Annotated in this window: 50 protein-coding genes and 1 tRNA gene (1 of these 51 running past the window's edge); 29 read left to right on the top strand and 22 right to left on the bottom strand. The window is 59.3% G+C overall.

Going from position 1 to position 57671, the window contains the following annotated elements; translation table 11 throughout:
* The 4 genes from HMPREF2849_RS06080 to HMPREF2849_RS06065 all read right to left on the bottom strand — a co-directional run.
* A protein-coding gene (locus tag HMPREF2849_RS06080; RefSeq protein WP_371440743.1) for an MFS transporter crosses the window boundary here: on the bottom strand, positions 1 to 987 show its 5' portion. It extends 237 nt beyond the left edge of the window; 987 of the gene's 1224 nt are visible here — the first part of the coding sequence; its start codon is at positions 985 to 987; the stop codon falls past the left edge of the window.
* 69 nt (positions 988 to 1056) lie between these two features.
* Positions 1057 to 1581 (bottom strand): CBS domain-containing protein, encoded by a 525-nt coding sequence (locus tag HMPREF2849_RS06075; RefSeq protein WP_049189374.1) that lies wholly within the window; start codon positions 1579 to 1581, stop codon positions 1057 to 1059.
* Between the two features lie 295 nt (positions 1582 to 1876).
* A complete protein-coding gene (locus HMPREF2849_RS06070; protein ID WP_070438737.1) occupies positions 1877 to 2749 on the bottom strand; it encodes a patatin-like phospholipase family protein in 873 nt (290 codons plus the stop codon).
* A gap of 98 nt (positions 2750 to 2847) precedes the next feature.
* Positions 2848 to 4098, bottom strand: a complete 1251-nt coding sequence (locus HMPREF2849_RS06065) for a glutaminase (protein WP_049189376.1) — start codon at positions 4096 to 4098, stop codon at positions 2848 to 2850.
* A 152-nt stretch (positions 4099 to 4250) separates the two neighbouring features.
* Here HMPREF2849_RS06065 and HMPREF2849_RS06060 point away from each other — a divergent pair, with 152 nt between their 5' ends.
* A complete protein-coding gene (locus tag HMPREF2849_RS06060) occupies positions 4251 to 5684 on the top strand; it encodes a GuaB1 family IMP dehydrogenase-related protein (RefSeq protein ID WP_049189377.1) in 1434 nt (477 codons plus the stop codon).
* Positions 5685 to 5851: 167 nt separating this feature from the next.
* Positions 5852 to 6301 carry a YchJ family protein gene (locus HMPREF2849_RS06055; RefSeq protein WP_088611608.1) on the top strand — a complete coding sequence of 150 codons (450 nt, stop codon included), beginning with the start codon at positions 5852 to 5854 and terminating at the stop codon, positions 6299 to 6301.
* On the opposite strand, the gene HMPREF2849_RS06050 is transcribed toward HMPREF2849_RS06055, so the two are convergent.
* Complete coding sequence (locus HMPREF2849_RS06050; protein ID WP_070862744.1) at positions 6298 to 7251, bottom strand: DUF808 domain-containing protein; 954 nt, start codon at positions 7249 to 7251, stop codon at positions 6298 to 6300. The genes HMPREF2849_RS06055 and HMPREF2849_RS06050 overlap by 4 nt on opposite strands.
* 171 nt (positions 7252 to 7422) lie before the next feature.
* Here HMPREF2849_RS06050 and HMPREF2849_RS06045 point away from each other — a divergent pair, with 171 nt between their 5' ends.
* The gene (locus HMPREF2849_RS06045) at positions 7423 to 8130 is read left to right on the top strand and encodes an isochorismatase family protein (protein ID WP_016423140.1); all 708 of its coding nucleotides are present in this window, start codon (positions 7423 to 7425) and stop codon (positions 8128 to 8130) included.
* Positions 8131 to 8192: 62 nt separating this feature from the next.
* On the opposite strand, the gene HMPREF2849_RS06040 is transcribed toward HMPREF2849_RS06045, so the two are convergent.
* Positions 8193 to 8747 (bottom strand): gamma carbonic anhydrase family protein, encoded by a 555-nt coding sequence (locus HMPREF2849_RS06040; protein ID WP_005510604.1) that lies wholly within the window; start codon positions 8745 to 8747, stop codon positions 8193 to 8195.
* Between the two features lie 106 nt (positions 8748 to 8853).
* Here HMPREF2849_RS06040 and HMPREF2849_RS06035 point away from each other — a divergent pair, with 106 nt between their 5' ends.
* From HMPREF2849_RS06035 to HMPREF2849_RS06015, 4 genes are all read left to right on the top strand, one after another.
* The gene (locus tag HMPREF2849_RS06035) at positions 8854 to 9177 is read left to right on the top strand and encodes a putative quinol monooxygenase (RefSeq protein WP_038629105.1); all 324 of its coding nucleotides are present in this window, start codon (positions 8854 to 8856) and stop codon (positions 9175 to 9177) included.
* Positions 9177 to 9794: a hypothetical protein gene (locus HMPREF2849_RS06030; RefSeq protein WP_016423139.1), complete on the top strand. Its 618-nt coding sequence runs from the start codon at positions 9177 to 9179 to the stop codon at positions 9792 to 9794. The genes HMPREF2849_RS06035 and HMPREF2849_RS06030 overlap by 1 nt, the downstream gene beginning before the upstream one ends.
* A gap of 185 nt (positions 9795 to 9979) precedes the next feature.
* Complete coding sequence (locus tag HMPREF2849_RS06025) at positions 9980 to 10846, top strand: 3-hydroxybutyryl-CoA dehydrogenase (RefSeq protein WP_016423138.1); 867 nt, start codon at positions 9980 to 9982, stop codon at positions 10844 to 10846.
* A gap of 280 nt (positions 10847 to 11126) precedes the next feature.
* On the top strand, positions 11127 to 12485 hold the full coding sequence (locus tag HMPREF2849_RS06015) for an acid phosphatase (protein WP_070862743.1): 1359 nt from the start codon (positions 11127 to 11129) through the stop codon (positions 12483 to 12485).
* An 8-nt stretch (positions 12486 to 12493) separates the two neighbouring features.
* On the opposite strand, the gene HMPREF2849_RS06010 is transcribed toward HMPREF2849_RS06015, so the two are convergent.
* From HMPREF2849_RS06010 to HMPREF2849_RS06000, 3 genes are all read right to left on the bottom strand, one after another.
* Positions 12494 to 13645 (bottom strand): MalY/PatB family protein, encoded by a 1152-nt coding sequence (locus tag HMPREF2849_RS06010; RefSeq protein WP_016423135.1) that lies wholly within the window; start codon positions 13643 to 13645, stop codon positions 12494 to 12496.
* A gap of 96 nt (positions 13646 to 13741) precedes the next feature.
* Positions 13742 to 15325, bottom strand: coding sequence for a glycerol-3-phosphate dehydrogenase/oxidase (locus HMPREF2849_RS06005; protein WP_070862742.1), 1584 nt, complete (start codon positions 15323 to 15325; stop codon positions 13742 to 13744).
* 622 nt (positions 15326 to 15947) lie between these two features.
* On the bottom strand, positions 15948 to 17642 hold the full coding sequence (locus HMPREF2849_RS06000; RefSeq protein ID WP_049192862.1) for an FAD-binding oxidoreductase: 1695 nt from the start codon (positions 17640 to 17642) through the stop codon (positions 15948 to 15950).
* Positions 17643 to 17866: 224 nt separating this feature from the next.
* On the opposite strand from HMPREF2849_RS06000, the gene HMPREF2849_RS05995 reads away from it, so the two are divergent.
* Positions 17867 to 18826 (top strand): diacylglycerol kinase, encoded by a 960-nt coding sequence (locus HMPREF2849_RS05995; protein WP_070862741.1) that lies wholly within the window; start codon positions 17867 to 17869, stop codon positions 18824 to 18826.
* A 55-nt stretch (positions 18827 to 18881) separates the two neighbouring features.
* Here the strand turns inward: HMPREF2849_RS05995 and HMPREF2849_RS05990 are convergent, their stop codons facing one another.
* The 6 genes from HMPREF2849_RS05990 to HMPREF2849_RS05965 form a co-directional block, all read right to left on the bottom strand.
* Positions 18882 to 20798, bottom strand: a complete 1917-nt coding sequence (locus HMPREF2849_RS05990; RefSeq protein WP_070862740.1) for an ABC transporter ATP-binding protein — start codon at positions 20796 to 20798, stop codon at positions 18882 to 18884.
* Between the two features lie 59 nt (positions 20799 to 20857).
* The gene (locus HMPREF2849_RS05985) at positions 20858 to 22210 is read right to left on the bottom strand and encodes a maltokinase N-terminal cap-like domain-containing protein (RefSeq protein ID WP_070438715.1); all 1353 of its coding nucleotides are present in this window, start codon (positions 22208 to 22210) and stop codon (positions 20858 to 20860) included.
* A gap of 32 nt (positions 22211 to 22242) precedes the next feature.
* Positions 22243 to 24042 (bottom strand): maltose alpha-D-glucosyltransferase, encoded by a 1800-nt coding sequence (treS, locus tag HMPREF2849_RS05980; RefSeq protein ID WP_070862739.1) that lies wholly within the window; start codon positions 24040 to 24042, stop codon positions 22243 to 22245.
* A 108-nt stretch (positions 24043 to 24150) separates the two neighbouring features.
* Complete coding sequence (locus HMPREF2849_RS05975) at positions 24151 to 25470, bottom strand: PH domain-containing protein (protein WP_070600904.1); 1320 nt, start codon at positions 25468 to 25470, stop codon at positions 24151 to 24153.
* Between the two features lie 60 nt (positions 25471 to 25530).
* Positions 25531 to 26019, bottom strand: coding sequence for a PH domain-containing protein (locus HMPREF2849_RS05970; RefSeq protein WP_049170706.1), 489 nt, complete (start codon positions 26017 to 26019; stop codon positions 25531 to 25533).
* 231 nt (positions 26020 to 26250) lie between these two features.
* The gene (locus tag HMPREF2849_RS05965; protein ID WP_049170708.1) at positions 26251 to 27525 is read right to left on the bottom strand and encodes a carboxylesterase family protein; all 1275 of its coding nucleotides are present in this window, start codon (positions 27523 to 27525) and stop codon (positions 26251 to 26253) included.
* Positions 27526 to 27633: 108 nt separating this feature from the next.
* Here HMPREF2849_RS05965 and HMPREF2849_RS05960 point away from each other — a divergent pair, with 108 nt between their 5' ends.
* Both HMPREF2849_RS05960 and HMPREF2849_RS05955 read left to right on the top strand, forming a co-directional pair.
* Complete coding sequence (locus tag HMPREF2849_RS05960; protein ID WP_070862738.1) at positions 27634 to 29688, top strand: M3 family metallopeptidase; 2055 nt, start codon at positions 27634 to 27636, stop codon at positions 29686 to 29688.
* A gap of 75 nt (positions 29689 to 29763) precedes the next feature.
* Positions 29764 to 29979, top strand: coding sequence for a hypothetical protein (locus HMPREF2849_RS05955; RefSeq protein WP_042388817.1), 216 nt, complete (start codon positions 29764 to 29766; stop codon positions 29977 to 29979).
* A gap of 359 nt (positions 29980 to 30338) precedes the next feature.
* Here HMPREF2849_RS05955 and malQ read toward each other — a convergent pair whose 3' ends face one another.
* Positions 30339 to 32558 carry a 4-alpha-glucanotransferase gene (gene malQ, locus HMPREF2849_RS05950; RefSeq protein ID WP_049189616.1) on the bottom strand — a complete coding sequence of 740 codons (2220 nt, stop codon included), beginning with the start codon at positions 32556 to 32558 and terminating at the stop codon, positions 30339 to 30341.
* Between the two features lie 154 nt (positions 32559 to 32712).
* Here malQ and HMPREF2849_RS05945 point away from each other — a divergent pair, with 154 nt between their 5' ends.
* From HMPREF2849_RS05945 to HMPREF2849_RS05890, 12 genes are all read left to right on the top strand, one after another.
* The gene (locus HMPREF2849_RS05945) at positions 32713 to 34545 is read left to right on the top strand and encodes an AMP-dependent synthetase/ligase (RefSeq protein ID WP_070862737.1); all 1833 of its coding nucleotides are present in this window, start codon (positions 32713 to 32715) and stop codon (positions 34543 to 34545) included.
* A gap of 195 nt (positions 34546 to 34740) precedes the next feature.
* The gene (locus tag HMPREF2849_RS05940; protein WP_070862736.1) at positions 34741 to 35427 is read left to right on the top strand and encodes a hypothetical protein; all 687 of its coding nucleotides are present in this window, start codon (positions 34741 to 34743) and stop codon (positions 35425 to 35427) included.
* Positions 35424 to 36587 carry a radical SAM family heme chaperone HemW gene (hemW, locus tag HMPREF2849_RS05935; protein ID WP_016423120.1) on the top strand — a complete coding sequence of 388 codons (1164 nt, stop codon included), beginning with the start codon at positions 35424 to 35426 and terminating at the stop codon, positions 36585 to 36587. The genes HMPREF2849_RS05940 and hemW overlap by 4 nt, the downstream gene beginning before the upstream one ends.
* 9 nt (positions 36588 to 36596) lie before the next feature.
* A complete protein-coding gene (gene hrcA, locus HMPREF2849_RS05930) occupies positions 36597 to 37634 on the top strand; it encodes a heat-inducible transcriptional repressor HrcA (protein WP_016423119.1) in 1038 nt (345 codons plus the stop codon).
* A gap of 2 nt (positions 37635 to 37636) precedes the next feature.
* Positions 37637 to 38767 (top strand): molecular chaperone DnaJ, encoded by a 1131-nt coding sequence (gene dnaJ, locus HMPREF2849_RS05925; RefSeq protein ID WP_049170716.1) that lies wholly within the window; start codon positions 37637 to 37639, stop codon positions 38765 to 38767.
* Positions 38768 to 38811: 44 nt separating this feature from the next.
* Entirely contained in the window at positions 38812 to 39591 is a 780-nt protein-coding gene (locus HMPREF2849_RS05920; protein ID WP_070602952.1) for a 16S rRNA (uracil(1498)-N(3))-methyltransferase, read from the top strand.
* 12 nt (positions 39592 to 39603) lie between these two features.
* Positions 39604 to 40632 (top strand): PhoH family protein, encoded by a 1029-nt coding sequence (locus tag HMPREF2849_RS05915; RefSeq protein WP_005511086.1) that lies wholly within the window; start codon positions 39604 to 39606, stop codon positions 40630 to 40632.
* A gap of 16 nt (positions 40633 to 40648) precedes the next feature.
* Entirely contained in the window at positions 40649 to 41182 is a 534-nt protein-coding gene (ybeY, locus tag HMPREF2849_RS05910; protein WP_005511056.1) for an rRNA maturation RNase YbeY, read from the top strand.
* Positions 41179 to 42507, top strand: a complete 1329-nt coding sequence (locus HMPREF2849_RS05905) for a hemolysin family protein (RefSeq protein WP_070862735.1) — start codon at positions 41179 to 41181, stop codon at positions 42505 to 42507. Before ybeY ends, HMPREF2849_RS05905 begins: the two co-directional genes overlap by 4 nt.
* Positions 42508 to 42511: 4 nt before the next feature.
* On the top strand, positions 42512 to 43453 hold the full coding sequence (gene era / locus HMPREF2849_RS05900) for a GTPase Era (protein WP_042389423.1): 942 nt from the start codon (positions 42512 to 42514) through the stop codon (positions 43451 to 43453).
* A gap of 4 nt (positions 43454 to 43457) precedes the next feature.
* Positions 43458 to 44207, top strand: coding sequence for a DNA repair protein RecO (gene recO / locus HMPREF2849_RS05895; RefSeq protein ID WP_016423113.1), 750 nt, complete (start codon positions 43458 to 43460; stop codon positions 44205 to 44207).
* Between the two features lie 28 nt (positions 44208 to 44235).
* Entirely contained in the window at positions 44236 to 44958 is a 723-nt protein-coding gene (locus tag HMPREF2849_RS05890) for an isoprenyl transferase (protein WP_016423112.1), read from the top strand.
* Positions 44959 to 44995: 37 nt separating this feature from the next.
* Here HMPREF2849_RS05890 and HMPREF2849_RS05885 read toward each other — a convergent pair whose 3' ends face one another.
* Positions 44996 to 45490, bottom strand: a complete 495-nt coding sequence (locus HMPREF2849_RS05885) for a Fur family transcriptional regulator (protein ID WP_016423111.1) — start codon at positions 45488 to 45490, stop codon at positions 44996 to 44998.
* Positions 45491 to 45680: 190 nt separating this feature from the next.
* Here HMPREF2849_RS05885 and HMPREF2849_RS05880 point away from each other — a divergent pair, with 190 nt between their 5' ends.
* From HMPREF2849_RS05880 to HMPREF2849_RS05870, 3 genes are read left to right on the top strand one after another with little or no spacing between them, the layout of a single operon-like run.
* The gene (locus HMPREF2849_RS05880) at positions 45681 to 47066 is read left to right on the top strand and encodes a glycine--tRNA ligase (RefSeq protein ID WP_049170727.1); all 1386 of its coding nucleotides are present in this window, start codon (positions 45681 to 45683) and stop codon (positions 47064 to 47066) included.
* Complete coding sequence (locus HMPREF2849_RS05875) at positions 47066 to 47635, top strand: hypothetical protein (RefSeq protein WP_016423109.1); 570 nt, start codon at positions 47066 to 47068, stop codon at positions 47633 to 47635. The genes HMPREF2849_RS05880 and HMPREF2849_RS05875 overlap by 1 nt, the downstream gene beginning before the upstream one ends.
* On the top strand, positions 47623 to 48039 hold the full coding sequence (locus tag HMPREF2849_RS05870) for a hypothetical protein (RefSeq protein WP_016423108.1): 417 nt from the start codon (positions 47623 to 47625) through the stop codon (positions 48037 to 48039). The genes HMPREF2849_RS05875 and HMPREF2849_RS05870 overlap by 13 nt, the downstream gene beginning before the upstream one ends.
* 8 nt (positions 48040 to 48047) lie before the next feature.
* Here the strand turns inward: HMPREF2849_RS05870 and HMPREF2849_RS05865 are convergent, their stop codons facing one another.
* Positions 48048 to 50081, bottom strand: coding sequence for a TPM domain-containing protein (locus HMPREF2849_RS05865; protein ID WP_246822128.1), 2034 nt, complete (start codon positions 50079 to 50081; stop codon positions 48048 to 48050).
* 28 nt (positions 50082 to 50109) lie between these two features.
* Here HMPREF2849_RS05865 and HMPREF2849_RS05860 point away from each other — a divergent pair, with 28 nt between their 5' ends.
* Positions 50110 to 51402: a deoxyguanosinetriphosphate triphosphohydrolase gene (locus HMPREF2849_RS05860; RefSeq protein WP_016423106.1), complete on the top strand. Its 1293-nt coding sequence runs from the start codon at positions 50110 to 50112 to the stop codon at positions 51400 to 51402.
* 15 nt (positions 51403 to 51417) lie between these two features.
* On the opposite strand, the gene HMPREF2849_RS05855 is transcribed toward HMPREF2849_RS05860, so the two are convergent.
* Entirely contained in the window at positions 51418 to 51993 is a 576-nt protein-coding gene (locus tag HMPREF2849_RS05855) for a TetR/AcrR family transcriptional regulator (protein ID WP_048732681.1), read from the bottom strand.
* Positions 51994 to 52062: 69 nt separating this feature from the next.
* On the opposite strand from HMPREF2849_RS05855, the gene HMPREF2849_RS05850 reads away from it, so the two are divergent.
* Positions 52063 to 52773 carry a GAP family protein gene (locus tag HMPREF2849_RS05850; RefSeq protein WP_246822126.1) on the top strand — a complete coding sequence of 237 codons (711 nt, stop codon included), beginning with the start codon at positions 52063 to 52065 and terminating at the stop codon, positions 52771 to 52773.
* Positions 52774 to 52799: 26 nt separating this feature from the next.
* On the opposite strand, the gene HMPREF2849_RS05845 is transcribed toward HMPREF2849_RS05850, so the two are convergent.
* Complete coding sequence (locus tag HMPREF2849_RS05845) at positions 52800 to 53318, bottom strand: guanyl-specific ribonuclease (protein WP_070862733.1); 519 nt, start codon at positions 53316 to 53318, stop codon at positions 52800 to 52802.
* 119 nt (positions 53319 to 53437) lie between these two features.
* Between HMPREF2849_RS05845 and dnaG the strand changes: the two genes are divergently transcribed.
* Positions 53438 to 55369: a DNA primase gene (dnaG, locus tag HMPREF2849_RS05840; RefSeq protein ID WP_080969560.1), complete on the top strand. Its 1932-nt coding sequence runs from the start codon at positions 53438 to 53440 to the stop codon at positions 55367 to 55369.
* Positions 55370 to 55418: 49 nt separating this feature from the next.
* Here dnaG and HMPREF2849_RS05835 read toward each other — a convergent pair whose 3' ends face one another.
* Both HMPREF2849_RS05835 and HMPREF2849_RS05830 read right to left on the bottom strand, forming a co-directional pair.
* Positions 55419 to 56051, bottom strand: coding sequence for an MBL fold metallo-hydrolase (locus HMPREF2849_RS05835; RefSeq protein ID WP_070642011.1), 633 nt, complete (start codon positions 56049 to 56051; stop codon positions 55419 to 55421).
* A complete protein-coding gene (locus HMPREF2849_RS05830; RefSeq protein ID WP_070862746.1) occupies positions 56048 to 57205 on the bottom strand; it encodes an S-(hydroxymethyl)mycothiol dehydrogenase in 1158 nt (385 codons plus the stop codon). Before HMPREF2849_RS05830 ends, HMPREF2849_RS05835 begins: the two co-directional genes overlap by 4 nt.
* A 276-nt stretch (positions 57206 to 57481) precedes the next feature.
* Here HMPREF2849_RS05830 and HMPREF2849_RS05825 point away from each other — a divergent pair.
* Positions 57482 to 57553: transfer RNA gene (locus HMPREF2849_RS05825), tRNA-Asn, on the top strand.
* Positions 57554 to 57671: the final 118 nt, after the last annotated feature.

Raw genomic sequence — 57671 nt, 5'->3', positions numbered from 1 at the left:
CATCATTACGCCATATGCGGCACCGAGGGTCAGAGCGGCGGGGAAAACGCTCCACACGTTCTGGGTGAGTGCGACGATGAGGCTGAGCAACATTCCGACCGTCGTTAAGCCAAGACCGAAAATAGCTGGCGGGATAAAGCTGCTGGAACTGATTCGAGTGACCAGTGGTTGCACCAGAACGCCGGTGCCCATCGTGATGCAGGCGATGAGTCCGGCAAAGGCAATGGGGTAGCTGGATTCGGCGATTGTCGGAAGGACGACGAACGATGTGCACGCGGCACCGAAGACCCACGGTGCCCAAGCGGCGACTGCCCACAGGAATCTCGGGCTAAGCGTGGCGGAGGAGAAGAACCGTTGCGGGGTGTCGCTGTGCGCTGAGGTTGGCAGTCCGCCGGAAGCGTTCCATGTCAGTGGTGTGATGCCAAGCAGCAGTGCGAGATGAACAAGATAGGGGATGACATCAGGGCGGGGAGCAAACTCCGCGACCAACCCGGAAGCCAGGGGGCCGAGGGAGAACCCGGCGGAGAGCGCAACGGTTGCGCGCCGAGCGGAAATTTGAGGTGCGACGGGCGCAATCTCTTTAATCCACGAGGCGCCGGCGGCCATTACCATACCCATCGAAATGCCGACGACAAGGCGTCCTATCAGCAGTGATGGGAAGTGGAACCAGACGCCGGTGAGTAGGACGACGGAGCCGGCGGCAGAGGTTATGAGTGCGGGCCGGATGATGGCGCGACGGCCGAGCCGGTCGGAAAGTGGGCCGCAGATGAGTAGCGCGGGGATGAGTCCTGCGACGTAGATGGCGAAGAGAAAGGTGACCTGGGACTGGTTGAGAGCATCGGTTATTCGATACGCGGGCAGGAGTGGTGCGAAGAGGTTGGCTCCAAACGCAACCGCGAACATGCCCAGGGCTACCCGAATCCAGTCTCGTATCACGGTTGCCTCCTGAGGGCTCTCATCTGTGGGGATAGAACAGTGTGGTAACAACAATAGGCCAGCTAGCAAACGCTAGCTGGCCTATTGAGTTACTCGGGTCGTCTACCCAAGTTAGTCGCCCTAGTTATTGGCGGCGCCGAAAAACGCGGTAATCGGCGAGAAGAATCCCTTGGACTTCTTTGACTTCTTAGCTGCCTTTGTCCTGCCAAGAATGCGCTCAGAGATGCGGTCGGTGAGGACACCTACCAGCTTGCCGCTGCGGACGACGGGCAGCTCGCTGAGCGGCCCGTCAATAAGCTGGCGAGCCCTGATTGCAGCTGGATCCTCGGGCTTGACAAAGACCTTCACCGGGGCGCCGACGGTGTTCATGTAGGCATCGCGGTCGGCGTACTCACGGAGTTCCTTCAGCGTAATATCGCTGGTCAGGTAGCCTTCATCGTCGACGAGGAAGACACAGGTATCGTCATCGAGACCAGCAAATTCGGCTGCGTAGGTGCTCAGTGCCTCACCGACCGTGATGTCCTCCGGCAGCGCAATGTAAGAATCCGTCATGTGCATGCTTACGGTGTCAGGCAGGAGGCTGTACGGGCTGATTGAAGACTTCGGCTTGAAGAAGTTGGCGATGGTGTTCTGTGTCTGTGTCATTGTGGATCCTTTTCCAGGTATCCCAGCTCCTTTGCTAGGAGGGAATTTCTGTTGATTGAAAAATTATGGCTCCCCGCCTAAGAGTGTTGGCAATGTAATGCCGTAACTAAAGGTGGCCACTTGAGATGGACCCTTGCTTCGAGAGTCTTTCGAAACTCTCGATAAAGTGCAGGGCAGCGGCCTATGTGGATATAGGAGCCTTACCTAACGAGGTTGTTCGCTACGCAAAGGTTAACACAAGGTTACGTACACAGTAAAGAGGAATGAACGAAAAGCTTCCTAAAGGTGGCGGGAGTTATAAGCCCATGAACTCTCGAATTGCTGGCCATTCGGCATCGGCTTGCGCCCGGCCGAGCTCGTAGTTGTGCAGCAGCTTCGACCGCCTCCGCTCCGCCTTTGTGATGCTCATGTTATTGGCGTAGAAAACATATGCTTGGCCTTTTCGTTCAAGCTCAGCAGCCCAATCGAGAGAAGCGTTGTAGCGCTCGTGTCTAGTGATAAGCAGCTCAGCCACCACCGGGTTACTGCGGAAAATCTGGCGCAGTAGCTGTGGGCGCTTAGGGGCGGTGCGACGGAATCCTTTCGGGCGAGTCAGGACGATGAGGAACTTCTTGAAACCATCTGCTTCGGCGGCATTAATGGGAATGCCACCTGATGATCCCAGTGCACCGTCGACGAACGGAACGCCATCAATATAGGGCATACGCATGACACCCGGAATCGTCGAACTGGCGCGAGTGTACTTCATCAGCGTAGGTAGATCTGGGATATCGTCCGGCCCCCAGTTGATGGTCTCGCCCGTATCCGCTCGGACAGCAGAAATCCGGTAGGGAGTTGGATTGTTCTTAAAAGTCTCGTAATCCAGGGGCATGGCGCCGTCGGGAAGTCCCGCGTCTTCGTAGATGTACTCGGCATCGAAATAGCCCCGCCCGCGCAACATTGGGCGCCAGCCACTGCTGTTCGGCTGTGCGATGAAGTCAGTGAAGCTATTTATAGAGCGCTGGATATCCCGGGAAAGGTAATTGACCACGTGAGAGGCGCCGGCGCTTACGCCACCGACCCAGCCGACATCGATGCTCTCGCGAAGTAGCCGCTCGACGAAAGGTGCCGTGTAACTATTGCGAGTCCCTCCGCCCTCGAAGACTAATGCCACATCGCTGACCTGCATTTACATCCCTCCGGTTGTTCTCGCGCTGCTGCCTTTCGAGCGTTACGATCGTTCAAGACTACCCGAACGTCACCATATTGGATTTCGGTTAGCGTAGTTTACGGCGCATCTTGGAGGATGACTGGCAGCAGCCCCTCGCCCATATCTGGGTTCGGCAGTACGCCCTCCGGGTCGTAGAACAAGATCTCCTTGCCGTCATGGCTCAGACGTCGCATCGCTTCCAGAATCAACGTGCGTCCCACCGGGTTGACAATGCCAACGCGGCTGACGTCGAAGACAACTTCGCTTTCCGACGGTGTGGAAGTCGCCAACCTGTTGAGAATGATCTCGGCCGCAGTGAAGTTGACTGGGCCCTGAATCTCGATGATCGAGCGGCCATTGCTGACGCGCGTACCGCGCAGCGCACGCGAACCAATCGCATCGGCATCCATGAGATGAAGACCCAAATCTTCGGAGAGCTTCCGGAAGATGGCAATGCTGCGGACGCTGTTGCCGTGGTCGTTCAATCGCGGCGAAAAGGCTGCAAGACCCGCCTGTCCAGGCAGCGCTCCCAGCAAGCCGCCGGCGACACCGCTCTTGGCGGGAATCCCGACCTCGGTAAACCATTCACCGGCCTCGTCATACATGCCGGCAATAGCCATCACGGACAAGACTCTGCGAACAACCGAGCGGCCGAGCACAGTCTGATTGGTGACCGGGTTAACGCCACCGTTGGCCAACACTGCGGTCATCATGGCGACATCGCGAGTGTTGACCAGCACGGAGCACTGTGCGGTGTAGCCGCGGACAGCATCGTGGGGCGTGGTTTCGATGAAACCGTAAGCTGCCAGCATATGTGCGATGGACATGTTTCGATGGGCAGTGTCCATTTCGCATTCATAGGCATCGTAGTCAACGCGGAGCTTACGGCCAGCCAAAGTTGAGAGAAGCTCCACCATGTGCTTGGTGCGAGTCTTCCAGTTGGCACCTGGCTGGCATACGAACTGGTTGATGGTCAGTGCACCGACATTAATCATCGGATTCTTTGGTCGGTGCGTGCCCTGCTCCAGCGACAGCTCGTTGAAAGCCTCACCGGAAGGTTCGGTGCCCACAATGCTGTCGATTTTGTCTGTGCCGTGCTCGGTGATGGCTGCGGCATAAGCGAAGGGCTTGGACATCGACTGAATGGTGAATTCAGTATCGGTGTCGCCCGTGGCGTAGGTGCGACCTGACACGGTGGTCATAGCAAGTGCCAGGCGGTCGGGATTAGCTTGGGCAAGGGTGGGAATATAGTCCGCTACCTCGCCAGACTCATCGGGGCGGACGGATTCGACGATTTCGGACAAGTAATCTTTGATCGGCGTTTTCATCAGATTCTGCTAAGCATCTTTCCTGGGCTGAAAAATCCCGGTTGAGTCAATGGAGTCCCGTTCGAACCTACACCAGGCGAGGTCAGCCACTGATGCTCACCTCTGTGCACTCTCACCGTGCGCGCCGGAAAAATCGGCATATCCTGGGGTGTGTGAAATTCCTCAACGATCAGTCCGCGCCCTACGAGTTGACCTACAGCGATGTCTTCATGGTGCCGTCAAAGTCATCCGTCGGCTCTCGCATGGGTGTCGATTTGGCCACCGATGATGGCACCGGCACAACCATTCCGATTGTCGTCTCCAATATGACGGCCATCTCCGGTCGCCGGATGGCCGAAACCACCGCTCGCCGAGGCGGAATTGCCATCCTGCCGCAGGACGTCCCAGCTGACATTGCCGCTGAGACCATCCGCAAGGTCAAGTCCGCTGGGCTGGTTTTCGACACTCCGATCGTCGTCAAGCCTCACCACACCGCGGGGTATGCGCGCCATCTTCTGCCGAAGCGCGCGCACGGTGCGGCAGTGGTGGTGGAAGACAACAAACCGGTTGGGCTGATTACCGGCCGTGATCTGGCGGGCGTTGACAACTTTGCGCAGGTGGGGACGCTCATGTCCACTTCGCTATTTACGCTTCCGGCCGATATTGAGCCCCGTGACGCTTTTGACCAGCTCACTGCTTCCGGGCGCAAACTCGCTCCAGTGGTGGACGCCGATGGCGCGCTGGTGGGTATTCTCACGCGTAAGGGCGCGCTGCGTGCGACGCTTTACAAGCCCGCTGTCGACGCTGAGGGCAAGCTGCGCGTCGGTGCGGCGCTTGGCATCAACGGTGATGTTGAAGGGCGCGCGAAGACACTGCTCGACGCAGGTGCCGACGTGCTCGTTGTCGATACCGCCCACGGTCATCAGGAATCGATGCTCCGTGCTTTACGACGAGTCCGCGCGCTCAACCCACCTGTGCCAATTGCCGCTGGCAATGTCGTGACCGCCAATGGTGTTCGCGACCTAGCGGAGGCGGGAGCCGACATTATTAAGGTCGGCGTCGGTCCGGGTGCGATGTGCACAACCCGAATGCAGACCGGAGTTGGGCGTCCACAGTTTTCTGCCGTGCTCGAATGCGCTGCAGCTGCCCGTGAATGCGGCGTGCATGTCTGGGCTGATGGTGGAGTGAAGGATCCTCGCGATGTTGCGCTTGCGTTGGCTGCGGGTGCGTCCAACGTGATGATTGGCTCGTGGTTTGCCGGTACTTTCGAGTCCCCAGGGGATGTCCAAAAGGACGTCGACGGGCGCATGTTCAAGGAGTCCTTTGGCATGGCTTCACACCGTGCGGTGGAGAGCCGAAATGCACAGGTAGAGGCCTTTGAGAAGGCCCGGCGCGAGATGTTCGAAGAGGGCATCTCGACTGCGAAAATCTACCTGGAGCCAGGCCGCGAAGGCGTGGAGGACCAGATCGATCGCATTATCTCGGGCGTACGTTCTTCGTTCACATACGCGGGTTCGGCCACCATCGAGCAGTTCGCTGAGCGGGCAGTGGTGGGAATTCAATCCGCTGCGGGCTTTGCGGAAGGAATGCCGAGGGCGACGCGGTAGCCGTCGTCAAGCCTCTCGGGGCTAAGCCGACTAGCGGTGCTGCGGGCCAATTGGTAGGTATGTAAAGACGTTGTTAGGACGTGTTTAGTACCACGTGCAAGATTGGGGAGGGGCTGGCGATTATGGGTCGGCAGGTAAGAGAAAACAGTGCTGTAACGGAGTCTGGATTGGTAGCAGGAAACGGTGCTAGAGCAGGAAGCGGGAACGCATTTTTCGCCCGCGCCCGCGTTACTGATTCCGATTTGTGCCCGTGTGGTGGGGGACTCTACGGGCAGTGCTGTGGCCCGCTGCACCGCGGTGAGCGGGAGGCGGTGACCGCAGCTGAGCTGATGGCAGCGAGGTACAGCGCTTACGCTGCCCACGAGGCGGATTACATCTGGCGGACGTGGCATCCGCGCTACCGCCCGGAAGTTATCAATGTCGATGACGGTGTGGAATGGGAAGGACTCACCATCATCAACGCTGTCGATGGCGGCGAGGATGACCGCGAAGGCATCGTGGAATTTGAAGCGGCTTTTCATGACCATGACGGTGTCGGTACGATGCACGAGCGTTCCCGTTTTGTTCGGCGTGCGCGACGTTGGGTCTACGTCGACGGCGAGGTCACGTACTCCTAAGCATCAGACTTGTTGTGCTTGCCGTGGCCGAATGGCAGCACGGCGACAATCGCCACAATGATTGCACCCCAGATGGTGCCGAAAATCAGTGAGCCGGTGGTATTGGCCAACCAGCCGAGGAAGCCGCCGGTAAACAGCTGCTCAAGGTTGTGGACCAGCTGGTAGGGGAGATGCCAGCCCAGCTCGTCGAGGCCGACCACCATGATGTGGCCACCGACCCACAACATGGCAAACGTGCCGATAATGCCGATCGTGTTCAGAACGATTGGCATGGCTTTGACCAGTGCCGTACCAAACTTGCTGATACCGGCTGACTTCTTGGACTGCAGGTGCAGGCCAATGTCATCAATCTTGACCAAGAGGCCCACCACGCCGTAGACCGCAAGCGTGATGATGAGTGCGACCACAATAAGAATCAGCGCGCGATTGAGCAGCGGCTGATCAGCGACCTCATTGAGAGAAATCACCATGATTTCCGCAGAGAGAATCAAGTCTGTGAAAATTGCAGACTTCACCAGCGAATCTTCATTCTGTGGTGTGCGGTTGGTCGCCGCCTCCATCCGCTCCTGCTCAGTCTGATCGGGAGAGATTCGGTGCTTAATCTTCTCCCAGACCTTTTCCATGCCCTCAAAGCACAGGTAGGAGCCACCGAGCATCAAAATCGGCGTCAGCGCCCAGGGCAGAAACTGACTTAGCAGCAATGCAATCGGCAGAATAATGACAATTTTATTGACCAAGGAGCCCTTGGCGATACGCCAAATAATCGGCAGCTCGCGTTTCGGCGAGACACCCTCGACGAATTTAGGTGTCACCGCAGCGTCGTCAACCACAACACCGGCGGCTTTAGCGCTAGCTTTGCCGGCCGCAGCCGCAATATCGTCTGTTGTTGCCGCTGCAGCACGTGCAATCGTGGCAACGTCGTCAAGCAGCGCGACAAGTCCGCCTGCCATAAAAACCTCCCGTATTGGAGGACGCGACCAGGAGCCGTCGTCGTACCAAAGAATTACCGGAGCAATTTTAACCGCTTTCCCGGATTGACTCTGTGTTGTCGGTAGGGCGTCGATGTCCGGTCGATAGTTCACGTGCTCCTCTGAACGTGGGCACGTGGCAAGATATAGGCCATGAACGCTTCCTTCTCCGAAATCTACCGACAGGTCAATGCGGACAACTCGGACAACGCTGGCACCGAGGCAGACACCAGCAATGACGCCCACTCCGAGGAACAGCAGCGCCCGGCGCGTCCCCGCATGGCACTGGTAGTCGTCGACGCTCAGAATGATTTTTCCGCGGGTGGCGCACTTGCCGTCGACGGTGCTGAGGCAGCGTACACCGCTACATATCTGCATGTTGCGGGCACAGCTAACAAGTACTCGGTTCTTGCGACCACCCGTGACAATCACATCGACCCAGGCACGCACTTCTCTGAAACCCCGGATTTCGTCGATACCTGGCCGAAACACTGTGTTGCAGGTACCCCGGGCGCAGAGATTCACCCCGGCATGCAGCGCGCCATCGCGTTTTTTGAGCAGCTCAACCCCGCTGCTGTGCGTATCGATGTCACAAAAGGGGAGTACGCCGCCGCCTACTCCGGTTTCGAGGGAACAACGGAGGCTGGCGTTTCGCTTGCCGACGCTCTCCGCGCCTCTGACATCGAAGAAATCGATGTGGTGGGAGTTGCGACTGACCACTGCGTCCGCGCCACAGTGCTCGATGGCCTCAAGGAGGGCTTTTCCGTTCGTGTTCTGAGCAATCAGGTCGCGGCGGTGGACCCGGAGCGCGGCAAGGCTGCACTAGCGGAATTGGCCGCGGCGGGCGCGACAGTGGTGTAGTGCTGCGACGTTGACCGTCAAACAATCCGCCTAGCCGCTTAGCTAGGCGCCTCGGCAGCCGCCTAGTTAAAAGTCACCATATCCAGGTCGACCTCGCGGAGGTGGCGGTGGTTGGACGCTGTTTCCACATAACGCCCTGCATGGGCGATGAAGCCCTCTGCTTCCTCGGCGGAGAGTTCACGACGCACCTTGGCGGGAACGCCTGCAGCCAGCGACCTGGGGTCGATAATCTGATCTTCCAACACCACGGCACCTGCAGCAATGAGGCTGCCAGCGCCGATACGGGAACGCGAAAGCAGGGTGGACTTCATGCCGATGAGGCAACCATTTTCAACCGTGGTGCCGTGGACCAAGGCCATGTGTCCGACGGTGACATCATCGCCGAGAATCGTGGGCACGCCTCGGTCGACATGGACTGTGGAGTTGTCCTGAATATTGGTGCGCTGGCCGATGCGGATTGGTGCGACGTCTCCTCGGAGAACAGAACCGTAGAACACGGAGCTATCCGCACCGATTTCGACATCACCGATAATGACCGCGCCGGGCGCAATCCAGGCGCTGGAATGAATGCGTGGGGTCTTATCTTGGTAGGTGAGAATGAGCGGAGTGTTCATCATACAAACCAATATAACTGTCACCTGAGGTCAGCGTAAGAAAAATTCTCAGCGAAACTCTATTCGTCGAAGGGTGCAATTCTGCTTGGACGCGCCTACAGTGGGCGACATGATTTTTATCGTTGTGAATTACCAAGTTAAGCCGGAGTTTGCCGACGAATGGATGGACCACGTCGCTGAGTTCACCGCTGCCACCCGCGCAGAGGCTGGCAACAAGTGGTTTGAATGGTCCCGCAGCGTAGAAGACCCCAACCAGTACATCCTCGTCGAGGCATTCGATGATGACGCTGGTGAAGCCCACGTCAATTCCGAGCACTTCGCCAAGGGGCTGGAGGCGATGAAGCCGCTGCTCGCTGAGACCCCGAAGATTGTCTCGCAGGTACTGCCAGATAAGCAGGACTGGGATCGCATGGGCGAGCTGCAGGTCGACTAATGTCCTCAGACACCTTTCGCGATAGCGCAGCCGCTTCCAGCAGGGAGACCTATTCTCTGATTGGGCGTGGCCTGCGTATTAGCTCCGCTGTGCTGGCCTCTGCTCTCGTCGTTGGTCTCAGTGCTTGTGGGGATAGCGATGAGGCAGCCCTGGAGAGCAACCAGAATCAGACAAGCCAGGAGCAGAGTGCTGTTGCCTCAACCGCCGCCATTCGGGATAACTTGGCTCAGCTGGCGGCAGATACTGCGGCGCTGAAGACAGCATCGCAGACGCTGATTGCAAAGGAATCGGTTTCGGAAGAGACTCGAAAGATTGCGCAGCAGGCGGAACCAATCTTTGCTGAAGAGGAAGCGCAGCTAGTCAAGACTCTCGGCGTCGATGTTGATCCGTCGGAGACCAAGCTCGACACCGCCACCATGACTCGCCTCGAGAACGAGGAGGGGCCACACGCAGATATGGCTTATCTGACGTTGATGGAAGGCAGCCTGGATAAGATGCTCGGACAGTGGGAAGAGCTGGAAAAGCATGGCGGAAACGACCTGAAAGAGTTGGCACGCTCTTCTCAGCAGCAGCTGGAAGATATTCAGCAGGCGCTGGAAAAACGTATGCAGTACTAGCCGCTGCCCAAAGCTCGTGGGGGGAAATTCAAGTAAAAAGTCCTGCAAAGCGTGCCCGGGGAACCGGGGAAGTGAGTAGCGTGTAAATAAAGCCAGTGCGCTGTGATCGTCGTCAAGCGAATGCGCACTCGGATGAAGCACAATGCTGGCTAATAACCCAGAGTAGAAGGTAGGAAAACACGCCAATGGCAAATAGTATCTCGCGAGTAGGTATCGTCGGCGCCGGTCAGATGGGCTCCGGAATTATTGAGGTCTGTGCGAAGGCCGGTAGCGATGTCAAGGTCTGGGAGGCCAAGGAGGAGTTCCTTGAGTCCGGCCGCGCCCGTATTGAAAAGTCGCTGGATAAGGCCGTTTCCCGTGGCAAGCTAGAGCAGTCTGCACGTGATGAGATTCTGGGGCGTATTAGCTTCACCACCAAGCTGGAAGACTTCGCTGACCGTGAGCTGGTCATCGAGGCCATCGTGGAGAACCCAGAAGTAAAGGCCAGCGTATTCTCGCAGCTCGATGAAATTGTTGAGTCAGAAGATGCCATCCTGGCTTCCAACACCTCCTCGCTGCCGATTCAGTCCATTGCTGCAGCTACCAAGCGCCCGGAGCGCGTCATGGGTCTGCACTTCTTCAACCCGGTTCCGGTTCTGCCTCTGGTAGAGCATGTCGTTACTCTGACGACCGGTGATGTTCAGTCGGAGCGTGCGTACGAGTACGCTTCCGAGGCGCTGGGCAAGACCGTCATTCGCGCTAAGGATCGCTCGGGCTTCATTGTTAACGCCCTGCTGGTTCCGTACATCCTCGGCGCTATTCGCATGCTGCAGGACGGCATTGCTACTGCAGAAGACATCGATGCCGGAATGGTCAATGGCTGTGCGCACCCGATGGGTCCGCTGACTCTGGCCGACATGGTTGGTCTGGACACCATCAAGTTCATTGCCGATGCCATGTTCGATGAGTACAAGGAGCCGACTTACGCGGCACCTCCACTGCTCAAGCGCATGGTTGAGGCGGGTCACTTCGGCCGCAAGTCCGGCCGTGGCTTCTACGACTACTCCAAGTAGTCCACGCTTTTAGCCCCGTTTGGGGCGAGTATTGAGTTCTTACCGGTTGACGGGCGTTTCTCCCGCCAACCGGTTTCTTTTATGCATTTATCAGTGAAAACCCGGAGTCTGAGGGGGAAAGCTCCCACGATCGGCGCTAGCATTTTGAAAACTTGTTTCTTTTCAACGCGCCGAAACCTCACCGTGCGCTTAACATAAGTGAAGATTTTGTCAGACCTTGGCTTATAGAGCACTTCACAACTGGTGCCTCCCACGCAGCAATCTGGAAAGGAATGCTTCAGTGTCTTCTTTGAAGCCGCACAAGCGCACTGCAACACGTACTCGCGTCGGCGCTGCTACCGCAGCAATGGCAGTTGTAATGGGGCTTACACCGGCAACGGCCGTGGCAGCTCCGGTCAACCCGTTGGCCGAGCACGGCAACCGCCTGGACTCTGTTTCTGATCTTCCAGCTAATGTGGCAGCTCCAGAGGGAATCAAGCTCCCCGGCGGTGGCTTCGAGGTCCCGGATTCCATCTCGCTGCCGTCATCTTCCGGTGAAAACACCGACCCGAATGCGCCGAAGCCAACCTCGTATCGCCCGGACCAGATTGCACGCGCGTACCCGTCGGATGCCGCCACCGATAACTGGTTCTACTTCTACGTTGTGCATCCTTTCGTGGAGCTGGAGAAGAACCACCCAGAGGTTATGGACCAGAACCTCGAAACGGTCGTCCGCATTAACAACGCTGCCAAGAATGACCCGCAGGCACAGGAACTCGCTCTTGATGACGACTACCTGGACCCACTGGCCAATATTTCCACTGCTTTCGGTGCAAACCTGGGCCAGCACTTCCGTGATGCCTACGACGAGGATCGCCTGCCGAAGGTAAAGGCCCTGCTGTCCGGCAACCTTGCTCGCGGCGGCGGTCTGGTCAGCTCGACCTTCTTCGAGAAGTACGTCTACGGCTACGATCGCCCATTTGTGGTGGCGCCGGAGCGCATCGAGCGCTACTACCGCGAAGGTCAGGACGACCCGTACTCGACCACCCCGTCCTACCCGTCGGGCCACACCAACAAGGCTGCATGGACTTCAACCATGCTGGCTATGATGCTGCCGGAGGTTGCACCGCAGATTCAGGCGCGTGCGTCCGAGGCTGGTCATTCTCGCCTTGTCATGGGCGTCCACTACCCGCTGGACGTTATGGGCGGCCGCATGATGGGCAACCAGGCCGCAGCTGATCGTTGGGCAGACCCAGAGTTCCGCCCACTCATCGAAGAAGCCATGGATGAGCTGCGTACGGAGCTCGAGTACCGCTGTAGCGACACCATCGCCAACTGCGTTGCCAAGGACACTCCGTACATGAGCACCGCAGCTGCCGTTCAGCAGTACACCGAACGCATGACCTACGACTTCAAGCAGGTTGGCCCGGCTAACGAGCCAGTTGTTGTTCCGAAGCGTTACGCAGGTTTGCTGGAGACCCGCTTCCCGCAGCTGACTGAGGAACAGCGCAGCTCCGTCCTCGCTCAGACCGCAATCCCATCCGGCTACCCGCTCGATCGCACTGACGGTGAGGGCCAGCACGTTCGCATGAACCTGGCTCGCGCTCTGGCCTCCAACGTTGTTGTCAACGCCGACGGCAGCGTCACTGTCACCAACTAAAACGTCAACTACAAGCGCAGGGCCGCGTCAAGACGGTCCAGGGCCTCACCGAGGATTTCCGGGGAGGTCGCAAAGTTAAGCCGCACATGCCCAACCCCGCCTTCGCCGAATGCGAAGCCGGGGTTGAGTGCTATTTTGGCGTTTTCAACCAGCCACGCAGCTGGGTCCTCACTGTCAACACCAGGCACGTCACCCAAGTCCAACCACGCCAAAAATGATGCTTGCGGTGGGGTAAAGCGAGCCTGTGGCGCAATAGTGGACAAACGTGTTCGCAGAGTCTCACGGTTGGTGCGCAGGACATCGACAAAATTGTCCAGCCAGGGCACGCCATCGCGGTAGGCGGCGGTGGTCGCGGCGACACCAAGAATAGAAGCGCCTTCGCGAACAATGAAGGGCAGCTCCAGCCAGGTTTTGGCATCTTCGTCGTTAAAGATGATTTGCGCACACTTGAGGCCGGCGGTATTCCAGCCCTTCGAGGTAGCAGTCACCGTGATAGTCACGGCCGCCGCGGTATCCGACACCGACGCGGTTGGAGTGTGAGTGCCATCTAGAACAACTGGGCCGTGAATCTCGTCTGAGATAACGCGCGCACCAAAGCGAGCGGCTAAATCGGTAATCTCACGCAGTTTTTCGGGGGAGTAGGTAAAGCCGAGAGGATTATTCGGGTTACACAAGATTAGGCAACCGGCACCGTCGGCGAAGGCGCGTTCGAGGGCGCCGAGATCCGGGCCGTCGGCAAGCGTGGGAATGCACACTGTCTCGCGTCCCAGCGCGGGACCTACCTGGAAAAACGGCATGTAGGCGGGAGTGGGGACGACAATTGCGGAATCGGGGCGGGTGAAGCGTTCAACCGCGAGTGTGACACCGCGGACGACGTCAGCGACGGCAAAGATATTGTCGGGGTTCGGGCGCCATCCGTAGCGTTGTGCAGAAAAGTCCGCGGTTGCGGTCGTAAGCGCGGTGATGTCCTGCGAGAGGTATCCGAATTGTTCGCGCTGACACGCCTCGTCGATTGCGGCACTGACGGCAGGGCAGGTTGTGGCATCGGATTCGGCGACCCACAGTGGCAGCACGTCCGGTGAATATGCGGTCCATTTGACTGTCCTGCGGGAGCGGAGTTCATCGAGGGAGGGGAAAGTGACAGCGTTATTTACACTCATAGTTTCCGTGTATACAGAAAAAGCGGGAAGTCCGAAGACCTCTGCTTTAACCAGTAGCTACGGCCGCATCAGAAGCAGCCGCGGCAATGGCCAGCGCTAGGCCAGCCCCAGTGCCTCCTGAGCAGCTGGCAGGGCAGCTTCGCGATCAGCCTTGACCAGCCCCAGACGTGTGCGGCGATCGAGAATATCGTCGACGCTGAGAGCTCCCTCGTGCGTCACATGCCAGGCGAACTCGGCGCGGGTGACATCGAGACCCTCCGCTACCGGGTCGAGCGGTCGGTCGAGCGGACAGGATTCGATGACCTCGAAGGATTCGGCACCGTAGCGGTTAAACAGCGGCATCGGGATACGGCCGGCAGCGGCAGCGGTGCGAGCGCGGTCGAGCTCCTCTGGCTCGGAGCCCAGCACAGGGATGGTGCGGGTGGAGCACGGAGCAAGCGAAACACCGAGCTTTTCCGCAACCTTGTCCACGGTTTGCTCCGCCATTAGACGGTACTCGGTGAGCTTGCCACCAGTAATGGAAATCAGGCCGTTCGGGGCCTCCAACAAGGCGTGCTCGCGGGAGAGGTCAGCGGTGTGTGCCTCGCCGGCGTCGATGAGCGGACGCAGGCCGGCGAAAGCACCGATGACATCGTCACGAGTGAGCGGAACCTCGAGTGCCTGGTTGATGACATCGAGCAGAAAAACGATGTCATCCTCCGGCACTTCCGGCTCGTCCGGAATCGGGCCCGGTGCATCCTCATCGGTCAGGCCAATGTAGACGCGGTTGTGCTCTGCGGGAAGGACAAAACAGAAACGGTTGGTGTGACCAGGAACCGGTACCGTGAGAGAGCCGGTAGGGTTGCCTAGCTTCGCGGCGTCAAGAACCAGGTGCGTGCCGCGAGATGGGCGAATCTTGATGTTCGTCGCTAGGTTTGCGGCCCACACACCAGTGGCATTGACCACAGCGTGAGCCGGCAGCTCGAAGGAATCGCCAGTGAGCTCGTCGATTAGTGTGGCGCTCGTTCCAGAGGCGTTCTCGCAGCGCACCCGGGTCAGAATAGTTGCACCGTAGCTAGCGGCGGTTCGAGCGATAGTGGTGACCAAGCGTGCGTCGTCACGCAGCTGACCGTCGTAGTTGACGTAGCCGAATTTCACGTCGCGCTTACGGACGGTCGGCGAAAGCTGGCTGACTCGGCGGGAACTGACAGTGCGGGACAACGGCAGGGTAGTGGCGGAGGTACCAGCGATAATGCGTAGAAAGTCACCGGCCAAGAAGCCTAAACGCGGCAAAACCCGGGTCAACGGTGCGAATTTGTCCATCACCGGTACAACCTGTGGCAGGTTATGCACCAGGTGCGGAGCGGTGACGTCGAGCAGCGCACCACGTTCAATAGCTGAGCGGCGAGCGATACCGACATTGCCACTGGCAAGGTAGCGCAAGCCCCCGTGGGCGAGCTTCGATGACCAACGAGAGGTGCCGAAAGCGAGGTCCTTCGATTCGACGAGAACGGTTTTCAAACCCCTCGACGCCGCATCTAAAGCGATGCCGACACCAGTGATACCGGCGCCGATGACCAGCAGATCTGGGATGTCGCCCTTAGCGGTTTCTTCGCGTAGACGATTCAAGTCCGCTTGCCGACGAGCCTTGTTCAAAACCGCAGCTGAGCGATCGCGCTGAGGAGCGTGCGTGGCAGTCATAGTCTTTCTTCCTCGACTTTCCCGAAGACGGTGATAGTGATGAAACTATCTGGCGTAAGTGATGAAGTTGTGGAGTGCGTAGTGAGTGTGAACTATTTCGGGCGTACCCCATTGCAAGGCGCTTAGAAATAGACTAAGTTGTTCATTATCAACGACCGGCACGGATATTGATTCAAGAGATCTTTCTTAGTTGCGAATCATTTCCCGGGATTACAAGGAAGGAGACACCTCGATGGCTATGCACCCAGCGTCCAACCGCTCTGAGTCCATGAACCGAGCTTTCGCTGCTATTGCACCATCGCTGCAAATGTGTTGCTGCTGTCTCCAGTCCGTGCCACCCCAGACAGGTCGTAACTAGAAAAGCACGCTTAGGTATTTAAAACGCCACGCTGTTTGCGGTCGCACGGACGAAATCGCACCGATTGAGCCGACCATCCCACTATCCGGGCATCTTCGCTTGGAATCCCAGGAAGAAGCGACAGCGACAATGACCGCAGCACTTGAATCTTTTACCCTTGACGATTACGTTTCACTGTTTATTTATGACGGCCCAACGTCACCGGCAATCTACGCCAGCGAACTGGTCAGTCTAGCTCGCTAGCGGAGGCTGGCGGCAACAGGGTTAAATCATGTTGCCGTCGTAACGCTCTTCCAAGGAGTGCGGACCGGTAGCCAACTTGCCCGGGTTGAGGATGCCAGCAGGGTCGAGTTCGTCCTTAATTGCACGCATGACCTTGGCGAACAACTCGGTGTTCTCCTCGTAGTACTGCGGGCTGTGATCCTGGCCAATGCCATGGTGGTGCGTGATGGTGCCGCCAAAGTTCATCATGGCCTCCGACGCCGCGGTCTTGATGTCCATCCACTGCTGGAGGATCTCGCCCTCGGTCTCGCGGAAGAAGTACGTGAAGTACAGCGAGCAGCCGGATTCGTACATGTGCGAGATGTGGCAGAAGACGTACACCGGGGTGCCGTGCTTCTCGCCAGCGGCTTCCATTGCGGAGGCGATTTCGCGGCGCAGTGTAGCGGCGTTATCCCAGGTGGTGGCGGTTTCCAGGGTGTCGACGCCGACGCGGCGAGTCATCATGACATCGCGCAGGTACGGCGAGGAGAAGCGGTGGTTAACCCAAGCCATGCCCGGGATGGAGCCCATGCGGACGCACTTCTTGGCCAGCAGGCGAGCGGCCAGGCGCTCACGGGTGACGCGGGCGCCGACCGGATCCGTCTGCGCAAAGCCAAAAATCACCATGCACGGGGTGTCGATGCCACGCAGCTTCAGGTACTTTGTGACCTTCTCGGACATGCTGGCGGAGCCCAGCTGAGTGAGGCCGAACAGCGTCTCCTTCTCGTCGGAGATGCGTGCTAGGTGCGGGATATTGCCGCTCTGCTCCAGTTTGCGCAGCTCCTCGGCGGCTTCCTCAAAGGAGTTGAAGAAGTAGGTGTCGAAGAGCATCTCCTTTTGTGGACGCTGATTCAGGGCAATCGTCACATGCGTGATGATGCCCAGGGTGCCCTCCGAACCCAGGAAAAGCTCACGCGGGTTCGGGCCGGATGCCGACGACGGCATGTCGCGGAATTCCATGGTGCCGGCTGGCGTGACGACGCGCATGCCAATCACGTTGCGGTCGATACGACCGTAACCAGAGGATTCTTGGCCTGCCGAGCGGCAGGAAACCCAACCGCCGACAGTGGAGTACTCGAAGGACTGCGGGAAGTGACCAGCGGTGAAGCCGGCCTTGGACAGCTCCTTTTCTAGGTCGGGGCCGAAAACGCCGGTCTGGGCGGTGACAGTGCCAGCGACTTTGTCGATGTCGATGATCTTGTTAAAGGCGGTCATGGACACTGCGATGGCCTTACCCATGCCTCCGTCAACAGCCTCCACGCCGCCGACGACCGAGGTGCCACCACCGAAGGGGACGACTGCAATCTTGCGCTCAGCGCATACCTTGAACAGGTCTTCGATGTGCTTTTCAGTTTTCGGTAGCACTACAGCATCTGGGGCGACATCGAGCTTGGCTGCGCGAAGGCGAACCAGGTCGGGGTAGGAGCGTCCGACCGCGTGCTTGACGCGGGTGTCGTGGTCGGTGGCGACGGCATCCGCGCCGACAACAGCGCCCAGGGCTTCGATATCCTCGGCGCTGAGGCGACTATTGGGGATGGTGACGTCGGCGATGTTGCGCGGCGGGTTGTTTGCGTCCAACGACATACCGATTTCGCGCTGCAGTAGCTTCTCGCTGGCCGTGGTGATTGGCTTGTCGTTGCCGTCAACACCCCAGCCCCACCAGCGCATGCGGTACGGAATCGTGAGCTTGTTAGACATCCTGAGCTTCTCCTTGGGCATCGGTGCTGCGAGTCTGAACTGCGGAATTATATGTAACTTGCGCGGAAGCACATCTTTACATCTTTTATTATAGCGGTATTACGTTACGTTTTCTCAAAAAATGTCAATCAATCTTGGTAAGCTTTAGTTAGATGCATTAACGCACTCCCATAAAGGCCAGTATTGACCGGTCAAAAGCCCACGTAAAAGTAGGTATTTCTTCGATGAACGCTAACGACAAGGATCTCAACTACCCGCTGGGAACAACTGAGATTTGTACCCTTGCTCTGGTCACTAACCCCCACGCGGGTCATGGCGCCTCGCAGATTGCGTCCGCCCGGGCGAGCCGGGTGTTCGCGGATCGCGGCATCGATGTCATCGCTCTCCAAGGTGCTAACCCCGACGACGCCCGCAAGCTCATTCGTGAGGTCATCGCCGACGGCCGAATTGATGCCCTGGCAGTCTGTGGTGGCGACGGCATGATTAACCTCGCACTGCAGGAGCAGGCACAGACCGGCATCCCCCTCGGTATTATCCCGGCCGGCACCGGAAACGACCACGGTCGCGAATACAATCTGCCGCGTGGCAATGCTCGCGATGCCGCTCACGTTATCGCCGATGGCTTCTGGACGACCACTGACCTCGGCCGCATCATCAATGAGGCAGGGGAGCAGCGCTGGTTCGGCACTATCATGTGTGCCGGCTTCGACTCGATTGTCTCCGACCGCGTCAATCAGATGACCTGGCCGCATGGCCGCAACCGCTACAACCTGGCTATCGTCCGCGAGTTCTTGGCTTTTCACTCGCTACCATTCCGCATCACGCTCGATGACGATCGGGTTCTCGAAGATCCAATCACGCTGGCCGCCTTCGGCAACACCCGTTCTTACGGCGGTGGGATGAAGATTTGCCCGTCCGCAGACCACTCCGACGGACTGATGGACATCACTGTCATCGGCAAAGCCGGGCGCATCAAGGCCGCCCTGGCCTTCAAGTCCGTGTTCGACGGCACCGTTGAAAAAATCGGGGAGGTCAGCACCTACCGCGCCAAGAAGGCTTACGTGGAATACATCGGCCCGCCACGCCAGATGAATGCCTACGCTGACGGCGACCTCATGTTCCCGATGCCGGTCACCGTCGAAATTGTTCCGGGCGCTGGCCGCTACATCGTTCCCCGTCCGTAAAAGGGCGCAGGGGTGCCCGTCGTCAAGCGTTTCCTGCATGCTTGACGACGGCGCGTTACCCCTTGATGCCGTATTTCTTCAGGCGCAGACGATCCGCCGCCGAGGCCGAAGCCGTCAGGCGTAGCAACTCGGCGTAGATACCGTCAGTCTGCGCCAATTCTGCGGGTGCTCCGACCTCGTCGACGTGACCGTCACGCAGCGTCACGATGGTGTCCACATCGGAAATTGTGGACAGGCGGTGGGCGATGATAACCGTTGTGCGTCCCTCCATCAGCTTGTCCAAGCCTCGCTGAACTTCGCGTTCTGCCTTGGTGTCCAGCGCCGAAGTGGCCTCGTCCAGGATGAGCAGGGGAGCATCCTTCAAAATTGCGCGCGCGATGGCGATGCGCTGCTTCTGGCCACCCGAGAGCTTCATACCTCGCTCGCCGATAGTGGTGTCGTAGCCGTCGGCGAAGCTGCGGATGAAGTCGTCGGCGTTGGCCTTCTTCGCGGCGGCAATGATTTCTTCGTCGGTGGCGTTGGGTTTGCCGTAGGCGATGTTTTCCCGAATCGTGCCGGAGAACAGTGACGAGTCCTGGAACACGACGGCAGAGCCAGCACGCAGAGTGGAACCGGAAACCTCGGAGACATCCGACCCCAGCACGCTCAAGCGGCCTGCGGTCGGGGCGTAGAAGCCGAGCAGCAAGTTGACGATGGTGGACTTGCCGCCACCCGACTCGCCGACCAGGGCGATTTTCTGGCCCGAGTACGCCTGGAAGCTGACATTGGAGAGCACCGTCTTGTCCTCTTCGTAGGCAAAATCCACTGCGTCGAAGTCGACAATGGGAGCACCAATTGCCTCCTGTTCGGCTGCGCGTTCCAGGGAGGAACGGTGGGCGCTGTCGACGGACTCTGCGTCTGCGGTGGAACTAACGGACGCGGAGTCGAAGTCGCCGTTATTCGCGGTCGCTGCACTGAGCAGCTCCGGCTGCGTGCGAGTCTCTGGAGTAAGCTCCATGACCTTGAAGTAATCGCGCGAACCGGCGACTGCGCGTTGGGCAGCGTCGACCAGGAAGCTCATCATGGTCACTGGTTGGCGCGCCATGTTAATCAGCTGAATGAGCATGACCATGGTGCCGATGGAGAATTCTCCCGACAGCGTACGCAGGAAAAGCAGCAGGTAAATGCCTGCGAAGATGATGTTCAAAATGCCCCCGCGAAGGGCATCCATGCGGTGCCACCACGTTGACTGATCGCGGGTCAGGGAGATGGTGCGGCGGAAGCGGGAACCAAAGAAAGCGATTTCGCGCAGCTCTGCAGTGAAGGAGCGGACAACCTTGACTTGGCCGATGACCTCGGCAAAACGGCCACCGGCGATATCGATTTGTTCGTTCTTTTTCGCTTCAATCTTCTGCCAGCGCTTCGAGGTCAGCGCGGTCAGCAGGGTGTAGACCGGGAAAACGATAATCAACAGCACCGCCAGTGGCCAGTAGTGCCAGGCGGTGATGCCCAGTACCGCGCCGACGGTCAACAGCATTGGGAAGAAGTTGTTGGAAAACGCCTGGAGGAACTGCGTGATATTGGTAATCGAGCGTTCCAGGCGGGAGATAATTGTGCCGGTGACCTGACTGTCGAAATAGCGTTGCGGCAGCGACAGCAGCTTTGCATAGTAGCGGGTCGACAGAATCTCGCGCATGCGCGCAGTCATCACATCGCCCAGGTAACCACCGATGTTATGCACGATGGTTTGCGTCAGATCTGCGATTAGCAGCCCGATGACCAGCCAGATTACCGTGCGAGTGGTATCGGACATCGCCGCCGGGCTCAAGCCTTCATCGCTGGACACCGCGCCGACGATGGCGTCGGTGGCATCGCGGATGAGGAAGGGGCTAATCAACGACGCGGCGGCGGTGGCCAGCGAACAGATGATGACCCCGATATAGAAAGGCCAGAGCACTCGTGTAGTGGACAGGATTCTGCTGAGCAGACGCACGAAAGACCTCTATCTTGCGGGAGGATCACTCCCGCGATGAAATTACTGCGACAAAAGCCCTATCCTAACAGCGAGCGCACAGCACCAAGCGGCAGCGGCAGCCAGTTGGGGCGGTTCTGCGCTTCGTAAAGGCACTCGTAGATGGCCTTATCCAGTACAAAAGCCTCCAGTAGCGCCGGGTCACTGGCATCGCCATAGCCCTCCAAGAACGCATCGATATTGCGGCGAGCCCACTGCTCAACACGCTCGGTAGCCGCCTCGGTGTCTTCACGTCCGGTCAGCAGCGGGTAGTGAGCGGCGTAATCGAAGGAGCGAATCATGCCGGCGATATCGCGTAGGCGGTGATCCGGCAGCCGGCGCTCCTCCCACGGGCGCGACGGCTCGCCTTCGAAGTCAATCAAGCGCCAAGAGCTCGGCGTGCGCAATACCTGCCCCAAGTGCAGATCACCGTGGATTCGCTGGACGACGGCGCCACCTTCCGGAACCGCAGCCTCCGCGCGATCGAAGATAGCCTGAGCCTTATCCTTGACCTCAGCAATTTGTGGCACCACACCAGCAACGAAGTCCAGTCGAGCTCGCAGTGGGGCTACCAGCTCCGCACCGGTCAGACGCTCCTTTACCGCGACAGCGGCAGCGAGGCTGCTGTGTACCGAGGCCACTGCTGCGCCGAGCGCACGCGCTTCGGATGTAAAGTCGGTGCCCAAATCTTCCAGCGGGGTCTGACTGTCGCGGATGGCATCGCGCACTGCGCCAAGAGCCAACTCCCAGCCATCGACCGAGTTCGGTGCGAATTCCTGCAGCATGGCGGTGGTGTAGGTGTCTTCGCCAATGGTGGTCTCCACCCAGGAGTAGAGCTCAGGGACGAACTTGCAATCCGCCTGGGCCAGTGCGGCCAGCAGCTCCACATCGGCATTAGTACCGGGGTAGAGGCGACGGAAGAACTTGCACATCACGCGGTCGTCGAAAATGACCGAGGTGTTCGACTGCTCGACTCCCATGGGGCGGCCGGATTCCGGTCGGAGCTGCTCAGAGCCCGGCACACGCCGCAGTTCCATGCGGCCGAGCTTGCCTTCGTCGGAAAGCTTCTGGCCGAGTGCTGTGATGGCATCCGAATCGATCAGAGCGTCGTAGCCGACGATGCCCTCGGCGCGAACCAGCAGGGACTGCTCGTGGCCATCGGGGACGTCCTCCGCCCAAGCGATGGGCAGCTGATAGGTCGGTGCAGAATGTGCGGTGTGCACCCTCACCAATGCGATATCGACATCGGGACTGTCGGGATTGTCGCGCAGTACGGGGTCAAGCGCGAGGATCTCGACGTGGTCGATGTCAGAGACCTTGTCAGCGAAAAAGCGCATCTTGACCAGTGTTTCTGCCAGCTCTTCGGCAATGAATTCGGCGGTGGGAATAGTCATTTTAGTTCTTTCGCCTTTCGGGACTTAAAAGATCACTCTTTATTATCGGCGTTTGTTACGGCATCGGCGGCCGTGCCGGAGTGCTCGCGTGATGACGTCACCGGCGCGTCCGATATCGCCTGCGCAACCGGGATTGTCGGCGCCGACATCGAGGCGCTCGATTCGAGGTTTGTCTCTGGCGGCAACTGGATTTCGAACCAGTAGAAACCGTGACCAGGAAGCGTGATCTGGTAGGAATCAGTGCCAATCGTGGGGAAGGGAACCGAACCCGTGAGCTCTACCGGGGTGGCTCCGGCGAACTCGGACAGATCCAGCGAGACGGCCGCGGGGTAGGAGGACAGGTTGTTGACGCACAGCAGCACTTCGTCGCCGTATGTGCGCAGATAGGTCAGAACAGAGGCGGTATCGCTATTCAGCTCGCGGAAATCACCGAGGCCAAAAGCCTCATAGCGCTTGCGGACCTGAATCAGTCGACGCACCCAATTCAACAGCGAATTGGAGTAGCTCGCTTGGTTCTCGACATTGACCGCCTGGTAACCGTAGGTCGCATCCTGAATGGTCGGCAGATAGAGCCGACCAGGGTCGGCCTTGGAGAACCCGGCGTTGCGGTCGGGTGACCACTGCATCGGTGTGCGCACGCCATCGCGGTCACCGAGCCAAATGTTGTCGCCCATACCAATTTCGTCCCCGTAGTAGAGCACCGGCGAACCCGGCAGGGAGAGTAGCAGGGCATTGAAAAGCTCGAGCTGTGTGCGGTCATTTTGCAGCAGTGGCGCTAGACGACGGCGAATGCCGATGTTGGCCTTCATCCGCGGATCGTGCGCATACTCGGCGTACATGTAGTCGCGCTCGGCATCGGTGACCATTTCCAGCGTCAGCTCATCGTGGTTGCGCAGGAAAATGCCCCACTGAGCCGAAGACGGAATCTCTGGCGTGGACTCCAGGATCTCCGAGATGGGGAAGCGGGACTGCTTGCGCACCGCCATGAAAATGCGTGGCATGAGTGGGAAGTGGAAAGCCATGTGGCATTCGTCGCCACCGACCTCCGGGTCGCCGAAGTATTCCACCACATCGGAGGGCCACTGGTTGGCCTCCGCCAGCAGGACGCGACCCGGGTATTCCTCATCCATGACCTTGCGGCAGCGCTTCAGAAAAGCGTGGGTCTCGGGCAGATTCTCGCAGTTAGTACCTTCGCGTTCGAAGAGGTAGGGAACAGCGTCGAGGCGGAAGCCATCGATGCCGAGATCGGACCAGAAGCGCAGCACATCGAGCATCGCTTCCTGCACCGCCGGATTGTCATAGTTCAAATCCGGCTGGTGGGAGAAGAAACGGTGCCAGTAGTACTGGCCACGCACCGGGTCATAGGTCCAGTTGGAATCCTCGGTATCGACAAAGATAATGCGTGCGCCCGAGTAAGTGTCCGGGTCATCAGTCCAGACATAAAAGTCGCCGTAGGGGCCATCCGGATCAGTGCGCGACTGCTGAAACCACTCATGGGTATCGGAGGTGTGGTTCATCACCAGGTCAGTAATAACGCGGATACCGCGCGCATGGGCCTCGTCGAGAAGCACCTTAAAATCCTCGACCGTGCCAAACTCGTCGAGCACGGCGCGGAAGTCGCGGATATCGTAACCGCCGTCGCGCAGCGGGGAGTCGTAGAAAGGCGGCAGCCAGAGGCAGTCAACGCCCAGCCATTGCAGATAATCGAGCTTCTCCGTCAGCCCTTTGAGGTCGCCGGAGCCGTTGTTGTCGGAGTCGAAGAAGGCCCGGACGAGCACCTCATAGAACACCGCGCTGCGGTACCACTCGTAATCTTCCTTGGCGATAGTCATGCATCCCAGCGTAATGACTATGCCACTAGCCTGCAGAGAGAGTTTTCCTGCGAGATCCCACAAGACCGCGCGAGACGGCCGTCCTGGGAGACCTCATTAAACAGCATTCTAAACAGCCTTGTGTTCCTGAATCAGCGCGGTGAGCTGGTACGCATCATCCAACTTCAACTCCGTTGCCACCGGAGTGACCGCTCCCGGCACCATGTCGATTCGCACGTTTGCCACCCCCGCCGCTTTCTTCAGCGGAGAAATGGTTAGTGTATGCCCCTGGATGCGCTGCCAAGGGACTATGAACCGCGTATGCCAGAACCGCCCCTTGGTCACTAACAGCCCCCGCCGCGTGGCCTGCACCTTTTGGAATTTCCAGTCAATTGGGCTGAGCCACCACGCCGTGCGTGGAGTCTGCCAGGAGCCCAACAGGTCATCCGCGGAGGACGGTCCCGCAATCTCAGTCATCAGGTAATCGACAATCGCGTCCGTCTCCGGTGCCGGTGCCACTGGCACCAGTGTGTTGTTCGACTGTGTGCTGTCCAGGCCATAGCCCGCCACCGAGACATCCGCACGGGACCATCTCCACGGACGCCACCAGAGCGGTTGCACCACTTTAAACCCATGAATGCGATCAATGGGAATGGTCTGAGCGCGCGTCGACAACAGTCCGGCGGTAATCGCCAGACGCCTGCTTTCCGACGATACCTTCAGCGTGAAATCCCACGACTGATTTAGTACCCCGAAAAGGCCGACAGCGAAACTGCCAATCACAATCAGAGTAGTGATGGTTACTCCGCTGAGGATTTCTACGATGAGGTCGGTAAACAGCGCAGAGACAACGGCGAGGAGGATGAGAGCTATGCCGACGAAAAGACCGGGTCCAATGGCCACGGATGCAATCAGCCGTCCGACATCGACCGGGCCAAAGATGGTCTTCGCTTCGGGCATGCGAGAGGACATGTGAGCGCCGGAGTCGAGGGGCGCGGTGGAGCTGTCACCGTCGTAAAGCGAATGCGCCAGTTCGGTGTCCAGCTTTTCTACCTCACCCAGCACGTCGGCGCGGAACTGTTCGCACTGCGGGGGAGTGAGGTATTTGATTGTGAAGTGTGAATCGGAGCCGCCGGCTGTTTCAATGACAATTTCGGCGAGCCCGAAAATGCGCGCCAACAATGGTTGGTTGATATCCACCGCCTGCACGCGGTCGAGCCGTGCCGCGCGTCGAGAACGCAGTAGCCATCCGGAGCCGTAGCGAACCTCATCGTCGGTGAGCTCGTAGAACGTATACCGCCAGGACAGCCACGAGAAAAATGCAATCAGACCAATAATTATGGCGACCGCACCGGTACCGACAAGGAGACCGAGCCATGCCCAGTCGTAGAGCTGAGTCACGACCGCAACGGCCAACTGCCACTGATTCGCGACTGCGAATGCAGTCACCGCAGCGATTGTGGCAAAGCTTTTGAGCAGCGGAGATAGGGGATGAACTCTATGCCTCATTTAGAGACCCGCCATCCGGTCGTGGGCGCGCTGAGATAGACGAGCGCGCAGGGCGAGCGCTTCTTCACGTGGCAAACCGTGGACGGCTGCATCCGAGCTCGCCGATGCTGTGTTGAGCTTCAGCGTTGCCAGTCCGAATAGTCGAAGGAGAGGTCCTTCATCGATGTCGATGAACTGGATTCGTCCGTAAGGGACGACAGTGACCGAGCGCCACCAGCGTCCGGACGCAACAATGAAGTCGTTGTCCTCTTCGAGGTATCGGTGGGCACGAACTCGTCGACCGATGAGCCAGTAGATATATGCGAAGTAGAGCACGCAGGCGAGGACGCCCAACCACATCCACGGAGTCCACATCACAGCGGCGACGACGGATGCAATCGTGATAACTAGCAGGGGAGCGGCGTGCGCGACTCGCTTCACCTTAGCCAGCGCGGGGTCGACCGGCTGCAGCGCGGAATTCTCGGGGACTAATAAATCAAGCGGCTCCATAGTTGACAGTTAACCACAGAGGGTAAAGCTTGCGTCTGGCCTGGTGCTTCGGTAAGAACGGTGGCTATGGATCGCAGGAAACTCATAGCAGTACTTATCACGCTGATCACCATTTTGGTCTGCGTCGAGATTTATCGGTACATGCAGACTTTGCCAGCTTAAGTCGCTGGGCTCAGTTGTTGAGCACAACAGCACAGCGCTAACCAGCGCAAGCCTCACCCGCCTTATGCCTTATGCGCCAAAGAGCTGGCGCGGAGCCGCCCACGCATCGATGGCAATGTCCTCGACTGCCTGGGCGTCAGCGCCAGCAAAGGTGGTCACCTTGCGGTCATTGTTGTAGCGGGGCATGTGTGAGGTGCCTTCGCGGATGAACTCGACCGCCACTTGGTGGAATGGATGGTTGGGTTCCTTCATACCGAAGAAGCGTGCAATGTCGATGCAGTGCGGAGCACCACTGGTGCGGCCAGCAGGTGCATAGCCCAACCCTTCTCCCGGTTCGAACTGTGCCGCCCACACATCCAGCTCAGCCGCCACGGACCGTTCGGCGACTTTAACAGCGTATGAGCGAATCGCTGAGTCAGAAATGACATTCCCCATCGGACGTTCGGCATAGGCGGTGGCCGGAAATTCGCCGTGGCCGCGATGCCCCTTGGCGTAGCGCCGAGCCATCCACTCCCGCATGGGCAACTTGTCCATCGCCACAACCGGCGGTTCTGAGAAGAACTCTTCGCTGGTGGCAGTCACCATCGTTGGCAGTGTGGGAGCAAAGCTGTCAAAGCGAGGCCCAATTGCCGGATCCGAAGGTGAGGATGCCGACACCAATTTCTGGGCTCGAGCGACCCTGCGTTCGTCGGCACGCGAAAAGACGTCGGTGGACGGCGCACGTCCCACACCGATGCCCGCCAACGTGCGGCGGAGACGCGAGCCCGACAGCAGCGAGAAGGCCGGCGACATGGCGATGGTGCGCTGGATCTGGCCGCGAGTGCGTTCGTCGGCAGCGAGAGTGAGCGCCAGCGCCGCACCCGCCGATTGCCCCGAGATAGTGATGTTGTCGATATCGCCGCCGAAGGCAGGCGCGTTACGACGAGCCCACTGCAGCCCCAGATACAGGTCATCAATGGCCCGGTAGGTCTCTGTTTCACTGTCGCGCCAGAATCCCTCGAGGCCCTTGCGGTATCCGAGCGAAACGGTGACGATGCCTGCCTGTGCGAAGGCCGTCGCGTCCGTCCAGGGCTCGGAGGGATGCCCAAACTCGTAGCTACCACCGTGGATCCACAGCAATACGGGATAGGAAGCGTCCGCGGGCTCAGCCGGTGCGGTGACGGTGAGAACTAATTCGCGCTCGGGTTCACAGCGCCGAGTGCCTGACTGTGGCCCGTCAGCCACCGGTGCCGACGCGGCGAACGGAGCAGCATCTGCGTAATCGATATTGAAAACTTGTATTGCGTCATCGTGAATACGGCCGGTTAGCCTCCCACAGGGAGCGGAAATAGTCGTCTCTGTCATGGCGGAAAACGCCTCCTCGTCACGGTTGGTCCTGCCAGAACGGCGGGGAGCCTGTTTCAGACGGTAGGCGCACTCTGGTTTTTCGAGCACGCTACAGTTGAATTCACTATGACCAATGATGCACGAAATCCACTGTTGACACCGTCAGAATTGTTCTGCGAATTGCCAGATTTTGCGGCAATCGATGACAGCCACGTCCGCGAGGCCTTTAGCGAAGCAATGCGCAGCCATGCACGCGAGATCGACGCCATCGCCACGTCGTCGGAGGCGCCGACCTTTGTTAATACCATCGAGGCAATGGAAAAGGCGGGCCAGGATCTGGACCGCGTCGCTGCTTATTTCTTCAACGTTGCCGGCACGGACGCCACCGATGTCCGCATGGAAATTGAAGCCGAGATTGCCCCGCAGCTCACTGCACACCTGGATCAGATTCGCATGCGCAGTGACCTGTGGCAGCGCATCAATGCCATCGACAGCGTTGAGGATGCCGCCAATCCGGAAGAGGCGAAGCTGCTGCTGAAGAAAGTCCGCGAAGACTTCCAGCGCGCCGGTGCGGACCTCAGCGACGAGGACAAAGCCGAGCTCAGCCGCATCAATTCCCGTCTCTCTGAGCTCTCCACGGCTTTCGGTGAAAACCTACTGAAGGACACCGTCGCGCGCGCCGTGGAGATCTACGACCGCGAGGAACTCGCCGGGCTTTCCGACGACGCCATTGCGTCCTTCGCCGCCTACGCGAAAAAGGCCGACACCGATGCGCCGTGGCTGATTCCGCTGGACCTACCGTCAACTCCGGCACAGCTGGCTGACCTGGATAATCCGGCTACTCGCGCCAAGCTCTATGAAGCCTCACTGGGGCGTGCGGGTGCTGCCTCCGGCACGTTCGACAACTCCGGCATTGTGCTGGAAATGGCGCGCCTGCGTGCCCGCCGTGCCAAGCTGCTCGGCTACGACACGCATGCGGATTACGTCATTGCCAAGGAGACGGCAACCACCGCAGAGGCTGCTCGGAAGCTCATTGCAGACCTGGCGCCAGCTGCCATTGCCAATGCTGAAGGCGAGTACAAGCGGGTCGCTGATCTGGCTGGCGGTGAGACGGTCACGGGCGCTGACTGGCCGTATTGGGAGCGCCGTCGTAAAGCGGAAGAATTCGCAGTCGACACGGAGGAACTCAAGAACTACTTCGAGCTGCACCGTGTCATCGAAGACGGCGTGTTCTACGCTGCCCGCAAGCTCTACGGCATCGAGGTAGTCAAGCGCGAGGACCTGCAGGGATACGCGCCGGGCACGACCGTGTGGGAGGTACGCCAGGGCGGAGGCGAGACCATCGGCCTGATTATTACGGACTACTTCTCGCGCCCGACTAAGCGCGGTGGTGCATGGATGAGCTCGTTTAGGGACCAGTCCCGTCTGCTGGGGCGCCTGCCAGTCGTGGTCAACGTGATGAACATCGCCGAAACCGAGCCGGGAACCCCGGTGCTACTGACGCTCGACGAGGTCACCACTGCTTTCCACGAGTTCGGGCACGCCCTCCACGGTCTGCTTTCCGACGTCACGTACCCGACCTTCTCGGGCACTAACGTCCCGCGCGACTTCGTGGAATTCCCCTCCCAGATTAACGAGAACTGGGCACTTGAGCCATCCATTCTGGCCAATTACGCCGTCCACGTTCGTACCGGTGAGCCGATCCCGGCCGAGCTAGTCGAGTCTGTGAAGAAGGCCCGCACCGCTGGTGAGGGATTCGCCACGGTTGAGTACCTCGCCGCGTGCGCCATCGATCTGGCCTGGCACAGCCTCACCGAGGAGGAAGCAGCTCAGGTCACTGATGTTGATGCCTTCGAAGCGGAAGCACTCGGTGAACTCGGCCTCGACGTTCCCCACCTGGCTCCGCGTTACCGCTCCCGCTACTTCAACCACATCTTCGCCGGCGGTTACTCGGCGGGCTATTACTCCTACCTGTGGGCAGAGGTGCTCGACGCGGACGGTTTCGGTTGGTTCACCGACAACGGCGGTGCCACAATCAGCGGCGGCAGCCACTTCCGCGAGGAGATTCTCTCCCGTGGTGGCGCCATCGACTTCATGGCCGCCTACCGTGCCTTCCGAGGTCGCGATAAGGACATCCAGCCGCTCCTCGAACGCCGCGGGCTGTCGGGCACTGATGCCTAGCTTCACGCTTTACGACGAGCCCCGCGACCGCCGCCCACTGGTTATTCCGGTCACCGGCAGGGTAGGTTGACACTCATGGCAGAAGCATTCGACAGAGTAGGGCAGTGGCTTATCCAATTGCCACTGCTTGCGCAGGTCAGCGTGCTATGCGTGGTTCTCCTGGTAGTCGGAGGGTTTCTTGCTTTCGTTCTCGTTGGCGCAATCGATGTTGTCAGCGGACGTCTGTGGCAGAGGTCGGTGCATCGGCGGGAGCGTTCGCAGGAGCGTCGAGGAGCGGGCAGCGAGAGCTAGCCGAAGAGGTAGTGGCCTTGCGGATAGCTCACCGAGAGACCCGATGAATTGAGCTGGGAGAAGCCCCCTTTAAGTGTTGGGTCGCTATCGCTGCCCTAAGGTATGTCTTAAAGTATTAGGAAATTTGCCCAACAGGCTAGAGTTGGGTAGTTCGCAAATATTTCGCAGTAGGGAGCTGAGTTAGCATGCATCGGTCGAGGCACTCGAAGGTCCTACTTGCCCTAATCGTTTTGCTTCTTCTCATCCTCATCGCTGGTGCAGTCACCGATTTCCAGTTTTAGCCTCGGTTTTAGTGCCGGGCATATAACCTGAAAGATCGGTGAACAGCAAAAATGAGGGATTAGTCGCTCACGAACCAATTAACGCTTGAATCCGGGGAAGCGAGGCAGGTCCTCGACAAGCACGGCCTTGCCCTCGGCATCGGTTAGCGGAATGCACCAGTTCGGGTACTGGTCGTGGCTCGTGCCCGGCTGGTTCTGAGTACGACGATCGCCGACCATGTCCACCAAGGCCTCACACTTCAGCGCGGATGGCGTCTGGTCGAGGAAGCGGTGCAGCCCCGTGACCAGTGCGTCAATTGGTGGCAGATTATCGCGGGTAAGGGAATGAACATCCATGTCCGCCGCAGCCGTGTCACCAAAGCAGCCGGCTTCCTTGGCCGCACCCAAAACCTTTCGAATCCACTCGAAGTCCCGGCGGTCTTCCTCCGCGACGTCGGAAAGCAATAGTCTCAGGCGTTCCCGTAGCTTGATGTGCTCGCCTGCGAGGTAGCCTGCCGTCGGCGGCAGATCGTGCGTGGTGACGGAGGACAGGCACAGGCTGCGGTAAGCGCTTGGTGGTTTCGGCTGGTCGCCCTCGGATTCAAACCACACGATCGAGGTGCCCATGATGCCCCGCGAGGCCAGGTAGTCCTGCACCCACGGCTCGAAAGTGCCCAGGTCTTCGCCCACGACGACGGCCCCAGCGAGCTCGGCCTCAAGTGCGAGAATGCCGACCATTGCCTCGTGGTCGAAGTACAGGTAGGTGCCATTGACGGGGGACTCCATCCGCGGCATGACCCAGAGGCGGAACATACCCAGCACGTGGTCAACACGAATGCCACCTGCGTGGCGAAGGATTGTGCGCAGCATGTCGCGCCAGGGGCGGTAGCCGGCCTCGGCTAGCTTGTGCGGGTTCCACGGCGGCTGCGACCAGTCTTGGCCGCGCTGGTTAAAACCGTCTGGCGGTGCGCCAACAGAGATAGCAGGAGCGAGCCAATCCGCAAGGTTCTCGGCATCCGCGCCGCCAGGGTGCACGCCGACGGCAAGGTCGGCCATGATGCCGATGCGCATACCCGCATCCAGGGCTGCCTCTTGTGCCTGGCCGAGCTGCTGATCGAGAATCCACTGCACCCAGAGGTGGAACTGGAAGATTTCCTCCCGCAGAGATTCGACACTGGCGTGGTTACCCAACGGTGGAACCAACTCGATATCGTTCTCGGTTACGGCACCAGAATCGGAAGTGGCAGCGCGTGCAGCATCGCGGGCAGCAGCGCGATCCGCGAGCTCGCGCTCGGTGCACCACGACGCGTAGTCGTATATGCCACGGCCCTCGGCCTCCAGCCAACGGTCAAATTCCGCCTGGCGTGCGCTGGACAGGGGGATCTTGTGAATTGCCCGCAATACCTTGAGCTTTGCAGCGTAGATGGGGTTGCGGTCAATCTCATCAGGGCTGTGATTGAGCTGGTGGAAAGAGTTCGCTAGCGCACGGGCTTCATCGGCCTCGTCCTTGTCCAGGTACCCGAACTCGTCGATAAGCTCTGGGCGCGCGTACAGCGGATTGACATAGCGGCGCGTGGTGGGCAGGTACGGCGAGTCTTCTACCGGAGGCAGTGGCTCTGCGGCGTGCAACGGATTGATGAGGACGAAATCAGAGCCCGCGTGCTCTGCACTGACCTGTGCCAAGTCGCCGAGGGTAGCGAAATCGCCAATACCCCAGCTGCGGCTGGAGCGTACCGAGTACAGCTGTGCCATGACACCATGCGCAGGATTCTGCACGTACTTGTCGGCAGTGGCGAGACGGTTGGGGGTTACGGCCACATCGCACTCAGCGACGTTGTCATCGTTGACTGCGCGCAAGCGATGCCAACCAAGTGGCAGATCCTCTGGAATTGCGAAGGCGGCTTCACCCATCAACACATCGCCGACCTGGCGTGGCGGTACCAAGTGGTGCACCTGAGCGCAGGGCCATTCTGCGCCGTCCTCCAGTTTCACAGTCACGCTGACATTGCTGCCGTGCGGTACGTGAACCAGAACTCGGTGGAAGATGCCCTGGCGGGTAACTACCACGGGCGGGAGAAGGCGAGACCACTGCGTGTCTGCCCACTCACGACGGGCGTCGTTGATGTCGGCATCGCTGGGATCTGGGCCCAGATCGATGTCGAGAGCAGCGAGAGTTTTTAGCACTGTCTCACGAGAGACGTGCACGAGTTGGCCCTCGGTGGAGTAGTAGGAAACCCCAACTCCGACATCTTTAGCGAGGTCGGCGAGTGGAGAGGAAAGGGGAGGATTGGAAGCTGCCTGTGTCACCCTTTCCATCATGCCAGTTTAGAAAAACTTTGCCAGTAGTAAGGTAAATCACTTCGTTATCGAAATATTTACTGAAATCACAACGGCGCAGGGTTTGATGTTCTAAGTTGATTCCTAACGAAACCAACGACGGACAGAACTACCGAAAGTAGGGGTTTGTAACTCGATGCGTGAATATACTACCGAGGCGAAATACGTCATCGGCGAGGACGAAACGATTATTACCTCGCTGCAGGAGCTGGTGCAGAAGCGCCCGAAGCTGGTGCTTTTCACTCGCCCCAAGAACTTTGAGTGGGTAAATGTCACTGCTCAGGAGTTCTATGACGAGGCAAAGGGCGTCGCTAAGGGGCTAATTGCCAACGGTGTTCAGCCGGGCGACCGCGTAGCGCTGCTCAGTGAGACTCGCTACGAGTGGAACCTGATCAATACCGCTATCTGGATGGCAGGCGCTGCTGTTGTCCCGATTTACGGCTCTTCTTCGTCTGGCCAGATTCGTTGGATTATTGAAAACTCCGGTGCTGTTTTCGCATTTACCGAGTCGCGTGAGCACACCGACCGCATGAAGCCTCTGCTGGTCGAAAAGGGCACCGAGAACCCGGAGGGCGAGTCTCAGCTGCGTCGTGTACTGGAGATTAACGCTTCCGCTACTGACACCATTAGCTACGAAGGCCGTGACATTGACGGCGACGAGGTCGAGCGCCGCATCAAGGACACCAAGGCCGACGACCTGGCAACCGTGATTTACACCTCCGGTACCACTGGTCGTCCGAAGGGCTGCGTGCTCCTGCACAGCAACTGGCTGGCGGAGGCCCGCGCCATCCTCACCAACGAGATTGGCCTGATTGCCCGTCCGGGTAACCGCATTCTGACCTTCCTGCCGTTGGCGCACGTGTTGGCTCACGCAGTGTCCCTGGCTTCGATGATTTCCGGTGCTACCCAGTCTCACTGGGCTGATACCAAGACCGTCACCCTGGAGTTCCAGCGTTCCCGTCCGCACATGATTCTCGGTGTGCCGCGCGTGTTCGAGAAGGTTCGTGACTCCGCCTACGCCTCCGCTAAGGAGAAGGGCGCATTCGGTCTGGCCATGTTCGAGCGTGCTGAGGCCACCGCCATCGAGTACTCCAAGGCACTGGATACTCCGGCAGGTCCGTCGCGTGTCTTGAAGCTGCGTCGCCAGCTCTACGATCGCCTGCTGTTCTCGAAAATTCGCGCAGCTATGGGTGAGGCCGTGCAGTACACCATTTCCGGTGGTTCGGCTCTGTCCTCTGACCTCGGGCACTTCTTCCGTGGTCTCGGTGTGCCTGTCTACGAAGGCTACGGTCTGACTGAGTCCACGGCTGCCGTCACCGTGAACAACCCGAGCGAGCAAATCATTGGTACCGTTGGCCGTCCGGTCGGTGGCTGTTCCGCCGCTATCGCTGATGACGGCGAAGTTCTGCTCCGTGGTCCGGTTGTGTTCGACCGCTACTGGAAGAACGAAGAGGCAACCAAGGAAGCCTTCATCGACGGCGAATGGTTTAAGACTGGTGACCTCGGTGAGCTGACCGAAGAAGGCTACCTGAAGATCACCGGCCGCAAGAAGGACCTCATTGTCACCGCTGGTGGTAAGAATGTCGCGCCGGGCCCGATGGAAGACCGCATGCGTGCGCACCCGCTGGTGTCCCAGGCAGTCGTCATCGGCGATGGTCGTCCGTTCGTCTCCGTGTTGGTCACCCTGGATGAGGAGGCGCTGGCGAAGTGGAAGATTGAGCACTCCGTCCCCGAGCACACCTCGATCCGTGAACTCGCTGCCTCCAGCGCAGTTTTGCGCGCCGAGATTCAGGACGCCGTCAACTCCGCTAACGAGCTGGTTTCTCACGCAGAGGCCATTAAGAAGTTCCATATTCTGGACAGTGACTTCACCGAGGAAAGCGGCGAGCTGACCCCGACCATGAAGGTCAAGCGCAACATTGTCATGGACAACTACTCGCGTGACATTGAGGCTCTCTACCAGCGTTAATTCACGGTCTATCCGCTGCCGATAGAAAACGGCAGCGTGTTGTTACCGCGCTAGCGCCCCTCACCCCATTAAGGTGAGGGGCGCTAGAAATTTTTAAGGAGTTTTCAGTTTTCGAAAGTCGGCATTCGTCAATATTCGAAAGCGGAAAACTGCAATGATGTCACCGGCACCGAAGATGTCGTGGGAGGGCGGGCAATGATTAACCACTTCGATGCTCGGCTACGCCTGCGCGAAGTGACCCAAGAGCTCTACGACATTGGTGACGAAGTTGCCGAACACATCGAGCACCTTGCTCAGGCGGTTGCTGATGTAGATCGTGAGCTGGTGGACGAATGTGTCCTCGAGCTCGCTGACATCGTCGACGAGGCCGTTGAGGACTGCCGCCCTCTGATTGGTGAGCTTGATGGTCTACGCCAAGCGTTTACCTCCGGCATTCGCTCGGGGCGCATCGGTACTCTTTCCTTCGCTTCGACACCGCGGCGACACCCACATCCGGCACCGAAGTCGCCGGATGTGCAGTCACTGTCGCTGATTCCGGCACCATTGCAGCATCCGGTTGCAGTCCCTACGGTCACGCAGGCAATGATTGCTCGCTCCGATGCCGTGGCTTCTTACCTGGAGGAACTCGCCGACTGGGTTTCCGCCGAAAACATCCGAGGCGTGGAAAAGATCGGTAGTGTGGTGCTTCCGCAGCTTTACGCACAGTCTGGCCGCCGAGCACTGTCCGCTGCCGCCGCTTGGTGTGTTGCTGTTCCGGAGACTCATCCGGCAGTTGCCAATGCGCTGCGCGGCCGTAGGCCTCCGGAGTTCCTGATGGAACGTGCCCGCATCGATGAAATTGTCCGCCGCGTCAAGCAACGTCGAGCCAAGGAGCATGCGTGAGCGAAGCCTCCGCACACACCGATTCCTTCGGTGTCTACTTACACGTCCCATTCTGTGCCACCCGTTGTGGCTACTGTGATTTCAACACGTACACGCCAGGTCAGCTGGGCAGTGGCGCAACGCAGGGAGACTACCTCGATGCCATCGTGGCTGAGCTCGAGATGGCCGTCGTAAAGCACCCCGAACTAGCGCGTGGCGCCGATACCGTATTCGTCGGCGGGGGTACGCCGTCGATGTTGGGGGCGAGTGGTCTTCGTCGTCTGCTCGACGGTGTGCGCAACAGCTTTGGGCTTGCTGACGACGCTGAGGTCACCACCGAGTCGAATCCCGAGTCGACCTCCCCGGAGTTTTTCGAAGGCCTGGCCGAGGCAGGGTTTACCCGGGTGAGTCTGGGCATGCAGTCGGCTGTGCCGCATGTGCTGGCCACTCTGGATCGTACGCACACGCCGGGGCGTCCTGCGGCGGCAGTGGCGGAGGCACGCGCTGCCGGTTTTGAGCACATCAACCTCGACGTTATCTATGGCACGCCAGGGGAGTCGATGGCGGATCTCGATACGACGTTGGAGGCGGTCCTGGCCACGGAGGTCGATCATGTTTCGGCGTACTCGCTGATCGTCGAACCGGGTACCGCGATGGCGCGTAAGGTTCGTCGCGGTGAGCTGCCGATGCCTGACGACGACGATCTCGCCGACCGCTACGAGCGCATCGATGCCGCACTGAGTCAAGCCGGTTTCTCCTGGTACGAGGTGTCCAACTGGGCGAAACCGGGCGGCCAATGTCGTCACAATATGCTCTACTGGCGCGATGGAAATTGGTGGGGTGCGGGCCCCGGTGCCCATTCGCATCTGGATGGCACGAGGTTTTACAACGTCAAGCATCCGGCTCGCTACGCGGCGACCATTTCCGGCGGAGAGTTGCCGATTAAGGATTCAGAAGGGCTAACGGCCGAGAATCGGCACACTGAGAAGATTATGCTGGGCCTCCGCTTGGCCGAGGGTATCGATGCCAATCTGCTCGGAGAGGATGAGCTGGGCAAGGCACGTCGGCAAGCGGAAGCGGGCATGGTGGAGTTTGTTTCCGTCGATTGTGGCCAGCGGATTCAGCTGACCAATCGCGGTCGTTTGCTGGCCGACGCAATAATTGTTGACATCCTTAGTTAAACTATCCGCATGTCATCTCAGACGGATAAGCGCAGGCAGGAAGTTCTTCGGGCAATTGTCTCGGATTACGTAGCTTCCCAGGAGCCAGTCGGCTCGAAGGCTCTGGTGGAGCGCCACAATCTGGGTGTGTCCTCGGCGACCATTAGAAATGACATGGCGGTGCTGGAGGCCGAGGGCTATATCCAGCAGGAACATGCATCGTCCGGGCGTATCCCGACTGAGAAGGGCTACCGCCTTTTTGTGGACAATCTTTCGCAGATTAAGCCGCTGTCCCGGGCTGAGCGCCGAGCTATCCTCGAGTTCCTCGAAGGCGGCGTCGATTTGGAGGACGTTCTGCGTCGCAGTGTGCAGCTGCTGGCCCAGCTAACCCGTCAGGTCGCAGTGGTGCAGGTACCGACGCTGGAGGTCTCCCGCGTCCGGCACTGCGAGGTTGTCCAGCTCGCCGACGCGCGATTGTTGCTGGTAGTCATCACTGACACCGGGCGCGTGGAGCAGCGCAATGTTGAGCTGCCAGCACCGATGGATCCCGATCTCGTGCCGCTCTTGCGTGAGCATTTCAACCGTGCAATGTCGGGGCACACGCTTGCCGACGCGTCGATTGCGATTTCCGATCTTGCGGCTAACGCCCCGCGTGATTTGCGGGATGTGCTTATTCGCTGCTCGACGGTGCTGGTGGAGTCGTTGATTGAGAAGCCGAATGACAGACTCATCCTGGCCGGGGCATCGAATTTGACCCGTGGTAATATGGCCGGTCGCTTACCTTCTACGTTGCCCATGGTTCTTGAAGCTCTCGAAGAACAGGTGGTCGTGCTGAAACTGCTGTCGGCCGCGCAGGATTTGCACCACGTTCGCGTTTCCATCGGTGAGGAAAACGAGGACGAGGAGCTGCGCGCTACCTCAGTTGTTTCAACTGGCTATGGCACCGGCACCGAAATTTTGGGTGGCATGGGCGTAGTTGGCCCCACATTTATGGATTATCCGGGAACAATTTCCTCGGTTGCTGCTGTTGCACAGTACGTTGGCCGGGTATTGAAAGGAAGTAGCTAAAGTTGGCACGCGACTATTACGGCATCCTCGGAGTGGAGAAGGACGCTACGGACGCTGAGATTAAGAAGGCGTACCGAAAGCTGGCGCTCAAGTACCACCCAGACCGTAATCCGGGTGATGAAGAAGCTGCGGAGAAGTTCCGTGAGGCATCTGAGGCGAACGAGGTCCTGCTGGATCCTGAAAAGCGCCGGATTGTGGATATGGGAGGAGATCCTCTCAATCCGCAGGGCGGTATGCCAGGCGGAGGTTTCGGCGGTTTCGGTGGCGGCGGAGTCGGCGATATCTTCGAGGCATTCTTCGGCGGTGCCGGCGGTACTCGCCAGCGCCGCTCGCGTGTACAGCCAGGTGCAGATGCGCTGCTGCGTATTTCGCTGGGCCTCGATGAGGCATTCACCGGTGTCCGCAAGCCCATCACGGTGGACACCGCGGTGCTGTGTGAGCAGTGCGAGGGAACTGGCTCGAAGTCCAAATCCAAGCCGAAGATGTGTACCAGCTGTGATGGCACTGGCGAGATTCAGCAGGTCCAGCGTTCCTTCCTGGGCAATGTGATGACCTCGCGGCCGTGCCCGACTTGTGAGGGCACCGGCGAGATCATCCCCGATCCGTGTAACAACTGCGGTGGCGATGGCCGCGTCCGTGCTCGCCGTGATCTGACGGTCAACGTTCCGGCAGGTATCTCTGATGGCATGCGTATTCGCATGGCAGGGCAGGGCGAGGTCGGTCCGGGCGGTGGCCCGGCGGGTGACCTCTACGTGGAAGTTGCCATGGACCCGCACCCTGTATTCGAGCGTGAGGGCGATGATCTGCACTTTAACGTGCAGGTGCCCATGGCTGATGCCGCACTTGGTACCGAGTTTGAGGTCGACGACCTGCTCGGCGAACCAATGACCATCAAGGTTGATTCGGGCACCCAGCCGGCAGAGCAGATTCGTCTGTCGGGTAAGGGCATGCCGCATCTGCGCGGCGAGGGCAACGGCGACGTGGTCGCACACGTCGATGTCACGGTGCCGACGAAGCTGGACCGCAAGTCCCGCGAGCTGCTGGAGAAGCTACGCGAGCACCGCGATGATGATGCCAAGGTGGCAGACTCGAGTGAGCGCAACGGTTTCTTCTCCCGATTCCGCCGCCGTTAGAACACGCCATCCCCAAAGCCCCCTCCAGTGAGTGTGAAGCACACATGAGTTTGCCCGTATTCCTCGGTGAGTTCACCGAGCTGCCGCGCCCGGAAGAAATCATTCGAATCCTCGGGTCGGAGGCAAAGCACATCAGCGTTCGCAGGCTGAAGGAAGGCTCGGAGATTCTTCTTGCCAATGGTGCGGACAAGGTGGTGCGAGCACAGCTCATGCACGTAGACCCTCGTGAGGTCCACGTTCGTGTGGTTGCCGCTGAGGAACGTCCACGTCCGCGCCCGCACGTCACTGTGGTGCAGGCGCTGCCGAAGTCAGATCGTGCTGAGCTTGCGGTCGATATGATGACCGAGGCCGGGGTCGATGAGATTATCCCCTGGGCGGCCGTGAATTGTGTAGCCCGATGGCAGGGTACCGCGAAGGTCACTAAGGCCCGCACCAAGTGGCAGTCGACTGCGCGCGAGGCAGCCAAGCAGGCTCGTCGTGCATGGATTCCGCCGGTCGCGGACCTGCATAGCTCCGCCGATATTGAGCAACTCATCCGGGAAACCACATCAGCAGGTGGTGTGGCAGCAGTTTTGCACGAGGAGGAAACAGCTCCGTTCGTGGACTTCGCCGCGCAGGCAGCAAACGCTGACAAGGTTCTTTTCATCGTCGGCCCAGAAGGGGGAGTCAGTCCTGGGGAACTCGAGGCCTTCCGCGCCGCAGGTGCTAGCTCGGTAGTACTCGGCCCGACAGTTCTCCGCAGCGCCCTCGCGGGAGCTGCTGCTCTTTGCGCACTGGGCCCGTTGACAAAGCGCTGGGGCGGCGCACCCACGCCTGGTCAGTAGGATAGACGCATAATGACAAAGTATTCAGTAACTGCTCGTACCACTGCCGTCGTCGAGCTCGATGACAATCTCGCGCCGATTGTGGTCGGTCATGCGGATCAGAACCTACGTCTGCTGGAATCTCTGCTGGCAGCGGATATTCATGTCCGCGGCGGAGTTGTGACAATCAAGGGTGCTCCGGCGGATGTTTCGTTGGCTGTCCGCGCTTTCAAGGAGTTAGAGGCAATGGCCCGTCGTGGGCACGAGCTCTCCCCGGAGTCGGTGCGGCACGCGGTGGGCATTGTGGATCGCGGGGAGAAGTCCGCCAGCGAGGTGCTCGGTGGCGGCATCGTGACGCATCGTGGCAAGACCGTGCGTCCCAAGACTGAGGGACAAAAGAACTACGTCGATGCCATCGACCGCTATAACGTTGTTTTCGGTATCGGCCCCGCCGGTACGGGCAAGACCTTCCTGGCCATGGCCAAGGCTGTTGCTGCGCTGAAGAATAAGCAGGTCGAACGCATTATTCTGACTCGCCCCGCAGTGGAGGCCGGTGAAAACCTGGGCTTCCTGCCGGGTACTCTGCATGAGAAGATTGACCCCTACCTGCGCCCATTGCACGATGCGATGCGCGAAATGCTTGAGCCAGAGCTGATTCCAAAGCTGATGGAAACTGGGGTAGTGGAGGTCGCACCGCTGGCGTACATGCGCGGTCGTACCTTGAACAATGCGTTCATCATTCTCGACGAAGCACAGAACACTACTCCGGCGCAGATGAAAATGTTCCTCACCCGCCTGGGCTTCGGTTCGAAGATGGTCATCACCGGTGACGCCAGCCAGGTCGACCTGCCTCGGGGGCAGAAGTCCGGTCTAGCTGTCGCCCGTGAGGTGCTGCGCGGTGTGCCGGGAATCGCTTTTCCGGCGCTGGCGGCTGCGGATGTGGTGCGCAACCCGCTGGTAACCGCAATTGTCGAGGCCTACGATGACTACGATGCCTATAACGAAGGTATTGAACAGGGCGCCGAGTCCCCACAAAAGCGACAGTCCGCCACAAAGCGATAAAGGACGCTGAAATTACATGAGCATTGAAGTTTTCAACGAGTCCGGTCAGGGCGTCAATGAAGAGTCGCTTATCGACGTTGCCCGTTATGCGCTGGGCCGCCTGGACGTGCATCCGGCAGCCGAGCTGAGCATTCACATTGTCGACTTGAAGACGATCGAAGACCTCCATGTGCGCTGGCTGGATCTGCCGGGTCCGACAGATGTGATGAGCTTCCCGATGGATGAGCTCACTCCTGGCTCTGGCCGACCAGATGCAGCTAGCCCAGGGCCTGCAATGCTGGGCGACATTGTGTTGTGCCCGGAGTTTGCCGCGGGGCAGGCGGAGCGTGCAGGTCATCCGCTGAGCCACGAGTTGGTTCTGCTCACCGTGCACGGCGTACTGCACCTGTTGGGTTATGACCATGTCACGGCGGAGGAAGAGCGCCAGATGTTCTCCCTGCAGAATGGCCTGTTGGCGGATTGGTACGACGACATCGATCGTCGTGGCGTGAGCTTTTCCGAAAAACCAATTAACCCCAATGCGTTCCCGGAGCGTTCTAACGAGCGATGATCACTTTGATAAATGTCGCCGTTGTGGCGATGATCTGCGCTGGCGGACTTAACACAGTCGAAACTGCGGTCGCAGGGATTTCCCGTGCGCGCGTGGCCGAGCTGCAGCGTGACGAGGTCGCGGGTGCTAATGCGCTTCTCAAGGTCGTAGAAAATCGGGCTCGGCACGTCAATGTGCTGGTGATTTTGCGGACGCTGTGCGAGTCAATCGGTGCAGTGACGCTTGCGGCAGTTTGTCTTAAGCTTTTCGAGCCGGAGCGCTGGGCCATTGTGGCTGCAGTGGTGTTGCTGGCTCTGTTCACCTTCCTGGTCCTCGGGGTGTTTTCCCGCACCATGGGTCGGAAGAATCCGTACTCGATTTCCCTCGCCACCGCGGTCGTCCTGAGTTTTATGGCCAAGGTGTTGGGGCCACTGGAAAAGCTGCTGATTTGGTTCGGCAACATCATCACACCTGGTGGTGGCTTCCGCGATGGCCCGTTCGCCACTGAAGTCGAGTTGCGCGAGATGGTCGATATCGCCCAGGAGCGCGGCATTGTGGAGCACGATGAGCGCCGCATGATTCAGTCTGTGTTCGATCTCGCGGAAACGTCGGCACGCGTTGTTATGGTTCCGCGCCCAGAGATGGTGTGGATTGAGGCGGATAAGCACTGTGGTCAGGCAGTGGCCCTATGCGTGAAGTCGGGTCACTCGCGACTGCCGGTGATTGGCGAGAGCGTTGAGGACATCGTCGGCGTCATTTACTTGAAGGACATTGTCCAGCAGACGTACTCGCGTACTGATGGTGGCCGCGGTGTTCGCGTCTCCGAAGTCATGCGCGACTGCGTTTTTGTTCCCGACTCCAAGCCACTGGATGATCTGCTCGATGAAATGCAGCGCACCCGCAATCACATCGCCATTCTCATCGACGAATACGGATCGGTCGCCGGTCTTATCTCTATTGAGGACATCCTCGAGGAGATTGTCGGTGAGATTGCCGACGAATACGACGAGGCCGAGCAGGCCCCCATCGAACCACTGGGGGATGCCTCCTACCGCGTGCAGGCGCGCCTCAGCTTGGGCGAGCTCATAGAGCTTTACGACGAAGCCCACGGGCGCCAACTCGTCTTCGATGACGAGGTCACCGATGAGGTGGATACGGTCTCCGGTCTGTTGGCATATGAGCTTGGACGTGTGCCACTGCCCGGTTCGTACGTAGAATATGCAGGACTGAAGTTTACCGCCGAGGGCTCGCGTGACCGTCGTGGTCGTATGCGGGTACGCACTGTGGTGGTGGAGCCGACTGCGGAGTTTTACTCCGAGGAAGAAGATACTGATGGGCAATCTTGATGACATGCTGGCCAATGCTGGACTTGGCGGAGATGCTGATGATTACAGTGCGCCGGAGGGCTTTCGCTCTGGGTTCGTCTCTATCGTGGGGCGTCCGAATACCGGTAAGTCCACGCTGACCAATTCCCTGGTGGGCGAGAAGATCGCTATTACCGCTAACCAGCCGGAAACCACGCGTCATCCAGTCCGAGGTGTAGTCCACCGCGAGAACTGTCAGATTGTTGTCGTGGATACGCCAGGTCTGCACAAGCCACGCACGCTGCTCGGTGAGCGCCTGAATGACATGGTTCAGGAGACCTACTCCGATGTGGACTTGGTCGCGATGGTCGTGCCTGCCGACGAGAAAATTGGCCCCGGTGACCGCTGGATTTACGAGAACGTCTCCAAAGGTTGCAAGAACATCATGGGCATTGTGTCCAAGGTGGATAAGGTCTCGCGCGATACCATTATTGAGCGCCTGATTGAGCTGCAGGAGTTGCTCGGTCCGGATGCCGAGCTTGTGCCACTGTCGTCGAAGTCCGGCGAGAACATCAACACGCTGATTGATGTCATGGCTTCCCAATTGCCGGAGGGACCGCGCCTGTATCCGAAGGGTCACATCACCGATGAGGATTTGCACACCCGGATGGCAGAGCTCATCCGCGAGGCGGCCCTCGGCGGTCTGCGCGATGAGTTGCCGCACTCCGTGGCAGTCCAGATCGATGAGGTGCTGCCAAACCAGGACCGCGAAGGCGTCCTGGATGTCCACGCCGTTATCTATGTCGAGCGTTCGGGGCAGAAGTCCATCCTCATGGGGCGCGACGGTCGACGCATGGGCACCACCATTCATAAGGCTCGTAAGGAACTCATTGCGCTGCTCGGTCAGAATGTTTACCTCGACCTGCGCGTGAAGGTGCTGAAGGACTGGCAGTCGGACCCGAAGCAGCTGGGCAAGTTGGGATTCTAAAAAGTTGGTCGAGCCGTATCGCGACCGTGCGCTGGTCGTACGCCGCTACGACCTCGGAGAAGCCGACCGCATCATCGTCCTTTTCACCCGCGACCACGGCCTAGTCCGCGGTGTCGCCAAAGGCGTGCGGCGCGCGAAGAGCCGCTTCGGCTCCCGCCTATCGCCATTCGTCGACGTGGATGTCAACATCTACCCACGCCGAGGACTGTCCACTATCGCAGGTGCAGATACCGTGCGCACGTGGGCAGCACCGCTTGTCGACGACTATGCGCGCTACACCTGTGCGTGTGCAGTCCTGGACGTCGCCGAACGCATTGTCGGCGAGGAGCAAGTGCCGGCTCCCGAATTGTGGGATCTCACCACCCAATCGCTCGACGACGTTGCGGCCGGTCGCCATCGCCCCGATTTGTTGCTGACCTCCTACATCCTGCGAGCAATGGCGCAGGCAGGTTGGCAGCCAAGCCTCTTTGAATGCGCAGGCTGCGGCAAAGCCGGGCCTCATCATGCGTTTTCTCCCGCATTAGGTGGAGCAGTGTGCACCAACTGCAGGCCACCGGGTGCAGATACTCCGCCGACCGAGGTTCTGCATCTGATGTGGCAGCTTGCTCATGAGCAATGGGCGGGCATCGATACGTCGTCAAGCGAATTCGAGGGACGGATGGCGACGGCGCGTACCCTAACGGCGAAGTACCTGCAGTACTACCTGGGCCGCCGGGTGCCGGCGCTGGAACATGTGGATGCTTTTTGGCAGTAAACAGTAGCGGTGGGGCACAATAGGAAGCGTGTTGAATCCTCCTGTACCGCAGCAATTCGTGCCCAATCACATCGCGCTCGTGATGGACGGCAATGGTAGATGGGCCGAACAGCGTGGGCTCAAACGCACCGAAGGGCACAAGCGTGGCGAGGCCGTGCTGATGGAGTGCGTCGATGCTTGTTTGGAGATGGGCGTCAAGCACCTGTCGGCCTACGCATTTTCCACTGAGAATTGGCGTCGTTCGGTCGATGAGGTCCGATTCCTCATGGGCTTTAATCGCGATGTGCTGCGTCGACGTCGTGATGAGCTGGATTCGAAGAACGTTCGCGTGCGTTGGGCAGGGCGTCGTCCGCGACTGTGGCGCTCGGTGATTAAGGAACTTGAGATTGCCGAGGAACAGACGAAGGACAATGACGCGCTAACTCTGTATATGTGCGTCAACTACGGTGGTCGCGCTGAAATTGTTGATGCTGCTAGAGAGATTGCTCGTCAGGCAGCAGCGGGGGAGCTCAGCGAATATGACTTGACCGAGAAGTCTTTCGCACAGTTCCTGGATGAGCCGACTATGCCGGATGTTGATCTGTTCTTGCGTCCGTCGGGCGAGCAGCGCACGTCCAACTTCTTGATCTGGCAGTCCGCCTATGCGGAGATGGTCTATCAAGACAAGCTTTTCCCGGATTTCGGTCGGGATGACATGCGCGCCGCAGTGGTGGAGTACGCAAAGCGCGACCGTAGGTTCGGCAAGGCCTAGAGCCGATATTTTTTTAGGGGGGGGGAGGGAGCCCGGGCTACTTCTTCTGGCAGTCCCTGCACAGGCCGAAGACCTCAGCAGTGTGCCCGGTCAGATTAAAACCGTGCTCCTCCGCAAGGCTGTGCGCCCACTGCTCGACAGGGCCGCCGGCGACTTCAACGGTGCTGCCGCAATCGGTGCAGACCAGGTGATGATGGTGGTGGTCACCGCACAGCCGGTACAGAGCCTCTCCGGAGGCATTGTGCAGAACATCGACAATGTCCATTTCTGCAAGGGACTGGAGCGTCCGATAGACCGTCGTCAAGCCGACCTTGTCCCCACGTTCCGTCAGCGACTTATGAATGTCAGCAGCGGAGCGAAAATTAGGGGCCTCACTCATAATCGACACGACGGCGCGGCGTTGGCGAGTACTGCGCTGGCCGATGCGGGTTGCGGCCGGCCGCGCGGAGGCGTGTGCCCCGGTGCTAGCGGGGGAGCCCGTACCACGTGGGTTTTCGCCAGAACTAACTTCGTGCATATCTTCGCCAGCCATGTAACCGACACTACCCGGTATCGGTTGGACAAGATGCGCTAGAGTATAGGGGAACTTTTAACTGGCCTGTTGGGGTCAGTACATTTTGCTTTTCATTATGTCGTTCGCCGCACGGAACGGGCTGAATTGTGTGCCCGGAAAAGGCGTGTGGTGTGCGATGCGAAGCCATTTATAAGGAGTGGTCTAGACCGTGGCACCTAAGTCAGTTGTCGATACCGTCGCCAACCTGTGTAAGCGCAGGGGGTTCGTTTACCCGTGTGGTGAAATTTACGGCGGTACCCGCTCGGCATGGGATTACGGTCCCCTGGGTGTGGAGCTGAAGGAAAACATCAAGCGCCAGTGGTGGAAGACCTTCGTCACCGGCCGTAAGGATGTCGTCGGCCTGGATTCCTCCATTATCCTGCCGCGCCAGGTCTGGGAAGCTTCCGGCCACGTCGCTACCTTCACCGACCCGCTGGTGGAGTCCCTGCACACCCACAAGCGCTACCGCGCTGACCACCTGCTGGAGGCCTACGAGGCCAAGCACGGTCACCCGCCGGCCAATGGTTTGGCAGACGTTCCGGACCCGGAGACCGGTCAGCCGGGCAACTGGACCGAGCCGCAGATGTTCTCCGGTCTGATGAAGACCTTCCTCGGCCCGGTCGACAATGAGCAGGGCCTGCACTACATGCGCCCGGAGACCGCTCAGGGTATCTTCGTCAACTTCAAGAACGTTATGACCACGGCTCGCCTGAAGCCACCGTTCGGTATCGGCCAGACCGGTAAGGCATTCCGCAACGAGATCACCCCGGGTAACTTCATCTTCCGTACCCGCGAGTTCGAACAGATGGAGATCGAGTACTTCGTCGCACCGGACCAGGCGGAAGAGAAGTTCGATGAGTGGGTCGACGCCTGCTGGAACTGGTTCATTGACCTGGGCGTTAACCCGGAGAACATGCGTCAGTTCGACGTTCCGAAGGACGAGCGCGCTCACTACTCTGCACGCACGATTGACTTCGAGTACCGCTTCCACTTCCAGGGCAACGAGTGGGGCGAGCTGATGGGTGTCGCCAACCGTACGGACTACGACCTCGGCTGCCACATCGAGCACTCCAAGGAAGACCTGCGTTACCACGACCAGGTCACCGGCGAAAAGTACGTTCCGTACGTCATTGAGCCGTCCTTCGGTCTGACCCGCGCCTTGATGGCCTTCCTGTGTGATGCCTACACCGAGGAAGAGGTGCCGAACGCAAAGGGCGGCACCGACACCCGTACCGTGCTGAAGCTAGACCCGCGTCTGTCGCCGGTTAAGGTTGCTGTTCTGCCGCTGTCGAAGAAGGACACCCTGACTCCGACCGCTGAGGCTGTCGCGGACAAGCTGCGCCAGTACTGGGCCGTCGATTACGACACCTCCGGTGCTATCGGCCGTCGTTACCGTCGCCAGGATGAGATCGGTACTCCGTTCTGTGTCACCGTTGACTTCGATACTCTCGAGGACAACGCTGTGACCGTCCGTGACCGCGACACCATGGAGCAGGAGCGCGTCAAGATTGACGAGCTGGAAGGCTACCTCGCAGCTCGCCTGGTGGGCTGCTAATGGCCGAAGAAGTTTTTTGGGAATCCTATAGTCTCGGCGACGGCTCTCGGGAAAAATCCGAGCAAACCTGGCCGATTCTGAAGGAAAGCACCGAAGTCGGCACGTACATCCGTGATGAGCAGGGCGATCGCCTCAACACCCCGGAAGGGGAGTGGGTCATTGATGCCTCTGCTAATCACCGTGTTTCCGCCACGCTTCCCAACGGCCGCGTGTTCTCGACCGTTGCTGCTGACCGTGACAAGATTTCGCGAGCCAAGCAGCTTTCAGTGACCTTTGGGCCGGATCGTCCTGAAGGCAAGCTGGTGTGCGAGGGATCGACGAACTACGTCATCGAGAATGCGAAGACCGGCGAGAAGTGGGGTCAGTTTACCGGTGCGTCCCGTGGCGTGCGCCACGCAGAGGTGCAGTTCGACACCGATGAGGGCCGTGCGCTGCCGGAAGAGGAGAAGATCTTCCTGGTCTACAGTGCTCGTCGAGTGCTGGAGTCCCGCATGGTTTCCTCTACCTGGATTCTCACTGTCTGCTTGCTCTTGCTGATTGCCTATATGATTTGGGTGTGGATCGTGTAGCAACTATTGCAGACGGCGTCGTTTACGACGAGAACCAAAAGGCCCTGTCCGACGGCTGGAGCTGTCAGGACGGGGTCTTTAGTGCTTTCTGGATCACCTCGTCACAAGGGCGTGGCTGGCAGGTGAAAGCCCGCTTTTTTAGCACGAACGCGCTAGTGATGACGAATCCGGATGAGGGGGATTCTTTCGTCCTAAACAGAGAAGGACGGGGAATTCGCACGGTCTTCGACATCGAGCGGCCAGGCTATGAGCTCGCCCGAATCGTCAGAGAGGACAGTCTAGGCCGAGGGGTATTTGGTGTCTATGCCCAGAAAGGAGACTTCCGGGGGAGTTTCGAAGACTGGCTGATTGCCGCCGCTCTGGCGACGTGGTCTGTGGATGGACCACGCCAGATGCGAATTTAGGCGGGAATCTAGAAGCCCATTGTGCTGCCGGAGCCGCCTGGTCGGCTCGAACCTCCGCCGAAACCGCCGAAGCCACCGATGCTGCCACCAAAGCCGCTGTTGTTGCTGAGCATGCTTCCCAGCACCATGCCGGCGACCATCGATCCGTTGCTGCCGCCACCGCGGCGCTGATCCTGGTAGCGGCGGATGTCACGGCGGGCCAAGTCAGCGGCCTCAGCCGCGAGCTTGCGCGCACGACGTGCGTAGGCCAACGCCTTTCGCGGATCGTCGTTGGCCAAGCCCTGAGCAGAGCCGTAAGCACGCTGCGCCTCCGCGAGGCGAGTGCGAGCCTCAGCGCCAACCACACGGCGGCGGGTAGCAATTAAGTCAGCCGCGGCGCGAATGTGATTGTCGGCATCCTGCATGCTGTGCTGCAAAGTAGCGGTAGCGCGGGCGAACGACGCGGCCTTGTCTCGAGCGGAGTCGAGGGCTTCGTCGAGTAGCTCATCGGCATCGGTCAGTGCGGTCCAGGAACTCAGTGGATCCACTTCGGACTTATTGGCTGCCACACCGAGTGCTTCACGGCCTGCTTCGATGGCCGCATTGAGACGCTCGCGGTTGATGTTGGCGCCTTGCGGTGCCGACATCAGGTGCGAGGCCTCATCGATTTCACCGCGGACCTCGGCGATAAGGGAAGCCAGTCCAGCGACTGCAGCGTGAATATCGCTATCGGCGTGTTCAATGGCCTCCAGAAGACTCTCTGCCTGTGTGAGCGCAAAGTCGGTGGCCGACAGCGCATCAATCAGACCACCTTGCTCACCGGCAGGTAGGTCCGCGATGCGGCGGGCCTCAGACATTGACTGGTCAGCCTGATTCAGGTGCTCCGTGGCCATGTCGATATTGTCGGTCACAGAGCTGAGCATCTGCTCTTCGTAACGTGCGCGCAGACCATCGAGAATTTCGCCGGCACGCGGCATACGTGAACGCAGCTCGACACTTCGCTGAGTGAGCTTCGAAATCGTCGCTTCAGCATTCATCAACTCCTGGCGGAGTTTCTGGAAGTTTGCGGCCTCGCCGTCGAGCTGGTCATCCGCAACACCACAGGTGGAGATAATCTCCAGCAGGACACTGCGGCGCTCGATTTCGTCGGACACGGAGCCGTCGTCAAGCTGTTGGCGAAGTGCAAACGCACGCTCGAGCGTGGACTGAGAGTGCTTCAGTGCGTTGTCGAAGCTGCGGATGCGTTCGGTGCCGAACTCAGCGCGGGCGAGGTCGAGCTCGGTGCGGGCTTTGCGAATGGACTCATCGGTACTGACAATCTCATCGTGCGCAAGAACATCGAGCGAGCTGGTGCTCAGCGAGTCCAGCGAAGAGACATCCTTGGGGTCGATGTTGCGGCCACGAGCGATCTCCTCCTCATCGCGCTTCTTCTTATTGCGGCGGCCCACGGCCCAGGTGGCGCCACCGACAACGGCAGCACCACCGAGGCCGGCACCGAGCGCCCACCCACCGGCGGAGCCGCTGCCACCGCCTGCCTCGGCGATGGCAGCTTCACCCGCAGCCGCCCAGTTATCGTCCTCTAACAGCTGCCCTTGAGCTGCTCTGTTGATGGCCTCCGCGTTGCGGGGGAAGGAGTCTCCGACGAAAGCGCCGAGGTTTCGGTCTTCCACAGCGACGACGATGACACCGCGGTTGTCAGCAGCTCCGAGGCGTTCCCAGGCCTGCTGTGCCCACTGTTCGCCCTGAATGCCGTCGAAGCTCTTGATGTAAAACACCGAGAACAGGAGTCGCTTGTCGGTCTTGAGTTGCTGAATCTGCTCCTTCAGACGAGCTTCATCGCCGCTGCTCAGCACACCTGCGAGATCAGCCACCTCGCCCGACACATCTGTCGGTGCCTCGGCGTGCGACAGTGGTGCTGACGGTGCGAGTGCCAGCAGCGAAGCAGGTGCGTGAACCGGTGGCTGTGCCGGTAGCGCGGCAGTAATTAGCGGCAAGCTCAGGCCGAGAAAAGCACCCGATGCGGCAAGGTAAAGGGGGCGAAACACGCGATTCCTGTCAGACATATCTACAAGGATACGTAACAATAATTACGTGGCCGGTAAATTTTCGTATTCATCTTTTGAACTCGCTCGTATTGTCGAGGAGTCTCCGAAGCAGTCATTGCTGCCCGGGGTGCAGTCCTTAGAATCTCACCGGGCGGCGTTTGCGCGAGATCGCGCCCGCGTCCTGCACTCCGCAGCGCTGCGCAGGCTGGCTGACAAAACCCAGGTTGTGGGGCCAGGGGAGGGCGATACTCCGCGCACACGCCTGACTCACTCGCTGGAGGTCGCGCAGATTTCCCGCGGAATCGCCAGCGAGTTGGGTGCAGATGAGGATCTCGCAGAGCTGGCCGGCCTGACGCATGACATCGGGCATCCGCCGTATGGTCACAACGGCGAGCGCGCCCTCAACGAGATTGCTGCTGGGTGCGGCGGGTTTGAGGGCAACGCGCAGACGCTGCGTATTCTCACTCGCCTCGAGCCGAAGGTGCTCGATGGTACAGGTGAGCCCTGCGGACTCAATCTCACTCGGGCGGCGCTCGATGCGGCTTGTAAGTACCCGTGGACACCGATCGGTCCCGATGGTCAGCTCCGCCACAAGTACGGGGCTTACCAGGAAGATGCTGCGATTCTGCAGTGGATTCGCCAGGGCGTTCCGCACGGCAAGCAGTGTCTTGAGGCGCAGATTATGGACTGGTCTGACGATGTCGCCTATTCCGTCCACGATGTCGAGGATGGCATCGTCTCTGGCCGCGTTGACCTGGGTGTTCTGTGGGACACGGTGGAACTGGCCGCGCTCGCTGACAAGGGCGCTGCCGCATTTGGTGGCGATCCAGCGGAGCTCGTCGAGGCTGCCGGGCGTCTTGCCAGCTTGCCGGTGGTATCAGCTGCGGCGTCCTATGATGGTTCGCTGCGCTCGCTGGTCGCGCTGAAACGGATGACCTCGGAGCTGGTCGGCCGTTTCGTCACGGCTTCCGTCGCGGGTACGCGTGCTGCCTCCGGGTCGACGCTTCCGCTCGGGCGTTACGACGCGGACCTCGCCGTGCCCAGCTCGATTCTGGCGGAGGTCACCATGCTGAAGACCATCGCCGTGCTGTATGTGATGGATCTTCCGCGTCATATTCGCCGTCAGGAGCGTGAACGCGATCGTCTTTTCCGGGTGGCCGAGTATCTGCAGGAAGGTGCTCCAGGGACGCTTGATCCGATGTTCCAGTGGCTCTATTCCCGGGCGGAGAGTGACCAAGCGCGGCTGCGGGTTATCGTTGATCAGCTAGCGTCGATGACGGAATCGCGTGTAGAGCGGCTTGATCGCCAGATTGCTGGTGTGGCTGCGGCGTGGGGGTAGTGCTGTCAGCGATTACTATTTTTGAAGTATCCGCTGAAGGCTACTACTGAGGTCATCGGAAAGCGCCTTCGTAGTCTCTGCGTCGGGCTTCGCATGCATGTAATCGAGGGCTAGTCCATTTACGATAGCTGTGATGAGCCGGGCCGTCTGAGCTATATCTCCAGGGACGTCTGCGGCGGACAGTGCTGAAATGAGATGGTCCTGGAATCTACTGAGTTCGTTCTGGTACTCCTGGGCCAGGACTTTGCGTGTTGATGCAGCGGCACCGAGGATAACCCACAGTGCTGCGTCTTCGCGCTGTATTGGGCCGATGGGGAGTAGTTCGAGCAGGGAGCGGTGGAGCTGTTCTAGCGGCGAGGTATTCGATTGAAAGCGTAACGACGAGACTCTTTCATGCTGTCGTGCTGCCGAGCGCAGAAGTGCCCTGCTGAGTAGTTCGTCTTTCGTGCCCATAAAATACTGCACTGTTCCAGGGGCTACGCCCGCCTGTTGAGCCACTTTTCGAACGCTGACAACGTCGAACCCCTGGTTAACAATTACTTTGATTGCTGCATCGGAAATGGCTTTTTCTTGAGGTGACATCATGCTCATATCCTAAAACTCCTTTGGGGTTTCATTCGCGCCACTTCCCGTACGACTGTATGATAGTTTACTATACGAATGTACGAGGGAGTGATGGAGATGGACTATCTTGTTCTTGTGGGGCTTGCGCTTCTTGACAGTCTCAGTGCTGGAACCCTGCTGATTCCAGTAGTGCTGCTCATCGTCTGGCGGAGGATGAGGGGTGCCGAATACGTTACTTATTTAGGGACAATTGTCTTGTCCTACTTTGCGGTTGGCATCGCGCTCTTTTTCGGCCTGCGTCAGGCTTTAGACGCAGTCTCGGGCATTGCATCCAACACTTTGTTCAGTTGGGTGATGATGGTGTTGGGTATTTTGTTAGCTGCTTACGGAATCCTGGCACCGAATCCCAAGAAACGGACCGTCGAAGAGGTAATTGAATCTCGGTCGGAGGACACTAAGAAAGGTTCTGCCGGTCTCCCTGCGATGGTGGGTTTAGCCTTAGCTGCAGCAGTTGTCGAGGTCGGTACGATGTTGCCGTACTTGGCGGCAATCGGAATTATTGAATCGATGGCAGTGCCTTTCGCAGTGCAACTGCTTATCCTCGCGCTCTACTGTGTAGTGATGATTTCGCCCGCAGTCATTGTTGGAGTGCTCTTCGCAGCCTTTGGAGATAAGGTCTACAACCGGGTAGTGAGCGTTATCCCCCGGTTGGAATATGAAACAAAGGTCACTGTTTTGTGGGTGGCAGCAATAATTGGCATCGTTCTTGTTGCCCGGAGCGCAAATCAACTCGGTTTTATCGGGTAGCGCTAATTCCGCAGTGATACTTTGGCTCACTCCTCCGCGTCAGGAATTTCGCAGAAGCTCTCGTAGTGGTCGTCGGTGTAGTACCAGACATCCGGGTCATTTTCGGAACCGCCGCCGACAACGATGCGGCGTGCACCGCGGCTGGAATTGCCCGGGGTGGTCACGGTGTATTCGCGGTAGTAGTCACCGCGCTCCTTCGGCAGGCGTCCCTCGTAGTTGCCGAAGTGCTTGCCGTCGTGCTGCGAATAGATGTGGTCCTGGTCGGTCAGGATGCGGTCGATGACATCGTCGGCCTCCTGCGGCAGGGTATCTACTGCGCAGGTGGCACCCTTGGTGCCAGCCTTGTTGCTGCCCGAGTTGGGGCCAGGTTTAGGGCCTGGTTTCGCGCTGGGCGCAGCGGAAGTCTGCGTTTCGGTATTCTGCGACCCCTGTGAGTTCTCGGATGCCGTAGAGTTCTGGTCTCCGCCATCGAGCCCGAAATAACTACCAGCCAGCACCAGGGCGGCAGCGCCTACGCCGCTCGCAATCTTCTTCCACTCAGCCATGGCTAGTATCTTTCCATATCGGCCGCCGCCGGCACGTTATGGGCTGGGCGCGGGCGGCTCGTCGGTAAGCGAAACCTCTACGGCGGAGTCGATTGGACGGGTTGGGTAAGGTTATTTTCATGGCTAGGGGAAGAATTCCGGACTCCGATATCGCGGCAATCCGCGAACGGACTCCGATTGAGGAGATCGTTGCAGAATACGTGAACCTCAAACCGGCTGGCGCGGATTCTCTGAAAGGGCTTTCGCCTTTTAAAGACGAGCGCACGCCGTCGTTCCACGTACGCCCCAATCATGGCTACTACCACTGCTTTTCCACCGGCAAGGGCGGTGATGTATTCAGCTTCCTCATGGAGATGGAACACCTGTCGTTCCCGGAGGCTGTCGAAGCCTGCGCGGAGAAAATTGGCTTCCACATTAACTATGAGGGCGGCGGCACGGGCCGTCGCGAGGAACCGGGAACTCGCCAGCGTCTCATCGCCGCAAACCGCGAGGCACAGAAGTTCTACCGCGAACAGTTCTCCACTCCAGCGGCAGCGCCCGCGCGCGAGTTTCTGGAAAACCGCGGCTTCACCGCCGAGCACGCGGCCCAGTTCGGCTGTGGCTACTCGCCGGCCGGCTGGGACACTCTAACCAAGCACCTGCAGCGCCTGGGCTTTAGCTTCGAGGAGTTGGACAAGGCGGGTCTTTCCAAGATGGGGCGTATGGGGCCGATCGATCGTTTTCACCGTCGTCTCATGTGGCCGATCCGCAATATGTCCGGCGATGTCATCGGCTTTGGTGCCCGCAAGCTTTTTGACGATGACAATCTGGGCAAGTACATGAACACGCCCGAGACCATGCTGTACAAGAAGTCCAAGGTCCTCTTCGGCCTGGATCTGGCAAAGAAGGATATTGCCGCTGGTCATCAGGCTGTAATCGTGGAGGGCTACACCGACGTCATGGCCATGCACGCCTCGGGCGTGACCACAGCCGTCGCGTCCTGTGGCACCGCTTTCGGCGAGGAGCACCTCCAGCTGCTGCGTCGTCTCATGCTCGACGACAACTTCTTCCGCGGCGAACTCATCTACACCTTCGACGGCGACGAGGCAGGGCAAAAGGCCGCCATGCGCGCCTTCGAGGGGGAGCAGAACTTCACCGGCCAGTCCTACGTCGCGGTCGCGCCGGACGGCATGGATCCGTGTGATCTGCGCCAGAAGAAGGGCGAGGCCGCAGTCCGCGATCTCGTTGCTTCACGACGGCCATTGATCGAATTTGTCCTCCGCACACTTCTGGCCGACTATGACCTGACCACCGCTAATGGCAGGGTCTCCGGGCTGCGCCGAGTGGTGCCTGTCCTGGCCCAGCTCAAGGACGCGGCGTTGCGCGATGAGTATGCCCGCGAAGTTGCCGGCTGGATTGGCTGGAATGATGAAGCCGAGCTGGTGCAGCGCGTCCGCGAGGAGGCCAGTCGGCCACAGAATGAAAAGCGCACTCCCTACCAGCGTCGCCAAGAAGAGGCCCGTGCCCGCGAAGAGGCAGAGGAAGCGCGGCGCCGGCGCAACCCGGCACTGCCGTATCCAAACCCGCGGGACCCTGTGCTCTATGCGCAGCGTGAGGCTCTCAAGTTGGCAATTCAAGAGCCCGCCACCACCGGCCCGGTATTCGATGCGCTCGCACCCGAGACCTTTGGGCATCCGACCTACCGGGCGGTATTCGATGCCATCATGGCTGCAGGTGGTGCCTGCGGGGAAGCGGCCACACAGCCACATAGTTGGGCGACCGCAATTATGGATCAGGCGCGGGAGGACGTCGTCAAGCATCTCGTGACTGAGCTGGGCGTGGAGCAAATCGCCGTCGATGCAGAGACGCTGCGCCCGTATGCGCAGGCGATTCTGGCGCGGTTGCAGGAGGTGTGGGTCGGTGACCAAATTGCACAGCTGAAGGCGATGCTCTCACGAATGCGCCCCTCAGACGACGAAACCGCCTACAACTCGCTGTTCGCGGACCTGCTCGCGATGGAGCAGTACCGCCGCGAACTGCAAGCAGAGGCGGTCAAGGTCGTGTTTGAGTAGCTAGTGGCTAGCGGTTTCTAGGCGCCAGCCACCCGTCAGCGGCTAGCGACTAGTAGCCGCGGCGAATCCACTCTTCCAAGTGCGGAGCCTCGCGGCCAATCGTCGTGTGGTCGCCATGACCCGTGCGGACAGTCGTTTCCGCAGGCAGAGTCAACAGGTTGTCGCGGATGGAGTTAATGATCGTGTCGAAATCCGAGTAGGACCGACCGGTCGCCCCCGGACCGCCGGAAAACAGCGTGTCACCAGAGAACAGCTCCGCGGCCTCCGGCACGTACAGGCAGCACGAGCCAGGGGAGTGACCCGGAGTGTTAATAATGACAACCTCCGTGCCTGCAATCTCCAGGCGCTGACCATGCGCGAGATCCTCGTGCGCCAGGTCCGGCCAGGACTGATCCCACAGCATCTGGTCGCCCGGGTGGACGAGCAGGGGAGCGTCGAGCTTCTCCTGCAGTTCAGGGGCCACAGTGATGTGGTCGTTGTGCGCGTGGGTGCATACAATCGCCTTTACCTTGCGGCCATCCACCGCATCAATAATCGGCTGCGCCTCATGCGCCGCATCGATGACAATGACCTCACGGTCATCGCCGAGCACCCATACGTTGTTGTCTACGTCCCACGTGCCACCATCGAGCGAGAACGTGCCCGACGTGAGAACGTGGTCAACCCTCAAATCCTTGTTCACAGCGTCACCACCGATCGCAGTACCTTACCGGCCTTCATGGTTTCGAAGGCCTCGTCAACATCCTCAATGCCAATGCGTTCCGTCACGAAGCCCTCTAGTGGCAGACGGTTCTGCAACGACAGATCCACCAGCATCGGGAAGTCGCGCTCCGGCAGGCAGTCGCCGTACCAGGACGACTTCAACGCACCACCGCGACTAAACACATCCGCCAGCGGGATGTCCAGCTCCATTGTCGGCGCCGGAACGCCGACCAGAACAACGCGTCCAGCCAGGTCACGGGCGTAGAACGCCTGCTTGTAGGTTTCCGGGCGGCCGACCGCATCAATCACGACGTCAGCACCGAAACCGTCGGTCAGCTCACGCACTCGCTTAACGACGGGATCCTCTTCCCCGGTGCCCTCATCGCTCTTAGCCAGCTCCGCAGAGTTAATGGTCTCGGTCGCGCCGAATTCGCGGGCGGTATCCAGCTTCTCGTCCGAGATGTCGATGGCAATAATCTTGCTAGCGCCGGCCAGCTTGGCACCGGCGATAGCTGCGGTACCAACGCCGCCGCAGCCGATGACGGCTACCGATTCACCGCGCTTAACCTCGCCGGTGTTAATAGCCGCACCGATGCCGGCCATGACACCGCAGCCAAGCAAGCCCGCAACGGCCGGATCGGCTGCCGAATCGACCTTGGTGCACTGGCCCTCGTGGACGAGGGTGGCATCCGCAAAAGCGCCGATTCCAAGTGCTGGGGTGAGGACGGTGCCGTCGGCAAGCGTCATGGGCTTGGAGGCGTTGAAAGTGCTAAAGCAGTACTGTGGCTCACCGCGCTTGCAGGCGCGGCACTCGCCACAGACGGCGCGCCAATTGAGGACGACGAAATCGCCGACGGCAACATGCGTGACCTCTTCGCCAATCTCGGAGACCACGCCTGCGGCCTCGTGGCCGAGGAAGAACGGGTACTCGTCGGTGATATCGCCGTCGCGGTAAGCCAGGTCTGTATGGCAGACGCCGCAGGCCTGGATGTCAACAATGACATCGTTCGGGCCCGGGGACGGGATGCAGATATCAGTAAGTTCTACAGGTGCGCCTTTTTCGCGGGCGATAACGCCGCGCACAACGCGTGCGGTTTGCTCGGTGTTTTCGGTTCCGTTGGTTTGTTCAGACATAAGCCCCATCGTATGAACGCGGTATGAAAAGTGCATGATGGAAAGCGTTTTCAGTACTGGTAGGAGCTTTGTGGGCGCTGTGTGAGGTTGCGTGGATTGCGTGGATTGCGTGGCTCTGAGAACTCACAACGGTGTCATGACGTGTGGGAAAAGAAGGTATAAATTGACCTTTGACCTGGCGATTTGTGAGTTTCAAGGGGTCTGGGTAAAGTATCTATCCGTCGCAAGGAACGGCATGGCCGAAGTTCGGTTTAGCCGGTTCTGTGCGGTGGATATTCCTCCATAGCTCAATGGCAGAGCATTCGACTGTTAATCGAAGGGTTGCTGGTTCGAGTCCAGCTGGAGGAGCAATTAAGCCAGGTAGGACGATGTTTCCTACCTGGCTTTCTTGATTTCTAGGGCGCAAAAGTACGCGGATAATGGGGTAGGTAAGGGTTAAGTAAAGAAAAGTGTGTCTTTTCCGGGC

Origin of the sequence: Corynebacterium sp. HMSC073B01 (genome assembly GCF_001838255.1) — a bacterium.
Taxonomy (GTDB): domain Bacteria; phylum Actinomycetota; class Actinomycetes; order Mycobacteriales; family Mycobacteriaceae; genus Corynebacterium; species Corynebacterium jeikeium_D.
The sequence above is the reverse complement of the archived record's forward strand: the minus strand, read 5'-3'. Positions and strand labels throughout refer to the sequence as shown.

What these genes read in the sequence shown, in the direction of transcription:
- HMPREF2849_RS06075 (WP_049189374.1), bottom strand. Translation starts at nt 1,581, where the DNA reads ATGACACAGACACAGAACACCATCGCCAACTTCTTCAAGCCGAAGTCT.
- HMPREF2849_RS06070 (WP_070438737.1), bottom strand. Translation starts at nt 2,749, where the DNA reads ATGCAGGTCAGCGATGTGGCATTAGTCTTCGAGGGCGGAGGGACTCGC.
- HMPREF2849_RS06065 (WP_049189376.1), bottom strand. Translation starts at nt 4,098, where the DNA reads ATGAAAACGCCGATCAAAGATTACTTGTCCGAAATCGTCGAATCCGTC.
- HMPREF2849_RS06050 (WP_070862744.1), bottom strand. Translation starts at nt 7,251, where the DNA reads ATGGCAGGCGGACTTGTCGCGCTGCTTGACGACGTTGCCACGATTGCA.
- HMPREF2849_RS06045 (WP_016423140.1), top strand. Translation starts at nt 7,423, where the DNA reads ATGAACGCTTCCTTCTCCGAAATCTACCGACAGGTCAATGCGGACAAC.
- HMPREF2849_RS06040 (WP_005510604.1), bottom strand. Translation starts at nt 8,747, where the DNA reads ATGATGAACACTCCGCTCATTCTCACCTACCAAGATAAGACCCCACGC.
- HMPREF2849_RS06035 (WP_038629105.1), top strand. Translation starts at nt 8,854, where the DNA reads ATGATTTTTATCGTTGTGAATTACCAAGTTAAGCCGGAGTTTGCCGAC.
- HMPREF2849_RS06030 (WP_016423139.1), top strand. Translation starts at nt 9,177, where the DNA reads ATGTCCTCAGACACCTTTCGCGATAGCGCAGCCGCTTCCAGCAGGGAG.
- HMPREF2849_RS06025 (WP_016423138.1), top strand. Translation starts at nt 9,980, where the DNA reads ATGGCAAATAGTATCTCGCGAGTAGGTATCGTCGGCGCCGGTCAGATG.
- HMPREF2849_RS06010 (WP_016423135.1), bottom strand. Translation starts at nt 13,645, where the DNA reads ATGAGTGTAAATAACGCTGTCACTTTCCCCTCCCTCGATGAACTCCGC.
- HMPREF2849_RS06005 (WP_070862742.1), bottom strand. Translation starts at nt 15,325, where the DNA reads ATGACTGCCACGCACGCTCCTCAGCGCGATCGCTCAGCTGCGGTTTTG.
- HMPREF2849_RS06000 (WP_049192862.1), bottom strand. Translation starts at nt 17,642, where the DNA reads ATGTCTAACAAGCTCACGATTCCGTACCGCATGCGCTGGTGGGGCTGG.
- HMPREF2849_RS05995 (WP_070862741.1), top strand. Translation starts at nt 17,867, where the DNA reads ATGAACGCTAACGACAAGGATCTCAACTACCCGCTGGGAACAACTGAG.
- HMPREF2849_RS05985 (WP_070438715.1), bottom strand. Translation starts at nt 22,210, where the DNA reads ATGACTATTCCCACCGCCGAATTCATTGCCGAAGAGCTGGCAGAAACA.
- treS (WP_070862739.1), bottom strand. Translation starts at nt 24,042, where the DNA reads ATGACTATCGCCAAGGAAGATTACGAGTGGTACCGCAGCGCGGTGTTC.
- HMPREF2849_RS05970 (WP_049170706.1), bottom strand. Translation starts at nt 26,019, where the DNA reads ATGGAGCCGCTTGATTTATTAGTCCCCGAGAATTCCGCGCTGCAGCCG.
- HMPREF2849_RS05965 (WP_049170708.1), bottom strand. Translation starts at nt 27,525, where the DNA reads ATGACAGAGACGACTATTTCCGCTCCCTGTGGGAGGCTAACCGGCCGT.
- HMPREF2849_RS05960 (WP_070862738.1), top strand. Translation starts at nt 27,634, where the DNA reads ATGACCAATGATGCACGAAATCCACTGTTGACACCGTCAGAATTGTTC.
- HMPREF2849_RS05955 (WP_042388817.1), top strand. Translation starts at nt 29,764, where the DNA reads ATGGCAGAAGCATTCGACAGAGTAGGGCAGTGGCTTATCCAATTGCCA.
- malQ (WP_049189616.1), bottom strand. Translation starts at nt 32,558, where the DNA reads ATGATGGAAAGGGTGACACAGGCAGCTTCCAATCCTCCCCTTTCCTCT.
- HMPREF2849_RS05945 (WP_070862737.1), top strand. Translation starts at nt 32,713, where the DNA reads ATGCGTGAATATACTACCGAGGCGAAATACGTCATCGGCGAGGACGAA.
- HMPREF2849_RS05940 (WP_070862736.1), top strand. Translation starts at nt 34,741, where the DNA reads ATGATTAACCACTTCGATGCTCGGCTACGCCTGCGCGAAGTGACCCAA.
- hrcA (WP_016423119.1), top strand. Translation starts at nt 36,597, where the DNA reads ATGTCATCTCAGACGGATAAGCGCAGGCAGGAAGTTCTTCGGGCAATT.
- HMPREF2849_RS05920 (WP_070602952.1), top strand. Translation starts at nt 38,812, where the DNA reads ATGAGTTTGCCCGTATTCCTCGGTGAGTTCACCGAGCTGCCGCGCCCG.
- HMPREF2849_RS05915 (WP_005511086.1), top strand. Translation starts at nt 39,604, where the DNA reads ATGACAAAGTATTCAGTAACTGCTCGTACCACTGCCGTCGTCGAGCTC.
- ybeY (WP_005511056.1), top strand. Translation starts at nt 40,649, where the DNA reads ATGAGCATTGAAGTTTTCAACGAGTCCGGTCAGGGCGTCAATGAAGAG.
- HMPREF2849_RS05905 (WP_070862735.1), top strand. Translation starts at nt 41,179, where the DNA reads ATGATCACTTTGATAAATGTCGCCGTTGTGGCGATGATCTGCGCTGGC.
- era (WP_042389423.1), top strand. Translation starts at nt 42,512, where the DNA reads ATGCTGGCCAATGCTGGACTTGGCGGAGATGCTGATGATTACAGTGCG.
- HMPREF2849_RS05885 (WP_016423111.1), bottom strand. Translation starts at nt 45,490, where the DNA reads ATGGCTGGCGAAGATATGCACGAAGTTAGTTCTGGCGAAAACCCACGT.
- HMPREF2849_RS05875 (WP_016423109.1), top strand. Translation starts at nt 47,066, where the DNA reads ATGGCCGAAGAAGTTTTTTGGGAATCCTATAGTCTCGGCGACGGCTCT.
- HMPREF2849_RS05865 (WP_246822128.1), bottom strand. Translation starts at nt 50,081, where the DNA reads ATGTCTGACAGGAATCGCGTGTTTCGCCCCCTTTACCTTGCCGCATCG.
- HMPREF2849_RS05855 (WP_048732681.1), bottom strand. Translation starts at nt 51,993, where the DNA reads ATGAGCATGATGTCACCTCAAGAAAAAGCCATTTCCGATGCAGCAATC.
- HMPREF2849_RS05850 (WP_246822126.1), top strand. Translation starts at nt 52,063, where the DNA reads ATGTACGAGGGAGTGATGGAGATGGACTATCTTGTTCTTGTGGGGCTT.
- HMPREF2849_RS05845 (WP_070862733.1), bottom strand. Translation starts at nt 53,318, where the DNA reads ATGGCTGAGTGGAAGAAGATTGCGAGCGGCGTAGGCGCTGCCGCCCTG.
- dnaG (WP_080969560.1), top strand. Translation starts at nt 53,438, where the DNA reads ATGGCTAGGGGAAGAATTCCGGACTCCGATATCGCGGCAATCCGCGAA.
- HMPREF2849_RS05830 (WP_070862746.1), bottom strand. Translation starts at nt 57,205, where the DNA reads ATGTCTGAACAAACCAACGGAACCGAAAACACCGAGCAAACCGCACGC.